The organism is Lederbergia wuyishanensis, assembly GCF_022900255.1.
Lineage (GTDB): Bacteria > Bacillota > Bacilli > Bacillales > Bacillaceae_C > Lederbergia > Lederbergia wuyishanensis.
This window is the reverse complement of record NZ_JALIRM010000010.1, coordinates 1-57,671: the sequence shown is the minus strand read 5'-3', so window position 1 is coordinate 57,671 and position 57,671 is coordinate 1. Positions and strand designations below refer to the sequence as shown.

The 57,671-nt window shown below is 36.0% G+C and carries 60 protein-coding genes and 1 tRNA gene; 39 read left to right on the top strand and 22 right to left on the bottom strand.

The window, feature by feature from the left end; translation table 11 throughout:
* Positions 1 to 22: 22 nt before the first annotated feature.
* Positions 23 to 796 carry an arylamine N-acetyltransferase family protein gene (locus MT489_RS13975; protein WP_244682178.1) on the bottom strand — a complete coding sequence of 258 codons (774 nt, stop codon included), beginning with the start codon at positions 794 to 796 and terminating at the stop codon, positions 23 to 25.
* A gap of 343 nt (positions 797 to 1,139) precedes the next feature.
* Between MT489_RS13975 and MT489_RS13970 the strand changes: the two genes are divergently transcribed.
* From MT489_RS13970 to MT489_RS13925, 10 genes are all read left to right on the top strand, one after another.
* Positions 1,140 to 3,059 carry a heavy metal translocating P-type ATPase gene (locus MT489_RS13970; RefSeq protein WP_244682177.1) on the top strand — a complete coding sequence of 640 codons (1,920 nt, stop codon included), beginning with the start codon at positions 1,140 to 1,142 and terminating at the stop codon, positions 3,057 to 3,059.
* A gap of 408 nt (positions 3,060 to 3,467) precedes the next feature.
* Positions 3,468 to 3,767, top strand: coding sequence for a hypothetical protein (locus MT489_RS13965; RefSeq protein WP_244682176.1), 300 nt, complete (start codon positions 3,468 to 3,470; stop codon positions 3,765 to 3,767).
* A gap of 214 nt (positions 3,768 to 3,981) precedes the next feature.
* On the top strand, positions 3,982 to 4,464 hold the full coding sequence (locus MT489_RS13960) for an SRPBCC family protein (RefSeq protein ID WP_244682175.1): 483 nt from the start codon (positions 3,982 to 3,984) through the stop codon (positions 4,462 to 4,464).
* Positions 4,465 to 4,598: 134 nt separating this feature from the next.
* Positions 4,599 to 4,952, top strand: a complete 354-nt coding sequence (locus MT489_RS13955; protein WP_244682174.1) for a PadR family transcriptional regulator — start codon at positions 4,599 to 4,601, stop codon at positions 4,950 to 4,952.
* Positions 4,933 to 5,442: a DUF2812 domain-containing protein gene (locus MT489_RS13950; protein ID WP_244682173.1), complete on the top strand. Its 510-nt coding sequence runs from the start codon at positions 4,933 to 4,935 to the stop codon at positions 5,440 to 5,442. The genes MT489_RS13955 and MT489_RS13950 overlap by 20 nt, the downstream gene beginning before the upstream one ends.
* A gap of 80 nt (positions 5,443 to 5,522) precedes the next feature.
* Complete coding sequence (locus MT489_RS13945) at positions 5,523 to 5,762, top strand: helix-turn-helix domain-containing protein (RefSeq protein ID WP_244682172.1); 240 nt, start codon at positions 5,523 to 5,525, stop codon at positions 5,760 to 5,762.
* A 244-nt stretch (positions 5,763 to 6,006) separates the two neighbouring features.
* Positions 6,007 to 8,289 (top strand): ATP-dependent DNA helicase, encoded by a 2,283-nt coding sequence (locus tag MT489_RS13940; RefSeq protein ID WP_244682171.1) that lies wholly within the window; start codon positions 6,007 to 6,009, stop codon positions 8,287 to 8,289.
* Between the two features lie 62 nt (positions 8,290 to 8,351).
* A complete protein-coding gene (locus MT489_RS13935) occupies positions 8,352 to 10,517 on the top strand; it encodes a YhgE/Pip domain-containing protein (RefSeq protein ID WP_244682170.1) in 2,166 nt (721 codons plus the stop codon).
* A gap of 81 nt (positions 10,518 to 10,598) precedes the next feature.
* Positions 10,599 to 10,778, top strand: coding sequence for a hypothetical protein (locus MT489_RS13930; protein WP_244682169.1), 180 nt, complete (start codon positions 10,599 to 10,601; stop codon positions 10,776 to 10,778).
* A gap of 231 nt (positions 10,779 to 11,009) precedes the next feature.
* Positions 11,010 to 11,741 carry an EcsC family protein gene (locus tag MT489_RS13925; protein WP_244682168.1) on the top strand — a complete coding sequence of 244 codons (732 nt, stop codon included), beginning with the start codon at positions 11,010 to 11,012 and terminating at the stop codon, positions 11,739 to 11,741.
* A gap of 23 nt (positions 11,742 to 11,764) precedes the next feature.
* Here the strand turns inward: MT489_RS13925 and mprF are convergent, their stop codons facing one another.
* Both mprF and MT489_RS13915 read right to left on the bottom strand, forming a co-directional pair.
* Positions 11,765 to 14,302 (bottom strand): bifunctional lysylphosphatidylglycerol flippase/synthetase MprF, encoded by a 2,538-nt coding sequence (mprF, locus tag MT489_RS13920; RefSeq protein WP_244682167.1) that lies wholly within the window; start codon positions 14,300 to 14,302, stop codon positions 11,765 to 11,767.
* 163 nt (positions 14,303 to 14,465) lie between these two features.
* Entirely contained in the window at positions 14,466 to 15,083 is a 618-nt protein-coding gene (locus MT489_RS13915; RefSeq protein ID WP_244682166.1) for a TetR/AcrR family transcriptional regulator, read from the bottom strand.
* Positions 15,084 to 15,203: 120 nt separating this feature from the next.
* Here MT489_RS13915 and MT489_RS13910 point away from each other — a divergent pair, with 120 nt between their 5' ends.
* Positions 15,204 to 17,444 carry an MMPL family transporter gene (locus tag MT489_RS13910; RefSeq protein ID WP_244682165.1) on the top strand — a complete coding sequence of 747 codons (2,241 nt, stop codon included), beginning with the start codon at positions 15,204 to 15,206 and terminating at the stop codon, positions 17,442 to 17,444.
* 39 nt (positions 17,445 to 17,483) lie between these two features.
* Here MT489_RS13910 and uvsE read toward each other — a convergent pair whose 3' ends face one another.
* Together uvsE and MT489_RS13900 are read right to left on the bottom strand one after the other, a co-directional pair.
* Complete coding sequence (gene uvsE, locus MT489_RS13905) at positions 17,484 to 18,449, bottom strand: UV DNA damage repair endonuclease UvsE (protein ID WP_244682164.1); 966 nt, start codon at positions 18,447 to 18,449, stop codon at positions 17,484 to 17,486.
* A gap of 165 nt (positions 18,450 to 18,614) precedes the next feature.
* Positions 18,615 to 19,550 carry an AEC family transporter gene (locus tag MT489_RS13900; protein ID WP_244682163.1) on the bottom strand — a complete coding sequence of 312 codons (936 nt, stop codon included), beginning with the start codon at positions 19,548 to 19,550 and terminating at the stop codon, positions 18,615 to 18,617.
* A 175-nt stretch (positions 19,551 to 19,725) separates the two neighbouring features.
* Here MT489_RS13900 and MT489_RS13895 point away from each other — a divergent pair, with 175 nt between their 5' ends.
* The 4 genes from MT489_RS13895 (at position 19,726) to MT489_RS13880 (ending at position 23,357) form a co-directional block, all read left to right on the top strand.
* Positions 19,726 to 20,091, top strand: a complete 366-nt coding sequence (locus MT489_RS13895) for a carboxymuconolactone decarboxylase family protein (RefSeq protein ID WP_244682162.1) — start codon at positions 19,726 to 19,728, stop codon at positions 20,089 to 20,091.
* Positions 20,092 to 20,256: 165 nt separating this feature from the next.
* Positions 20,257 to 21,306, top strand: a complete 1,050-nt coding sequence (gene selD, locus MT489_RS13890) for a selenide, water dikinase SelD (RefSeq protein WP_244682161.1) — start codon at positions 20,257 to 20,259, stop codon at positions 21,304 to 21,306.
* 20 nt (positions 21,307 to 21,326) lie between these two features.
* Positions 21,327 to 22,388, top strand: coding sequence for a tRNA 2-selenouridine(34) synthase MnmH (gene mnmH, locus MT489_RS13885; protein WP_244682160.1), 1,062 nt, complete (start codon positions 21,327 to 21,329; stop codon positions 22,386 to 22,388).
* A gap of 876 nt (positions 22,389 to 23,264) precedes the next feature.
* Positions 23,265 to 23,357 (top strand) — tRNA-Ser (locus MT489_RS13880).
* Positions 23,358 to 23,364: 7 nt separating this feature from the next.
* Here the strand turns inward: MT489_RS13880 and MT489_RS13875 are convergent.
* Both MT489_RS13875 and MT489_RS13870 read right to left on the bottom strand, forming a co-directional pair.
* Entirely contained in the window at positions 23,365 to 23,823 is a 459-nt protein-coding gene (locus tag MT489_RS13875) for a DinB family protein (protein ID WP_244682159.1), read from the bottom strand.
* A gap of 105 nt (positions 23,824 to 23,928) precedes the next feature.
* A complete protein-coding gene (locus MT489_RS13870) occupies positions 23,929 to 24,276 on the bottom strand; it encodes a hypothetical protein (protein ID WP_244682158.1) in 348 nt (115 codons plus the stop codon).
* A gap of 216 nt (positions 24,277 to 24,492) precedes the next feature.
* Between MT489_RS13870 and MT489_RS13865 the strand changes: the two genes are divergently transcribed.
* From MT489_RS13865 to MT489_RS13845, 5 genes are all read left to right on the top strand, one after another.
* Positions 24,493 to 25,176 (top strand): DUF2161 domain-containing phosphodiesterase, encoded by a 684-nt coding sequence (locus MT489_RS13865; RefSeq protein WP_244682342.1) that lies wholly within the window; start codon positions 24,493 to 24,495, stop codon positions 25,174 to 25,176.
* A 21-nt stretch (positions 25,177 to 25,197) separates the two neighbouring features.
* Complete coding sequence (locus tag MT489_RS13860; RefSeq protein WP_244682157.1) at positions 25,198 to 26,148, top strand: hypothetical protein; 951 nt, start codon at positions 25,198 to 25,200, stop codon at positions 26,146 to 26,148.
* A 218-nt stretch (positions 26,149 to 26,366) separates the two neighbouring features.
* Positions 26,367 to 27,488, top strand: a complete 1,122-nt coding sequence (locus tag MT489_RS13855; RefSeq protein ID WP_244682156.1) for an MGDG synthase family glycosyltransferase — start codon at positions 26,367 to 26,369, stop codon at positions 27,486 to 27,488.
* The gene (locus MT489_RS13850; RefSeq protein ID WP_244682155.1) at positions 27,488 to 28,087 is read left to right on the top strand and encodes a DedA family protein; all 600 of its coding nucleotides are present in this window, start codon (positions 27,488 to 27,490) and stop codon (positions 28,085 to 28,087) included. Before MT489_RS13855 ends, MT489_RS13850 begins: the two co-directional genes overlap by 1 nt.
* Positions 28,084 to 28,875, top strand: a complete 792-nt coding sequence (locus MT489_RS13845) for a patatin-like phospholipase family protein (protein ID WP_244682154.1) — start codon at positions 28,084 to 28,086, stop codon at positions 28,873 to 28,875. Before MT489_RS13850 ends, MT489_RS13845 begins: the two co-directional genes overlap by 4 nt.
* A gap of 458 nt (positions 28,876 to 29,333) precedes the next feature.
* Here MT489_RS13845 and MT489_RS13840 read toward each other — a convergent pair whose 3' ends face one another.
* The 3 genes from MT489_RS13840 to MT489_RS13830 all read right to left on the bottom strand — a co-directional run bounded on the left by MT489_RS13840 (position 29,334) and on the right by MT489_RS13830 (position 30,325).
* Complete coding sequence (locus tag MT489_RS13840; RefSeq protein ID WP_244682153.1) at positions 29,334 to 29,561, bottom strand: hypothetical protein; 228 nt, start codon at positions 29,559 to 29,561, stop codon at positions 29,334 to 29,336.
* A 3-nt stretch (positions 29,562 to 29,564) separates the two neighbouring features.
* Positions 29,565 to 29,885 carry a YbjQ family protein gene (locus tag MT489_RS13835; RefSeq protein ID WP_244682152.1) on the bottom strand — a complete coding sequence of 107 codons (321 nt, stop codon included), beginning with the start codon at positions 29,883 to 29,885 and terminating at the stop codon, positions 29,565 to 29,567.
* A gap of 110 nt (positions 29,886 to 29,995) precedes the next feature.
* Entirely contained in the window at positions 29,996 to 30,325 is a 330-nt protein-coding gene (locus tag MT489_RS13830) for a VOC family protein (RefSeq protein ID WP_280518630.1), read from the bottom strand.
* Between the two features lie 193 nt (positions 30,326 to 30,518).
* Here MT489_RS13830 and MT489_RS13825 point away from each other — a divergent pair, with 193 nt between their 5' ends.
* The 4 genes from MT489_RS13825 (at position 30,519) to MT489_RS13810 (ending at position 33,825) form a co-directional block, all read left to right on the top strand.
* Positions 30,519 to 31,022, top strand: a complete 504-nt coding sequence (locus tag MT489_RS13825; RefSeq protein ID WP_244682151.1) for a DinB family protein — start codon at positions 30,519 to 30,521, stop codon at positions 31,020 to 31,022.
* A 78-nt stretch (positions 31,023 to 31,100) separates the two neighbouring features.
* The gene (locus MT489_RS13820) at positions 31,101 to 32,366 is read left to right on the top strand and encodes a polysaccharide deacetylase family protein (protein WP_244682150.1); all 1,266 of its coding nucleotides are present in this window, start codon (positions 31,101 to 31,103) and stop codon (positions 32,364 to 32,366) included.
* 19 nt (positions 32,367 to 32,385) lie between these two features.
* Positions 32,386 to 32,895, top strand: coding sequence for a GNAT family N-acetyltransferase (locus tag MT489_RS13815; RefSeq protein ID WP_244682149.1), 510 nt, complete (start codon positions 32,386 to 32,388; stop codon positions 32,893 to 32,895).
* Positions 32,896 to 32,997: 102 nt separating this feature from the next.
* Positions 32,998 to 33,825 carry an aminoglycoside adenylyltransferase domain-containing protein gene (locus tag MT489_RS13810; protein WP_244682148.1) on the top strand — a complete coding sequence of 276 codons (828 nt, stop codon included), beginning with the start codon at positions 32,998 to 33,000 and terminating at the stop codon, positions 33,823 to 33,825.
* Here the strand turns inward: MT489_RS13810 and MT489_RS13805 are convergent.
* The 3 genes from MT489_RS13805 to MT489_RS13795 all read right to left on the bottom strand — a co-directional run bounded on the left by MT489_RS13805 (position 33,814) and on the right by MT489_RS13795 (position 36,141).
* Positions 33,814 to 34,599 (bottom strand): aminoglycoside 6-adenylyltransferase, encoded by a 786-nt coding sequence (locus MT489_RS13805; protein ID WP_244682147.1) that lies wholly within the window; start codon positions 34,597 to 34,599, stop codon positions 33,814 to 33,816. The two genes, MT489_RS13810 and MT489_RS13805, sit on opposite strands and share 12 nt — an antisense overlap.
* A gap of 20 nt (positions 34,600 to 34,619) precedes the next feature.
* Positions 34,620 to 35,636, bottom strand: a complete 1,017-nt coding sequence (locus MT489_RS13800; RefSeq protein WP_244682146.1) for a WD40/YVTN/BNR-like repeat-containing protein — start codon at positions 35,634 to 35,636, stop codon at positions 34,620 to 34,622.
* 340 nt (positions 35,637 to 35,976) lie between these two features.
* Positions 35,977 to 36,141 carry a hypothetical protein gene (locus tag MT489_RS13795; protein ID WP_244682145.1) on the bottom strand — a complete coding sequence of 55 codons (165 nt, stop codon included), beginning with the start codon at positions 36,139 to 36,141 and terminating at the stop codon, positions 35,977 to 35,979.
* A gap of 471 nt (positions 36,142 to 36,612) precedes the next feature.
* Here MT489_RS13795 and MT489_RS13790 point away from each other — a divergent pair, with 471 nt between their 5' ends.
* The 8 genes from MT489_RS13790 to MT489_RS13755 all read left to right on the top strand — a co-directional run bounded on the left by MT489_RS13790 (position 36,613) and on the right by MT489_RS13755 (position 43,319).
* Entirely contained in the window at positions 36,613 to 37,833 is a 1,221-nt protein-coding gene (locus tag MT489_RS13790; protein WP_244682144.1) for an MFS transporter, read from the top strand.
* A gap of 102 nt (positions 37,834 to 37,935) precedes the next feature.
* Positions 37,936 to 38,979 (top strand): mechanosensitive ion channel family protein, encoded by a 1,044-nt coding sequence (locus tag MT489_RS13785; protein WP_244682143.1) that lies wholly within the window; start codon positions 37,936 to 37,938, stop codon positions 38,977 to 38,979.
* A gap of 176 nt (positions 38,980 to 39,155) precedes the next feature.
* Entirely contained in the window at positions 39,156 to 39,479 is a 324-nt protein-coding gene (locus MT489_RS13780; RefSeq protein ID WP_244682142.1) for a PadR family transcriptional regulator, read from the top strand.
* Positions 39,472 to 40,032, top strand: a complete 561-nt coding sequence (locus tag MT489_RS13775; protein WP_244682141.1) for an HAAS signaling domain-containing protein — start codon at positions 39,472 to 39,474, stop codon at positions 40,030 to 40,032. Before MT489_RS13780 ends, MT489_RS13775 begins: the two co-directional genes overlap by 8 nt.
* Entirely contained in the window at positions 40,025 to 40,882 is an 858-nt protein-coding gene (locus MT489_RS13770) for a DUF4097 family beta strand repeat-containing protein (protein WP_244682140.1), read from the top strand. The genes MT489_RS13775 and MT489_RS13770 overlap by 8 nt, the downstream gene beginning before the upstream one ends.
* Before the next feature lie 338 nt (positions 40,883 to 41,220).
* Positions 41,221 to 42,117, top strand: coding sequence for a helix-turn-helix domain-containing protein (locus tag MT489_RS13765; RefSeq protein WP_244682139.1), 897 nt, complete (start codon positions 41,221 to 41,223; stop codon positions 42,115 to 42,117).
* Between the two features lie 38 nt (positions 42,118 to 42,155).
* On the top strand, positions 42,156 to 42,452 hold the full coding sequence (locus MT489_RS13760; RefSeq protein WP_244682138.1) for a hypothetical protein: 297 nt from the start codon (positions 42,156 to 42,158) through the stop codon (positions 42,450 to 42,452).
* A gap of 126 nt (positions 42,453 to 42,578) precedes the next feature.
* Complete coding sequence (locus tag MT489_RS13755) at positions 42,579 to 43,319, top strand: MerR family transcriptional regulator (RefSeq protein ID WP_280518629.1); 741 nt, start codon at positions 42,579 to 42,581, stop codon at positions 43,317 to 43,319.
* Positions 43,320 to 43,469: 150 nt separating this feature from the next.
* Here MT489_RS13755 and MT489_RS13750 read toward each other — a convergent pair whose 3' ends face one another.
* The 3 genes from MT489_RS13750 to MT489_RS13740 are packed head-to-tail and all read right to left on the bottom strand — an operon-like array spanning position 43,470 to position 46,254.
* Positions 43,470 to 43,718, bottom strand: coding sequence for a YkuS family protein (locus MT489_RS13750; protein ID WP_244682137.1), 249 nt, complete (start codon positions 43,716 to 43,718; stop codon positions 43,470 to 43,472).
* A 50-nt stretch (positions 43,719 to 43,768) separates the two neighbouring features.
* On the bottom strand, positions 43,769 to 45,361 hold the full coding sequence (locus MT489_RS13745; protein ID WP_244682136.1) for an ABC transporter permease: 1,593 nt from the start codon (positions 45,359 to 45,361) through the stop codon (positions 43,769 to 43,771).
* Positions 45,361 to 46,254: an ABC transporter ATP-binding protein gene (locus tag MT489_RS13740; protein ID WP_244682135.1), complete on the bottom strand. Its 894-nt coding sequence runs from the start codon at positions 46,252 to 46,254 to the stop codon at positions 45,361 to 45,363. The genes MT489_RS13745 and MT489_RS13740 overlap by 1 nt, the downstream gene beginning before the upstream one ends.
* A 147-nt stretch (positions 46,255 to 46,401) precedes the next feature.
* On the opposite strand from MT489_RS13740, the gene MT489_RS13735 reads away from it, so the two are divergent.
* On the top strand, positions 46,402 to 46,989 hold the full coding sequence (locus MT489_RS13735) for a TetR/AcrR family transcriptional regulator (RefSeq protein ID WP_244682134.1): 588 nt from the start codon (positions 46,402 to 46,404) through the stop codon (positions 46,987 to 46,989).
* Positions 46,990 to 47,017: 28 nt separating this feature from the next.
* Here the strand turns inward: MT489_RS13735 and splB are convergent, their stop codons facing one another.
* The 3 genes from splB to MT489_RS13720 all read right to left on the bottom strand — a co-directional run bounded on the left by splB (position 47,018) and on the right by MT489_RS13720 (position 48,786).
* On the bottom strand, positions 47,018 to 48,046 hold the full coding sequence (splB, locus tag MT489_RS13730) for a spore photoproduct lyase (RefSeq protein WP_244682133.1): 1,029 nt from the start codon (positions 48,044 to 48,046) through the stop codon (positions 47,018 to 47,020).
* Entirely contained in the window at positions 48,039 to 48,290 is a 252-nt protein-coding gene (locus tag MT489_RS13725) for a transcriptional regulator SplA domain-containing protein (RefSeq protein WP_244682132.1), read from the bottom strand. The genes splB and MT489_RS13725 overlap by 8 nt, the downstream gene beginning before the upstream one ends.
* 64 nt (positions 48,291 to 48,354) lie before the next feature.
* Entirely contained in the window at positions 48,355 to 48,786 is a 432-nt protein-coding gene (locus MT489_RS13720; RefSeq protein WP_244682131.1) for a ferritin-like domain-containing protein, read from the bottom strand.
* Between the two features lie 194 nt (positions 48,787 to 48,980).
* Here MT489_RS13720 and MT489_RS13715 point away from each other — a divergent pair, with 194 nt between their 5' ends.
* Positions 48,981 to 49,742, top strand: coding sequence for a class I SAM-dependent methyltransferase (locus MT489_RS13715; protein WP_244682130.1), 762 nt, complete (start codon positions 48,981 to 48,983; stop codon positions 49,740 to 49,742).
* A gap of 20 nt (positions 49,743 to 49,762) precedes the next feature.
* Here the strand turns inward: MT489_RS13715 and MT489_RS13710 are convergent, their stop codons facing one another.
* Together MT489_RS13710 and MT489_RS13705 are read right to left on the bottom strand one after the other, a co-directional pair.
* Positions 49,763 to 50,710: a C45 family autoproteolytic acyltransferase/hydrolase gene (locus tag MT489_RS13710; RefSeq protein ID WP_244682129.1), complete on the bottom strand. Its 948-nt coding sequence runs from the start codon at positions 50,708 to 50,710 to the stop codon at positions 49,763 to 49,765.
* 93 nt (positions 50,711 to 50,803) lie between these two features.
* A complete protein-coding gene (locus MT489_RS13705; protein ID WP_244682128.1) occupies positions 50,804 to 51,445 on the bottom strand; it encodes a DedA family protein in 642 nt (213 codons plus the stop codon).
* A 103-nt stretch (positions 51,446 to 51,548) separates the two neighbouring features.
* Here MT489_RS13705 and MT489_RS13700 point away from each other — a divergent pair, with 103 nt between their 5' ends.
* The 3 genes from MT489_RS13700 to MT489_RS13690 all read left to right on the top strand — a co-directional run bounded on the left by MT489_RS13700 (position 51,549) and on the right by MT489_RS13690 (position 55,491).
* Entirely contained in the window at positions 51,549 to 52,661 is a 1,113-nt protein-coding gene (locus tag MT489_RS13700) for a CdaR family transcriptional regulator (RefSeq protein ID WP_244682127.1), read from the top strand.
* An 89-nt stretch (positions 52,662 to 52,750) separates the two neighbouring features.
* Positions 52,751 to 54,163, top strand: coding sequence for a glycolate oxidase subunit GlcD (gene glcD / locus MT489_RS13695; protein ID WP_244682126.1), 1,413 nt, complete (start codon positions 52,751 to 52,753; stop codon positions 54,161 to 54,163).
* A 5-nt stretch (positions 54,164 to 54,168) separates the two neighbouring features.
* Positions 54,169 to 55,491, top strand: coding sequence for a (Fe-S)-binding protein (locus MT489_RS13690; RefSeq protein WP_244682339.1), 1,323 nt, complete (start codon positions 54,169 to 54,171; stop codon positions 55,489 to 55,491).
* Between the two features lie 34 nt (positions 55,492 to 55,525).
* On the opposite strand, the gene MT489_RS13685 is transcribed toward MT489_RS13690, so the two are convergent.
* A complete protein-coding gene (locus tag MT489_RS13685) occupies positions 55,526 to 56,065 on the bottom strand; it encodes a hypothetical protein (RefSeq protein ID WP_244682125.1) in 540 nt (179 codons plus the stop codon).
* Positions 56,066 to 56,176: 111 nt separating this feature from the next.
* Between MT489_RS13685 and MT489_RS13680 the strand changes: the two genes are divergently transcribed.
* Positions 56,177 to 56,767, top strand: a complete 591-nt coding sequence (locus MT489_RS13680) for a TetR/AcrR family transcriptional regulator (protein ID WP_244682124.1) — start codon at positions 56,177 to 56,179, stop codon at positions 56,765 to 56,767.
* 72 nt (positions 56,768 to 56,839) lie between these two features.
* Positions 56,840 to 57,499 (top strand): Type 1 glutamine amidotransferase-like domain-containing protein, encoded by a 660-nt coding sequence (locus MT489_RS13675; RefSeq protein ID WP_244682123.1) that lies wholly within the window; start codon positions 56,840 to 56,842, stop codon positions 57,497 to 57,499.
* The last annotated feature ends 172 nt before the right edge of the window (positions 57,500 to 57,671 follow it).

Genomic DNA, 57,671 nt, shown 5'->3' with positions numbered 1-57,671 from the left:
GGTTTTAGAGTCTTGTAATATTCTATTCTAATATAATTCCAAAATACTTTTTTAATCCGTCCTTATATTCCTCTTCCGTTTCTGGTGTAAAAGCTCGCACCGTATCGTTTGTGAAGATACGAAACTCTTTTCCATCTACTGAATTTCGCCCCTCAGCTGTACGTATGGCAACCATGGCATCATTAATAAAAATAGAATCTGGAGCATTTTCACACCAAAATGAAGCCATAATGAAATCTTTAGGTAGTTGTGGTTCTTCGGTAAAAGAATAAAGTTGTCTCCATTCTCCTCGTTTTTCCTCTAATAACATCCACCCGAAGTATGGGTCCATTTCTAATTTGTAAGATTCATCACCTTGATCGTGTACAAGACCTTCAATCATTTTGATAGGTTGGCGAGGAACAATTCCCCCTACTCCGACATCACATAAGTAAAAATTTCCTTCCGCTTCTACTTTTAGAACATGATGTCGTCTCTTTGGAGGAGCATTAGGTTCATCACGCCAGAAACGAGCAAATAAGCTTGTTACTTTATAACCTAATTCCTGTAATAGCCAGCTGAATAAAGCATTGAGCTCGAAACAGTAGCCACCACGATGCCGAGTAACAATTTTATCGTATAAATCCGGAATTTCTAATGATAGCGGAATGCGGTTCAGAATATCAAAATTTTCATAAGGTACTGTATGTAGATGGCATTCTTGAATCTTGGCGAGTGTTTTTGCGCTGCCATCCAGTGGACCTGTATATCCGATTCGATTTAAATAAGCGCTTACATTGAGTTTTGTATCTGTCATATCATCTATACCCCTTTACTGTAAAATTCTCTCTTCCACCACTATACCATTCCTTGACAAAAGGTTAAATCCCCAAAAAAACAGATTATTGTCCTGTGTTAAAATAAGTATAATATGATAACTAATTTAAAATACTTGATAATGATTATCATTAATAATTAGCTTTGTTTTCATTGTTACTATGGTTCATTTTGTCAATTAACATTAATAATCATTCTCAATTAGATATAAAAATTCTCAATTAAATTTGACTTATCCGTGTCCTTTTACTATAATAGTCATATAATAATTATTATAAATTAGACTTCGTAAAATACTGAGCTTGTTCGCAGGAGGTGCGGAAATGAGTGCTCTTGTACAATTTTTAGAGAACAGAAAAGCTACGACGCAAGGAAATATTTTAGAAAAGATTAAAGTAAATGGAGAGTTAATTGCAGCTATCACTTGTGGTGTCCTCATTTTTCTAGGCTGGCTAACAGATAAGAGCGGCGCTGCAACCTCGTCTGTTATTTTATATTTGCTTGCTTTTGTCATCGGCGGATTTGCTAAGGCAAAAGAAGGTATAGAGGATACGATTGAAAACAAGGAATTAAATGTTGAGATGCTGATGATTATGGCAGCCATCGGGTCTGCCATCATTGGTTACTGGACGGAAGGTGCGATCTTAATTTTTATTTTTGCAGTAAGTGGCGCACTTGAAACATACACGATGAATAAAAGTCATAAAGAAATCTCTTCATTAATGGAATTACAACCAGAAGAAGCGTTACGAATAACAGGAGATAGTGAAGAGCGTGTCCATGTTTCAGAGCTTGTTGTTGGAGATCTCATCTTGATTAAACCAGGAGAAAGGGTTCCTTCAGATGGGGAAATTATAAAGGGAATTTCTACTTTGGATGAAGCAGCCATTACGGGTGAGTCGATTCCTGTATCCAAAGGACTGAAAGATGAAGTTTTTGCAGGAACGGTGAATCTAAACGGTTCAATCACTGTTCGAATAACAAAGCCAAGTCATGAAACTCTATTCCAAAAAATCATTGAATTGGTCCAGTCAGCACAAAGTGAAAAGTCTCCTTCTCAGCTTTTTATCGAAAGATTTGAAGGGAAGTATGTAAAAATAGTGCTAGCTGTTGTAGCTTTAATGATGTTCCTTCCACACTTTGTATTAGGATGGAGTTGGACTGAGACATTTTACAGAGCAATGATTTTACTAGTAGTTGCATCCCCTTGTGCTCTTGTTGCGTCCATTATGCCTGCGACCTTGTCAGCCATTTCTAATGGAGCAAGACATGGTATCCTTTTTAAAGGCGGAGTGCACCTTGAACAATTAAGCGATTTACAAGCAATTGCTTTTGATAAAACTGGTACGTTGACAACCGGAAAACCTGAAGTTACCGATGTTTTGGTTCAAGATGAACTTTCATCTGATGAGGTTTTACTAGTCGCTGCCTCTATTGAAAGGCACTCGAACCATCCACTTGCGAACGCAATCGTTAAATATGCTCAAGAGAAGTTAGCAGAGAAATTCATCGACCCTGAAAGCATTGAGGATGTACCGGGATGGGGAGTAAAAGCAAGCATCAATCAAGTCGAATGGAAAATCGGAAAAAGTAGTTTTGTAGGCGAAGAAGCTGTTAGACAGTTTAAAAATAATAAATCAAATGAATTAGCTAGAGAAGGAAAAACCGTAGTATTTATTCAAAGAGGTGAAAACCTAGTTGGGATGATTGCATTAAAAGACTTGGTACGTGCAGAGTCGATGAACGCAATCGACCAATTGAAAAAACAAGGCTTATACACGATTATGCTAACTGGCGACAATACCCAAACAGCACAAGCGATTGCTTCTGAAAGTCACGTCCAAGAATATATTGCTGAGTGTCTCCCTGAAAATAAAGTTGACTACATCAAGCAACTAAAAGAAAAATATGGAAATGTAGCAATGGTTGGCGATGGTATCAATGATGCTCCAGCGTTAGCAACAGCGAACGTCGGGATATCAGTAGGAGATGGGACAGACGTCGCACTCGAAACAGCAGACATGATCCTGATGAAAAACGACCTTTCTCGTATATCAGATGCTGTCAACCTATCAAAAAGAATGAACAGAATCATTAAACAAAACATTGTCTTTTCAATTGGAGTCATTATCTTGCTGATTTTATCCAACTTCTTGCAAGTATTGGATTTGCCATACGGTGTCATCGGCCACGAAGGCAGCACGATCTTAGTCATATTAAATAGTTTGAGATTGTTAAAATAAATTATTGAGTAGAACGGTAAGGATTTTTCCTTATCGTTTTTATTTTTTCGTTAATCAAGGCTTTGCTTCTTTTATAACAATCACCATGAACTTTTAATTAATGTAGGTAATAGACTAAGAGCTGATTAATTCAAATCTATAATGGACCAAGTCTATGTTTGGAAAGGATTTTTGTCCAATATAAGGAAGACAGTGGATAAAATCTGTGTTCAGACAAGGCTCTTGTCTAATATAAAGTGAATAGGACAAATCTATTTCAAGCATATATAAAATCACTCAGCAGTGAAAAGCTCAGTTTGTCAGATTTACTGCAATCTATCTTTAACCTCAATGCTTTAGAAGGGCCTTACAATTTTAGAAGATAAGTGTAAAATTAAGGAAATAAGAATAATAGAAAGGGAGCTACATATGGTTTCTGCACTTTTTTTCATAGGAATAATTGTTTTAGTTATTAGTGTTGTCACTGGAATTTTAACAGGAACATTTTTCGGATTCATCGTTGCACTGTTGAGTGGGATTGTGTCGGGAATGATACTTTTTGCCTTGTCACATATATTAAACAACCAGCAATCTATATTATTCAAACTACATCAACTTGAAGAAATACATAAAAAACAAATGAAACAAGAAAAGAAAAAATGTACTAACTGTAATTATGAATATGAAGTCAGTTTAAGTTCGTGTCCCTATTGTGGAAGAAGAGAATAATAACCAAAATGATATATGAATTATTTTATCGTACAAATACTTGGAGTCTTGTAGTATTTAAACCTTATTACACTGTTGCAGAGATGAAAAAGATACTAGGGATCAGACAGTACTTGGTGCAGTTTTAACCTTTTTGTTTGTTTTCTCCTGTACTTCCCTTTTTTTTGGGGTACATTGATAATAAAATTAATTGCGACAAAATGGAGGAACAACTATGCTAGCTAAACTACAAAAAACAGAACACAGTTATCTAGCTCAATTTGATCGTTACTTAAATCACCCAGTTGATGATGTATGGGCCATGTTGACGGACAATGATAAATTAGCACAATGGTTTTCCGAACTTCGTGTAAAGGACCTTCGTAAAGGTGGGGCTTATACTTTTAATATGGGGGATGGGAGTTTAATTGAAGTGTCTATCCTAGAATTAAAGATGCATTCGATATTAGAATTTACTTGGGCAGACGATGTCGTTCGATTTGAACTTCTTCCAGAAGCAGAAGGGTGTCAGTTGATTCTAAAAGAAAAGATTAATAAAATGACTGATCATACGCCGAGGGATCTCGCAGGTTGGCATGTGTGCCTGGATGTAATTAATGCATTACTAGATGGGAAAACAATACAAAATCGTAAAGTTGAATGGGAGAAATGGTATCCTAAATATGTTGAAGCGGTGGATGCAATTAAGGGAGGCTGAACTTATTCAGTCTTTTTTTATTGTCAAATTTTAAAAAACATATTGCCAGCATAAAAACAATTTGCTACTATATCGTTAAGTGATATATCGGCATGCGATATAACGTTATGCGATATAGAAGGTGGTTATAATCAATGAAACGAATTGAAGATTTTTTGCCTTTGTCGCAAGCAACGTACTATATTTTATTATCCCTAAGGGAAGTTCGCCATGGTTATGCAATTATGCAGGATGTAGAAGAAATTAGTCATGGCGAAGTTACAATGGGGCCGGGAACGTTGTACGGGGCACTTGGAAAGCTCGAGAAACAAAAAATAATTGCGAAAGCGGACGTAGATGAAGGGGAGAGACGTAAGTATTATCGTCTTACTCGACTCGGTAAAGATATTCTCCAGATGGAATATAAGCGTCTTGAATCTCTTGTGAAAAATGCGAGCAGCATCATAAAGGGAATGGAAGGTGAACACGATGACTGTCAAAAAGTTTAAATTATTTTTAGCTTCAGATGTTGAAAGAGAAGAACAATGGTTAACAGAAATGTCGCGTAAAGGACTTCATTTAATAAAATATCGTTTGGGAGTGTATTATTTTGAAGAAGATCCTAATCATTCATATGTTTATCAAATTGATTTTCGTGACGCGGATGATGAATATTTTCAATTATATAAGGACACAGGCTGGGAACATGTTGAATCATTTATACAAAAATTTCATTATTTCCGAACGCCTACTAATAAAGAGAGTTTGAAAAAAATATATTCTGATTCAGAGTCAGTAAAAGAAACATTTCAGAGAATGGTCAAATTTTATCTAGTTATGTTTTTTGCCATGATTGTCTCACAAATTGGGCTAATCTTAACGTGGAAAGGTTATGTATTTCAAATAGTAGTAGTTTGTTTCACAGCATTCGTATTAATTATTTATTTGTATCAATTTTTCGCCCTCAAACGAAAAATTGATTATTATAAAAAAATCTAGAAGCAACATAAAAGATTGATAGGAGTAAGTATAAAGTATTTTCTAGGATAATGATCTAATAAAGCAGGGAGGGATAATGTATGGATCTCACTCCAACACAACGCTCCGTGTTACTCGAATTAACAACTGAATGGCAGACGCCAAAACAGATTGCTGATAAGCTTCCTGAAGCAGGCGGGAATCCATCCTACGTTAACGAGGCATTAAAAGAATTAATTCGCGAAGGGTTGGTGCAAGCTAATCCCGCTGTTTTTGGATTATATCGTTTAACAAAGGACGGCATGGACATTAAGACATTGGAATTGGATATAAATCAATGAAGTGTTGGCAGTAGTTTTTATTTGTAAGGGAAGTTGAGAATATGAACTAATACTCATTGGTCATTGCGAACGCATGTGCTACAATGTTTGTATATCCGATTAGGCTGTTTTCGTAAGATTTGTTGCTTTGTAAATTACATCTAAAAAGGATGTTTAACGGTTTATATGACTTTGGCAGCTCCTTTCTCAGTTGAATTAAAAATAACGATGTTCGAGAAAAAACTCCATTAAAACGGGTGAGAAAATGGATCATCAAATAAAAATAGCAGTGCGTCCGCTTGTAGAATATGTGTATCGAAGTGGGAGCATCGAATCAGGTTTTAGAAGTGTCACCACTTTGACTGAGGGCACGAAAGCGCATCGTAAAGTTCAGAAGGACTATAGTGATAACGATGAAAGTGAAGTCTTTCTTCAAACAGAGATGGTTTATGATCATCTCCTTTTTGTTATTGAAGGAAGATGTGATGGATTACTCCGTTTGGAAGATGGAGTCACGATTGATGAAATCAAGTCCACATCTGGAAACCTGCAGGAAATTACCGAAGACACATATCCTGTACACTGGGCTCAGGCAAAATGTTATGCCTATATGTATGCCAAACAGCATGAATTTAGTGAAATAAATGTCCAGCTCACCTATATTCAAAAAGAAACGGAAGAAACGAAGAAATTTAGGAGCAAATTCCACTTTCAAGATTTAGAAGACTTTATGTTTATGCTTCTTAAAAGCTATGCACCTTATGGAAAATGGCTGAAAGAGCATGAACAAGAGTTGAAAAATAGTGCTAGGGATCTCACATTTCCATATGAAGCATATCGAAAGGGTCAGCGTCAGTTAGCCGCATCAGTTTATAAAACGATTGTAGATGAAAAAACATTATTTGCAACAGCACCAACAGGGATTGGGAAGACTATTTCCACCTTATTTCCTGCTGTAAAAGCAATTGGGGAGGGTAACCTCAAGAAAATTTTCTATTTAACAGCTCGAACTACAACCCGTCAAACAGCCGAGGAAGCTTTGCGTTTAATGAGGAATAACGGATTAAACGCGAAATCCGTCACAATCACGGCAAAAGATAAAATTTGTTTCACAGAAGAGAAGATTTGTACAAAAGAGCACTGTCCTTTTGCTGACGGATTTTATGACCGAATAAATGATGCTGTTCTTGATATTCTTTCAAATGAATCCGAGTTGACGAGAGAGACAATAGAGATATACGCAAGGAAGCATATGGTGTGCCCATTTGAATATTCGCTGGAACTTGCTTACGCGGCGGACGCAGTCATTTGTGACTATAATTACATTTTTGATCCCCGGGTATCATTAAAGCGAATCTTTGATGAGATAAAAAAACAAACGGTTCTTCTTGTCGATGAGGTTCATAACTTAGTTGATCGAGCACGTGATATGTATTCCGCTAGTTTAGAAAAAAGGATGTTTCTAGAATTAAAGCGACTATTTAAGCACAGTCATGTTTTTGAATCTACCAAATTAATAAATGACTTTTTTCTCCGTATAAGAAAGCAAGCTAATGGAGAGCAATATCAAGTTTTACAAGAGGTTGATGAGGAGTTTAATCGGCTTATTGAAAAATTCATTGAAGATGCGGAACAAGAATTATTTAGAGGCGTAGAAGGGGAGAACGGACAAGCTTTACTCGATGCCTATTTCGCGGCGTTAAGCTGGTCGCGCATCACTAAGTTATATGATGAACAATATGTCACCTATATTGAGGTAATCCGGAATGAAGTGATGATTAAAATGTTTTGTTTGGATCCTTCTACCGTTGTTCATCAAGCCGGAAAGTCATTCAAGGCGAGGATATATTTTTCAGCAACCTTGTCTCCATTGAATTATTTCATGCTTATGCTCGGGGCTAAAGATGATGATTACACTGTATCCATCCCTTCGCCTTTTTCAAAAGAACAAACAGATGTTAGGGTCCATTCATTGTCAACACGATACCGTGATCGAGAAGAATCTATTATGCCGATTGTTCAATCAATTGAAGAAGTCATTACAGAAAGACCGGGAAATTACATCATTTTCTTTCCTTCATATCAATATATGAATCGTGTATTTGATGAATGGACAGTGCGCGATACTGGAATTTCAACGATTATCCAAGGTCCGGGAATGACTGAAACTGAACGGGAAGATTTTTTATTAAAATTCCAACCGGATCAGAAGGATTCACTTATAGCTTTTGCTGTGTTAGGCGGCATCTTTTCAGAAGGAGTCGATTTAAAAGGGGATCGATTAAATGGCGTCTTTTTGGTTGGAGTCGGACTCCCGCAAATCGGTTTTGAACGAGAATTGATAAAGAAATACTTTAACGACATTGGAAAAAATGGTTACGATATTTCCTATGTGTTTCCTGGTATGAATAAAATTCTTCAAGCTGGCGGAAGGCTCATCAGGACTGAAACAGATAAAGGTATTATAGTCCTCTTCGATGACAGGTACCTTCAAACTAAGTATAAAAGAATGATGCCGGAAGAGTGGAGAGATTTTGAAGTTTTCTAATGGTTATATAACCTTTTAATGGGTAAATTATTATTAAAATTACCCTTATAAAGGATTTAACCATGAAAAACATAAAAAAGATTTACACAAATGACTTGAAAAATATTGTCACTAACTGGGCTGCCGCTATTTTAATCGGCGGCCTTATTGTACTTCCTTCTCTTTATGCATGGTTGAATATTGCAGCGATGTGGGACCCGTATTCAGAAACGGGTAATCTTCCAGTTGCGATAGTGAATGAAGACGTGGGTGCTAAAATCCGTGACCAAGAAATTAATGTTGGGAAAGAGTTAGTCAACACGTTAAAAACAAACAAAAGCATGGATTGGCATTTTACGAATCGAAAAAAGGCAATGGACGAGGTCAATTATGGAAATTACTTCGCAGTCATTATTATTCCTAAAGACTTCTCGGAAAAATTGGCTTCTGTTATATCGGTTAAACCGGAAAAAGCTCAAATGGAGTACTATGTAAATGAAAAAATTAATTCCGTTTCACCCAAAATTACGCAAAAAGGGGCTTCCTTAATAGTTGAGCAAGTGAGCAGTAAGTTCATCTCTACTGTGAATGGAGTTATTTTTGATTTGTTCAATGAAATTGGCCTCGAATTGGCACGTGATCTTCCAGACATTGAGCGATTTGAGCATTATATTTTTATTCTTGAAGAAAATTTACCTGAAATAAATCGTGTTTTAAATGAATCGTTGGCAGACGCAACTTCAGCAGAGAACATCCTTAATAAAGCAGAAGGGAAAATTCCTGAGGTCAGGCAACTTACGAGTAATGGGCTGGATACGATAAATAAAACAACTGATTTTATAACAACAGCAGAAAATCGCCTTAATGCAATCACGCCAAAAATTAAGGCGGATGTGGAAAGAGTACAAAAAATCTCTAAAGATATCAACAGCTTTTTAAACAACACCCAAAACATAAATATTGATTTAAGTAAGGGAGACCAATTACAAAAAAGTCTAGAGAATCAATTTAACGATGCGCTCCAAACGGTTGATACGATTGAATCGTCATTAATTCAGCTTAAAAAGACCAATTCAGAACAGGCAGGGAGTGCTGGAAACGAGCAATTAGATCAGGCAATTGCTAAAACTGGTGAGTTAAAATCGGCATTGCAAAATGCGCAAGGAAATGTAACGGATATTGATCAATTTCTTAATCAAAAAAAGCAGGAAGTTAAAGATACTCTTGAAGAAATTAAAAATAAGGCATCTGCAGTTCCAACAAAATTAGATGCATTTGTTGATGAATATCAAAATTCCATTGAACCGACGATTTTAAGTGAGGTAGCAAAGGCTAAAAAAACATTGTCAGATGCAAAGGCTTTATTAACCGAGGCTCAGTCAACATTACCAGAAGTGGAAAGAATTTTAAAAAACACTCAAGGTAACTTAAAAGAAGGTAAAAAAGCTTTGGATTATGCTCATGGTCAGTTTCCGTATGTGAATGCAAAAGTGAAGGAACTTGCGGACAAAATTCGAAACCTAAAAAACGAAGCTGATATTAACGAGATGATTAATTTACTTCGACATGACCCTAATGCTGAACGCAACTTTTTCGAAGAACCAGTAAAACTGAATGAACATAAGCTTTTCCCGATTGAAAATTATGGGACTGGTATGACTCCTTTTTATACGGTACTTTCAATTTGGGTTGGTGCTCTTCTGCTTATTTCGTTGTTGGCCGTAGACGTACATCAGGATTCTTTAACTGGAAAACAAATTTACTTTGGTCGATTTTTGACTTTTTTAACGATTGGATTTCTACAAACACTTATCGTTACGTTAGGTGACTTATTTATACTCGGAGTATCAGTCAGTGCCCCTGTATGGTTTGTCGTGTTTGGGCTTTTCATTTGTCTTATTTTCATGCTGATTGTATATTCGCTTGTTTCTGTCTTTGGAAATGTAGGTAAAGCATTAGCAATTATTATGCTTGTCTTGCAAATTGCAGGTTCTGGAGGGACGTATCCGATCGTACTCCTGCCAAGATTTTTTCAAATCATTAGCCCATTTCTTCCCTTCACCTATTCTGTTGATTTAATGAGAGAAGCGGTAGGAGGAATCGTCTGGCAAAGAGTTTTGCATGATTTTCTTTTTCTCTCCATATTTGGAATAATTGCTTTGTTGTTTGGTGCGTTTTTAAAGGAACCACTTAGCCAAAAAACGAAAGCGTTGTTAAAAAAATCAAAAGAATCCGGTCTTTTTCATTGAATATGTTGTCATCCCATCTGATTCATTATAGAATAAAAATATATTCTTTATTGAGAACAAAAAGAGTTAGGGGGATGTGACATGGATTTAAAATCGGTTCGCCGTTACCAGGAAACACTAATAAGAAATGAAGAACAAACAAATATAGATGTTCATTATAATGAAAAAATGTTAGGGGATTTTCTGCAAACTTTACACAGAATTGAAACGAAAATTGACGTATTATTAATGCAAAAGGATCGGCGCTATCAAGGGGAATAAGCAGAAATTGAAACTTTTTGCCATGTAATGCGTATACTTTTGTACTAGTTAAATTAGTTATAGTTTGATTTTAGTCTGTAACATTGTACAAAGACTTTTGCTGTCTAGCTTCAGGCACCTGCCCGCAATTAAAGTCAAAGAGGAAATTTTTGCCTCAAAGCACTTGGTGGCCTGGTCTAAGATTGGATGCCTTCCGCTTTTCCAAATAGCGAATGTAAAAGGATGATAAACATGACTGATTATAGTACAAAAGTAAAAGATGAACTACGGGCTTGGAAAGAAAAGATGCTAAAGCAATCTAGTCTCATTAATCGATTATCAAAAAAAGCACAAACTAAAGTGAATAGCCTTATTCCAGAAAAAGTGCATACAGTTATGACAGAAAGCATAAAAAACATGGTTAAAGCAACATTGATTGGTTCCGACATTACAACAAAGAAGTACCAGACCTTAGGTATGAGTCTACAAGATAAGGACGAATTATTGAGAGAAAAGCTGTCAACATATCGGAAAACCGCAGTTATTGAAGGTGCAGGAACAGGAGCTGGAGGTATTTTACTTGGATTGGCTGATTTTCCGTTGCTCCTATCAATTGAAATGAAATTTTTATTCGAAGCGGCTGCTGTTTACGGCTTCGATACAAACGATTATGAAGAGCGCCTGTTCATTCTTCACGTTTTTCAGCTTGCTTTTTCTAGCGATGAAAAAAGAAGGGAAACATTCCGTATCATTGAAAATTGGGAGGAAGAAAAGCAATTTTTAGTGGATATGGATTGGAAAAAATTCCAGCAAGAATACAGAGATTATATTGATTTCGTGAAAATGCTACAATTGATTCCGGGTTTCGGCGCTATTGTAGGAGCATACGCCAACTATAACCTACTGGATCATTTAGGAGAAACGGCGATGAACGCGTATCGATTAAGGACTTTAAAAGATATAAATGAAAGGCCGATTACCTAGTGGAGTAATCGGCCTTGTTTAGGTTAATCACGTTTTTTACTAATTAAAAGCGTGACTTGTGCCATTGTGAAGGTTAAAGATGATTTTTTTCGATAAGCCAAATACTTAGGTTCCCATCTATCCGCATATTTCTCTTTAAAATTTCTTAAACCCTTGAAATGATAGAGAAAATGACCGTGCAAGAACAGTTGAGCAGCCATTCTTTCACTTAAAAATGAAAACTTCGATTGACCTACATTAGAAAGTGGTGCCATACCTAAATTAAATTGGTGATATCCAGCTTCCTTTGCCCACTCAAATAGAGAAATAAAAATAAAATCCATCGTTCCAGGAGGGGCGCCTGGTAAAAAACGCATCAAGTCAACGGAAGCAGTTTTCCCGTCATCGTACATAGGCATAATACTAGCAAATCCTATGATTCCATCTTCGCCTCTTAAGACGATAACCTTAGACATATTCATATAATGTTCATCAAAAAAGCCAAGCGAAAAGCCTTTTTCACTTCTACCATGAAGCCATTTGTCCGAAACCTCTTTTAATTCTTGTAAAAGCTCTGTTTGGAAGGGGGGATTGATTATCTCTACGAAATAATTTTCCCTTTCGAACTTATTTTTTATCGCTCTTTTTCCCTTCATCTTCTTTCCACTCAGTGTATATTGATCCAAATCAACAAAAGCTTCTTCGCCTAGCTTGAAAAAATCAAAACCATATTCATGAAGATGAGGAATTACTTTATTGCTTACTTCATAGAAAACGAGCCTATATCCAAATCGATCCGCTGTTTCTAGAAATTCCTCAATGGCAGAAGGGATATCTTCTTTATTCCCGACAGGATCTCCGAGAATAATTATTTTGTCAGCGTACGTTTGATAACTGAAAAGAACCGTTTCGTTTTTATTCCAAAAAACATATTTATCATGTAAAAAAATAAGATGAGATAGGACCATTCCGCTATATTTGTTAAGATGCGCTTTAATTTTTTCCTCTTGATGAATTGAGGGTTCACTTGCGATTAACTTTGGTTTTCGAATTACATAGCCTAATACTAAAATAATACATGCGATTACTAATCCAATGATGCCACTATAAAATAAGTCATAATAATCGGTAATGACAAAGGGGCGAAGTTTGGATGGAATCGTAAATTTTGATGTCGGTAAATTTAAATATCCGATTATGATATACATGGCGGAGATGATTAAAACAACCGTTATATCAAAAAGGGCTTTTCCCCAAGTCATTACATAACTTTCACGATAAAATCGCTTTTTTGACATGAATAATAGAAGAGCTACGAATAACATAAAAATCGTTTCTTCATAATCAATTCCTTTTAATACTGAAAAGATAGCTGCAAGGGATAAAACTAAAATCGATAAATGGTAAGCTCTTTTTACCTTATATTCAATCCCTCTGCATAAGCCTAATAAAATAAAACCTGCTGCTACAGTCAATTGGTGTGAAACCTGCATAATTGGTTGTGATAAAAATTCTTCTGCTATTCTAAGCCTGTATAAAACCCCTGGAACAGCAGCTGAAAGCAGTAGAATAATTCCTGATATAAAAATTAGAACAGTTAAAGAAATATGACTAACCCGCTGAAAGAAAATGTTTGGTAAGTTGTTCCATGACCGATTCCATTTATCCCAATATTCTTTTACGAAAAGGACTGCTGCTAATAGAAAAGGAAATATAAAGTATCCAAGTCTATACAGTATGAGCAAGACAAGAACTTTTTCATCAAGAATACCAAAGCTCTGCATCCCCCAAAGGAAAACAAGATCGAATGATCCCATTCCACCAGGAATCATACTGACAATCCCTGCACATGAAGCAATAATGAAGATTGGAATTAAGCTCGATAACGGAATAGGAATATTTAATAGATAGGTTAAATACCATATGACAATAAAAACTGCCGCCCATTCAAGAGCAGAAACAAGAACTAGCTTACCTGCTACTTGGAACTTTAAATGCAAGCCGTTTTTCCGCTTATTTTGCATAATATATATAAAGATAAAGATGGGTAGATATAAAATAACAGCTAAAACCGCAAGTATAAGCCACTTAGTATCATGAAGCAAAGGAAAGTTATGATATCCAATTGGAATGATCCATGCTAAAAGTGAAATGCCGGTAAGGTAAAAAAGGGTAACGGAAGCAATTGTTTTCAATAAACCTTGTTTTTCCACATCGTATTTTGTATAAAAATAACTTCTTAGCATTAAGCCAACAAGGCCGCCGAATCCAATAATATTGGAAAATGTATTCACGATAAATGATTGCTTAATTAATCTCTTAGAAGGAATTTTAATACCTAATAATTTTACAATCGTGGTATCGTATAAAAACATTGGTGAGACAGCACAAAGAGCAACAATGAAAAACAAAGCCACTTGCCAAATTTGCAGCTGGCTTATTTCTTGTGGAAGTAAATGAAAATCTACACCCTTAACTGACTTTTGGATTTCGACGACTGCCAAAATCAATAAAAGAAGCGGGAATAATATTTTTAATACCTGAAATAGTTGCTTTTTCCTAATCTTAAAAATGGTTAACACCTCATTGTTGCTTGAATATTCTTGTCTCGTCTATTGTACCATTACATAAAAGATGCCCCGAGTTGCAACACAATATATTGAATGAAAAGCAGTAATCTCATTACTTTCATTCATAGCGTTAGTTCACTATTTCAGGTATGGGCACTCCAAAGATAATAATTATTTATCCTTTACCCAATCCGTTCCAATAAAATTCTATAATTTGGTCAGCCATTTTTTCAATTGGGAAAAGAGGATGGTTTTGGGCGTCTTTATAGTTTCCGATTGTTAACATAGCTACAAAAGCATGAGCGGCAAATTTCGGATTTACATTGGGTATTTCACCCTTTAATATAGCCTCGTTTAATGCTTCTTCTATCACAGTATACATTTGTTCTTCTGCATCTTTGATTTCTTGAATCTGTTCAGTCGATAAGGAAGTATTAGCCTCTTTAAAAAAGCTTTTTAAATCAATATCTATTGTCGCTTGTAAAAAAACACAGGAAAATGTATGTAAACGTTCTTTCAATGGGCGATCACTGGATAGTAAATGATTCATTTGTTTTCTGATTCTAATCATCATTTTGACCATAGAATCCGTAAATAGGTCAGCTTTTGTTGAATAATGGTAATAAATTGTTGCTTTCGTAACACCACATGCTTGGGCTACGTCATCCATAGAAACGATTTTGTAGCCATGTTCCAGAAACAAACGAGTAGCAACATCTAGTATAATTTCTTTCGTTGGTTTTGCCTTTTCGTCCTGCCTTGGCCTTCCTATTGGACGTTGTTTCTGTTCCACTATTTTCTCTCCTTACTACACAAATTATTAATTATTATAACATAAATTAAATTCATACTTGAAAAATTAACTAACCAGTATATATAATTAAAACAAAAACGTGGAGGGAAGTGTTTTTAGATGAAACTTCACCCTTTTAATACATGGGGGAAATATGTAGGGGGGCGATTATCAAGGTGGCTTACTCTTGCCACTTGGGTTTTATTAACCGTTGTTTTATCTTTTGCATGGCCAGCTGTAAATGAAGTAGAGGATGATGCAACTCAAGATCTTCCTGCTACAACTATGTCCCAACAAGCAAACGTCTTGATCAATAAGGAATTTCCTAATGATGCTGGAAACCCTGTCTTGATAGTCTGGCATAGAGATGACAAACTAACAGATCGGGATTATGAAGCTATCCGAACACTATACTCAAAGTTAAATGATAGTCCGTTAAAAATGCAGTCAACTTTACCTCCACTAGGTAATATCCCAGTTCCCGCACTTGCTCAAAGTGCATCTAAAGATGGTACATCCATAGTGACTCCTATTTTTTTCGATAAGAACGCTGGAATGGAAATTTTACAGGATAATATGGATTCATTGGAAGAAAGGATTACCCAAACGTTAAATGAGAACCCTTTTGAAAAGAAACTTTCAGATGCTGGGCTTCATGTTCGATTATCTGGCCCTGTTGGTATACAGACGGATGCAGTAAATTTGTTTAGCCAAGCTGATGTTAAATTGTTGATCGCAACAGTATTATTAGTGTTAATTCTATTAATTCTTCTATATCGATCTCCGTTTATGGCGATTATTCCTTTAATTGTGGTGGGCTTTGCCTATGGGTTAATCAGTCCTACTCTCGGATTTCTAGCAGATCATGGCTGGATTACAGTAGATGCCCAAGGGGTTTCCATCATGACGGTTCTGTTGTTTGGAGCAGGAACGGACTATTGTTTGTTCTTAATTTCTAGATATCGAGATACATTGCTTCATGAGGAAAACAAATTTAAAGCACTTCAAATGGCAATTAAGGAATCAAGCGGAGCTATTACAATGAGTGCCTTGACTGTAGTAATTGGGTTAGGGACACTTGGACTTGCTCATTATGGTTCTTTTCATAGATTTGCTGTACCTTTTAGTTTAGCTGTTTTTTTGATGGGAATAGCGGCTTTAACTCTTCTCCCGGCTTTACTCGCGATATTTGGAAGAGGAGCCTTCTATCCTTTTATCCCTAGAACACCAAAAATGACAGAAACACTATCTAAAATGAAAGGAAAAATAATAAAACAAAGGAAAGAGAAAGGGAAAATTAGTAAAGGTTTAGGACGAATCGTTACTCGTCGTCCTTGGATGATTATACTGCTTTCATTAATCCTATTAGGAGGTCTCGCCTCTTTTGTTCCACGCGTTCATTATACGTACGATTTATTGGAATCTTTTCCAAAAGATATGCCTTCAAGAGAAGGTTTTGACCTAATATCGAGTCATTTCTCAGCTGGTGAACTTGCACCTGTCAAGGTTGTAATTGATACGGAAGGGAAGCAGGAGCCATGGGAGGAGAGGCTAAGCAATATTCCGTTTATTACAGATGTGTTGGAACCAATGCAAGGTAAAAGTAATCCACAGTTATATTTATATGAAGTATCGTTAAAAGAAAATCCTTATTCATTAGAGGCGATCAATCGTATCCCTGAGTTACATGATCACTTGAAAGAGATTCTAGATAAAGCGGGAATAAAAGATGCCGAAAATCACTTTTGGGTTGGAGGAGAAACCGCTGTTCTGTATGATACAAAAGTGACAACGGAAAGGGACCAATCAGTCATTATCCCAGTAATGATTAGTATAATCTCTTTATTGCTATTATTTTACTTACGTTCACTAACAGCCATGGTGTATTTGGTGGCAACTGTTGTTCTATCATTCTTTTCAGCACTTGGAGCGGGATGGCTTATCCTTCACTATGGTTTTGGAGATCCTGCGATTCAAGGAGCTATTCCATTATATGCATTTGTTTTTCTTGTCGCTCTCGGGGAAGACTATAATATTTTTATGGTTTCAGAAATATGGAAAAACAAACGAAAGCAAAACCATCGAGAGGCTGTCGCAAATGGTGTTATCCAAACAGGAAGTGTTATTACATCAGCTGGATTAATTTTGGCAGGTACATTTGCAGTATTGGCTACACTACCGATTCAAGTACTTGTGCAATTTGGAATTGTCACTGCCATTGGTGTACTGCTCGATACATTTATTGTTCGTCCACTCCTCGTACCGGCTATTACAACGGTCCTTGGCCGCTATGCCTTTTGGCCGGGCAAGCTATGGAGAAAGAAAGAAGTTACAACTGATAATTCATCCATTTCATCATGACGTACGAATTCCGGGCATCCTTGTGATTCTCGGAATTCTTTATTTTAAATAAAAGGAAGACCCATCTACGATATCAACGTCATTTCTTTTTCTACAATCTTCCATTAACTTAAACAGGGCTTCATCTTTTCTCTTTGCCTCAATCATGCAGTCAATTTGCGGGACTGTCCCTTTTATTTCGTTTAAAAAATTGAAAAACATGTCAACATCCACAAAATCTGAATGATGACGAAAAGCCTTATCACTTTTTGGACTGGATATGTGCATTTTTATTGGGAGAGGGGAGGTTGTCCATGTTTGAATCACTCGTTCCCAATTAGATTGCCAATCACTGTTTTGATGGTAGGCGAGATGATGGTGATAGTCAAATACAAGAGGAATTCCTAGTTTCTCACATAAGTATAAAGTGTCTTCCAAAGTAAACGACGTATCATCATTTTCGAGCATAATCATATTTTGTATTGCTTGAGGAACAACCATCCAATTTTCAATAAAGCGTTCAAGAGATTTTTCGGTATCCTTATAATTTCCTCCGACATGCATAACGCATCGATGTATTGGATTTAGTTTCATCCCCTTTAATAATAAATAATGGTGCTTTAACGTATGGATAGAGTTTTTCAAAATATCTGGTTTCAATGAATTAATAAGAACAAAGTGATCAGGATGAAAATCAACTCTTAAGTCATGCTCTTTTATGAAATTCCCAATTTCACGTAACTTGCCTCTAATGGGAGTTATATAGTCCCAATCTTGGAGCGCTTCATGAGTTGCCAAAGGAATAAGATGCGAAGTCAGTCGATAAAAATGGATTTCGTATGCATGGGTATGTCTTAAAAGACGCAATGTATTATGTAAGTTGTTTAATGCAATTTGTTCCAACTTACGTATAGCTGCTTCACGATCCTTTAGTTTTTGGAAATTTGCATATGTCATTGTTTTAGATGGAGAAGCATTTTTAAGCTCCATGCTCATAGCCACATAGCCAAGGCGTACAAGTGTCATATTTCCACCTCCATTTTTAGTATGGAAAAATGAAGGATTGTTAAACAAGGAAAAAATTTAATCTAAAATAAAAGCTCTTTTTCAGCGGAATGACTAAATTTTAAGTTCCAAATTTATGCCTGTTATTTAAATAAATATGAAATAGTAACAAAGATTAAGAAAGTTCTAATACAAAATAGATAATAAAAAATACAGCAAAGGAATAGTCAGTAAGCACAACAAAGTAGTTAAGAGCACTCCTGTAGATGCAAAAATGGTGTCACCTCCATATTTTTGAGCGTAAAACGAAATCGTAGGGGCAGAGGGCATGCCTGAAATAATTATGGCAATCATTAATAATGAAAAGGGTGCTTTTAAAGTGATAAAAAGAAGTAAACAGAGTGGTATAAAGATAAGCTTTGTCATAGCCGACTTCCATAAGTAAACATTTTTTAATAATAGAGGCACCTCTTTATAATTTACCTTGGCGAGTAACGAACCAATCATCATCATAGAAAGTGGGATTGTCATTTTCCCGATACTTTCTAATGGTTTTGAAATAAATTGAGGCCAACTATAAGGAAGGAATAAAACAATAAGTCCTGTAAAAGTAGCAATGATTCCGGGATTCCAGAAAATCTTGCGCCAATTAATTTTATCTTTAGTTTTTGTGAAAATATGGATACCGTATGACCAAATTAAAATTAAATAACATATATTAAACATCGTTAAATACACAATTCCTTGTTCTTTCAAAAGGATAAAGCTAACAGCATAGCCAATAAAACCTTGGTTCCCGAATATTGTAAGTCCTTCGTAAACTTTTTTCTGATGTTCTGGAAGAGTGGAACTTTTTCTCATTTTGGCAGCGAGCAATATAGAAATGACTAGTATATAAATAGACATAAAAATGAGCCAAAGTAATTCATGGATTACATGTATTGAAAAAGGAATATCTAACGAAAATAAAATGAGGGAGGGCAAGGTGATGTAAAGTACAAGCTGTGTTAAGACTTCATCAGCATGCTCATTTAATATTCCGCGCTTTCGTACAATAAACCCTAATAAAGCAATAAGATAAAGAACGAGCATTTCTTGTATAAAAGATCCTCCTGAATTCATCATGATCCCTCCTGTTGCCTACCTTATGAACGGTACAAACAAAGGGTTCATGAAAATCGCGATGATAAGGAGTAAGTCCATTAGGCCAATCCCTGCATTTCCATTAATGGTTTTTTCCTAGGATAAAGAGTCGCTATTTGCCTCATACTAACAAAAAAATGGGAGTGATTTGATCATGGAATTCCAACAAGAAACATCGATTGAACAACATTTAATTCATTATAAAGAGGGGTTAGGCAATTACCAAAAAAGTATGCCAGAGCTTGTGAGTGCCTTTAATCACTTTACAGAAGCAGCATTTAGTGAAGGAGAAATCCCTCAAAAATATAAGCAGTTAATGGCGCTATGCATCAGTATTTATTCTCAAAATGAACATTGTATGATATATCATACAAAAGGTTGCTTAGACCAAGGCTGCTCGGAGCAAGAGATTATGGAGAGTATTGGTGTTGCGGCGGCCATTGGTGGTGGAGCTGTAATGAGCCAAGCAGCTACGGTTGTAAGAGATAGTATCGAACAATTAAAACAACAGAGACATTAGATGAATCATTTAGTGGGTAGTTTAAATAAACTGCCCACTTTCTTATTTGAAAAAAACATTCACAAAAATAATAGTATAGTAAAAAAATGTTCTAATAGCTGGGAATTATATCATTCAAGTTTTATTATTATATTATAGTGTCCTATAAAGAAAGGTTGGTGCCATATGGTACATTCTAATTCAGTTAAACTTACTTCACTATCTTCAAAGGGCGGTTGCGGCTGTAAAATAGGTCCTGCTGATTTGGCGGAAGTGATACGAATGCTTCCTCCTGCAACCCAAAATCCTAATCTGCTTGTTGGTCTAGATACGAGTGATGATGCAGGGGTATACAAACTGAATGATGATTTGGCAATCGTACAAACTCTCGATTTCTTTACCCCGATTGTCGATGATCCTTATTCTTTTGGACAAGTAGCGGCAGCCAATGCAATTAGTGACATTTATGCGATGGGAGGGAAGCCATTAACAGCTCTAAATATTGTGGCTTTTCCAATTTTCTCATTAGATAAAAGTATATTGGCGGAAATATTACGAGGTGCTGCTGATAAGTTGCAAGAAGCGGGAGCGACACTAGTTGGCGGTCATTCTATTGATGATAAGGAGCCTAAATTCGGTCTTGCTGTAACTGGTTTAGTGCATCCTGATAAAGTTAGAACGAATGCTGGCGCAAGACCGGGAGATAAATTAATATTAACAAAGCCAATAGGGGTAGGAATTTTAAGTTCATCTCTTAAAAAAGGATTATTGAATGAATCAGAAATTAACCGAGTAACAAAAGTGATGACGACTTTAAATAAGGATGCTGCTGAAATAATGGCATCATTTGATGTTCATGCTTGTACGGATGTGACTGGTTTCGGTTTGCTTGGTCATTCATTGGAAGTGGCCAAAGGAAGCGGAGTAGGAATCCGGATTGTTAAGGAACAAGTTCCTATTTTAGATAGAGTAAGGGAATTGGCCGAACAAGGCGTCATTCCAGGTGGAACAAAAAATAACCACGCTCACATCCAGGATTCAGTATCTTTTCCAGAAAATATGGATACAATTGACCAATGGATTTTATGTGATGCCGTTACATCAGGAGGCCTATTAATTTCAGTTGCCGGTGATGATGCTGAGAACCTTTTGTCTGAACTTCTTGATGCGGGGGTCGAGGCTGCTATCATCGGTGAAGTATTTGAGGAACACACTGGTAAAATTGTTGTAATTTGAAGGTTGCGAGGAGAGATTTTATGTTCCACGATATAGCAATTGAAGACATGATGGTGTTAAAGGAAAAAGGCGACATGGTGCTTATTGATGTTCGGTCACCATCTGAATATAACAACTCTACCATTCCTGGCAGTTTGAATATTCCATTGTTTGATGATGAGGAAAGAGCAGAAATTGGAACTTTATACAAACAAGTAAGTCCGGAAGCTGCTCAAGAACGTGGTCTCGAAATTGTCTCTGCCAAGTTACCGAATTTTATTAAGGAATTTAAGCAAATAGACGGGGAGAAAACCGTTTTTTGTTGGCGCGGCGGTATGCGAAGTAAAACATCCGCTACTGTTTTAGATTTAATGAACGTTAAAGTGAATCGTTTATTAGGAGGAGTACGCGCTTATCGGAAGTGGGTTGTCGATAAAATAGAAAGAATGGACCTTCCTCAGAAGGCATTCATTCTTAATGGAAACACCGGAACGGGAAAAACTCTTATTTTACGAAAACTTCTGAAGGAAGGCTACCCTGTAATAGATTTAGAACAAATGGCGAATCATCGCGGATCTATATTTGGACAAATCGGATTGCAGCCGCATAACCAAAAAACATTTGACTCACTTTTAATTGAGCGTCTAGAGCAATTAAAAGATTCCTCGTATCTTTTGTTAGAGGGAGAGAGCAAACGAATTGGGCGAGCTGTACTACCAGATGCCTTGTGTGATTTCAAAGAACAAGGAGTCCAAATTTTTATTGAAATGCCAATAGAGGAAAGAATCCAACATATATTAGATGACTATCAACCATGGGAATATAAGTCCCAGTGTATAGAAGCATTTCGAAAAATAAAATCACGTATCCATACCCCCATATCAGCTCAAATAGAGGAATGCTTACAATCTGAAGAATTTTCCTTAGCGGTTAAACTATTGTTAGAGTATTACTATGATCCGCGTTATAAATTTACAGCGGACCAATATCCAGAAAGTCAAAAGGTTACATTGCACGTCCAAAATGTGGACGAGGCAGTGGAGAAAATTAAAAAGCTGATAGGGAATGAGCTAAAAGTGAGTAATAGATTGGCTTCTATTTGATAGAGAGTTCTTATTGGTATCCAATCAAGGTAATGGAACCTTAAGTCAATGAAAAAACGTAGTGAAGGTAATCAATCGAGTTATTGATGCCCTAAGTCGATGGGAAAAGTTTAGTGGAGGTAACCAATCGTGGTATTGGTGACCTAAGTGGTTGGGCAAAGTGTAGTAAAGGTCATAAATAGTTGTAATGGAACATTTAGTTAAGGAAAAAGATATCGCAAACGTCTCAACCAAAATAAATGCTTGCTTGAGTCAAATTATTTATTATTTAAACTCTTTTGCATTTATAGAGTCTAAATAATATTGTAGAAATAGAAATAAGTAAAGAAGATACGGATCTGCCGTATCTTCTTCCTTATTTTTACTAATAATGCTTCTTGCCGTGATGCTTGTGGTGATGATGGTGCCCGTGGTGCCCGTGATGCATCATATGTTGTGGTGAGATTGATAGATTCTGAAGCTGGACTTGGGTTTGATCATTGTGGTAATGCCCGTGATAGTGCCCGTGATGATGATGCACATAAGGTTGCATTGGGTAGCTTGTGCAACCTGTGCAGCCCATTGGGTAGTTCATATGCATTCCTGGATATCCGTAAAATTGTCTTTCCATTTAATCACCTCGTTTGTCTATTCCTAATCAGTTTATGTCCTCAGGAAAAAGATGAAACCAGTAACAATGGAAATGGGTGAAAAATGGTGATTTTGGGGAAACTGCCTTTACATTAGCTGGGTGAATTCAACAAAATATATGCATTTTTGCCAAATTTCTCATGGGGAAAATTATTTGAAACGATTATAAAAAAGTATTAATATTTTTATGTGGGATTATGTTGGTTGAACACATTCGCAGATTCAATCACCAGCATTCTCATATATGGAGAAGTACCCAAGTCCGGCTGAAGGGGGCGCACTCGAAATGCGTTAGGGCGGGCAACTGCCGCGTGGGTTCGAATCCCACCTTCTCCGCCATCCATTACTAAATTAATTTCTTGATATCTAAAATGGTTTGTAAATGCATTCCTTCGTGAAAAATAGTCCGTATCAATACTTGCTCGATTGTGTGCATTCCCATTTCTGTTGGTGAAAATTCCTCTACTAATCTATTTCCGTATTCTCTTTTTATTTCATTAGGTTGCTTTTCTAGTAGGATTTTTAGCTCACTATAAGAAGGTGTTCCGCTTGAAAAATTCTTAGGTGAAGTTCCAAACCCGAACCATTTGTTGAAATCATCCGGGACAGCTGTTTCTTCTTTTGTTACAGCTTGAATCCATAAATATTGATCTAAATAAATATGACCTAAATTCCAGCGGATATTATTGTTAAATCCTTGAGGTATAATCTCTGCTTTTTCTTTCGACACATCTTCCAAAACACTTAAAATATAATTCCGATACGTTTCCATCTGTTTAAATAAAATTTCATGCCGCTGCTCCATCATTAACTCTCCTTTCAAATTCATACAAATACATTCAAGTAAAACCTCTATTTTTCCTGCATGAAATTAAAAAACTCCGACCTATAAAGATCGGAGTCTTGTTTATTATTTTTCTGGACGGAATATTTTGTTATATGTTAGACGATCTTCTTCAAGATCTCTGATTTGCAAAATATTTCTCGTTTTTAAATAAAAACTTTTAAAGCTTTTTCCATCGGCATTTTCAAACAAAATGACACGCTCATCATCATTATCGCTTTCGAGGCTTTCTTTATATGTAGCGTTAGGTATGTATTCTTTGACAATGGAATATTCAGGGAACTTTGCTACTTCGCTTGTTTCAGATGCGTTGTTTTCTACAGCTGCATCCTTTTTATCTGCTGGCTGTTCGTTATTACCACAAGCAGCAGTTAACAATAAAGTACCCATAATGATAAATAGTAGTTTTTTCATGATGTCAACTCCGTTCTTTAATAAAGTTTCTTCCAAATATAAATAAGAGATTTATAATTGGTTTATGCACTTTTGTTATAATAACTCGTTTGTAATTATATTGCAATAATTTTGCATGATAGTTCATAATTATTTAAATAAATAAAAGTAGGCGAAATAGTGGGAAAAATTTTAGAAGTCGATTTATTTTATCCAATTCAAAATTATTTTAAAATAATGGGATACGAAGTTCACGGAGAGGTACACCATTGCGATGTTGTTGCTTTAAAGGATGATCAGCTAATTATTGTTGAATTAAAGCGATCGTTAAATATCGAACTTCTTATCCAAGCAACAAAAAGGCAACGTCTTACAGATACGGTTTATATTGCAATCCCAAAACCTAATTACAGCTTAAGAACAAAAAAGTGGAAAGATATCTGTTATTTGATTAGACGACTTGAATTAGGACTAATCATCGTGTCATTTCAAAAATCTGGTGCGTATGCAGAGGTTAAAATACAGCCGGATCCTTTCGACCGAAATAAGAGTATGCAGTTAAGTAAGAAAAAAAGAGAAAACCTCATTAAAGAAATTAAAGGAAGACATGGAGAATATAACGTTGGTGGCAGTACTCAGACCAAAATCATGACAGCTTACAAAGAAAATTGCATACATATTGCATGTTGTCTTGAAAAATTTGGTCCACTATCTCCCAAATGCTTGCGCGAATTGGGTACGGGAGACAAGACTCTCTCCATCCTTCATAAAAATTATTTTGACTGGTTTGAAAGAGTGAAAAGGGGAACTTACATCATTAGTGAGAAAGGAAAAAACGAAATAAAGTTATATCCGGAAATCGTGAAGTATTACTACACTACTTTTAAGGATACTGAAACTTCTTTCCCTCCTACCTCGTAAAAAATGTAAGGGGGTGTCTCTATGAGGCAAAACATATATGAACGGCAAATGGAATTAACAAAGAAAAGATCTGAACGAGATCGTATTAAACGTCGATTAGATGGAGCGGAGAGAAGATTATACGAAGCGAAGGAGCTACGAGATCGACTATATCGACAATTAACGAAGGAACAGCAAGACATCGCAAAGCTCGGGAAATTTTCATTTATAAATAAAATTAAGACATGGACCGGAAAATGGGATGAACAGATGGAGAAGGAAATGGCCGAGGTCGCAGAGGCAGAGCTAAAGTATAATGAAGCGGAAAAAACGGTGATGGATCTTAATGCTGAAACGGAGAGCCTGCGTAAGGAAATGCAAAATCCGGATTTCGCATACATTGACGAGGACTGGGCGGATTTTTTAAAAGAAAAAGAAACATGGATTAGACAAAATGATTCGATTGCAAACAATACACTACAGAAAATTGCAGATGAGAGAGTAACTCTTTCTTCGATGCTCCGTGAAATAGGAGAAGCACAGGATGCGGGACATAAAGCAATTCGTGCGCTTAACGCGGCTCTCGACAAGCTTGGTTCCGCAGAAGGAATGTCGATGTGGGATACTTTTCTTGGCGGAGGATTAATCGTATCAGCTATAAAATATTCTCAAATCAATAGCTCAGAGGATTTGATTCATCACGCTGAGAGGGCACTTCGGCAGTTTGAAACTGAGCTCATGGATGTGCAAAATATTGCTGCAGAATCATTAACGATAAATAAAAAGGATTTGATTACTTTTACGGATCTATTTTTTGATAATATCTTTTCTGACTGGATGGTTCATTCTCGAATTTCGGATGCAAAGGGTAAGCTGAAGCAAGTCTTTCACGAAGTACGACACATCCAAGATGGATTGTCTAGAAAACGTGATGAGATTAATCATGAACTGCAAAGATTAGACACCCAACAGCAAGACATCATCATATCATAATAATTTTCTAAACAAACACGTATGAAACAAATCCCCTTGTTCATACGTGTTTTTTATGTGTGTAGGGATTTACATCTAGCTTACGTCTATATAAGTGTCAGACAATCTCCGCCCAATAAAAATCAGTCTCAGGTCTTAGCGAAACATTAGTCTGTGGTGGGGTTCATCTATTAGTAAAATTTCGTATGCTAAAAGGAACAATGAAAGGATGAGCGACATTGAAAAAGATTTTACTTTTTCCACTGTTAAGAATGCCATCAGGACATCATCAAGTTGCCGATACAATCTCAAGCTATATACAAAAAAGAAACCCAACAACTATATGCAAAAAAATAGATTTATTGAGTGCATGGAATCCAGTTGTAGAAAGTGTTGTAACACGTACTTATCTTGAGTGGATTCATTATTTTCCAAAATCATACGCTTGGACGTATCGGCAAATGGCACATAGTTCTGAATCACAGCGATCTTATAAATACTATGAAATTTTATTTATAAAAAAAATGAAACAAATATTATTAGAGGAAAATCCTGATCTTATCATTTGTACACACGGCTTTCCATCTTATATCCTCAGTAAATTAAAAATAAAAAATCCAGATATAGCTCCTGTGATCAATATTTATACAGATTTTTTCATCAATGATGTGTGGGGAAGGGATGGAATCGATTATCACTTTGTTCCTAATCAAAATATGAAAAAAGAGCTCATTCAAAAAAATGGAATCCCGGAAGAACAGATTTATATAACTGGAATTCCGACAGCTGAACAAATTGAAGAGAGTTTCAGGGCGAAAAAAACAAATACACGATACCGAGTTCTTGTTTCAGGGGGAAGTGTCGGTCTTGGCAATATTAAAGAACTAATGAAGCAACAAAAGAATGACTCCAAGGTTGAATATGTCGTTTTGTGTGGGAAAAATCAACATCTATTTCGAAAAATTGAAAAGTTGAATCGTCCAAATATCCATCCGCTCACCTATATCACTTCCAGACAAGAAATGAACCATTTATATAACGAAGTGGATGCCATAGTGACAAAGCCGGGTGGTGTAACGATTAGTGAGGCATTGAAAAAAAGGTTACCGATCTTTATTCATTCCGCACTTCCTGGACAAGAAGAAATTAACTTACAACAATTAAAAGAATTAAAACTAGTATATGAATTAAAACAAAGCCAATCTTTGTCGGAACAAATCATAGATTTCTTCGATCAGTCATCATTTGATCAGTTTCAACATTCGTTAAGATCTTACTTAAAGGAACTTAAGGACAGAAACCCTGACGATATTTCAAATATGATTCATTCCGTAATGGAAGGCAAAAGGATAACGGTCTAATGATTCAACAATTTTTGGAATGGCTTAATACAATTGGATTTCCAGGATTATTTATCGTCATGTTTTTAGAAGGTTCTTCCTTGCCTTTTCCCGGGTTAATCATTGTTCTCTCCTACGGCTATGTGTTATCGCCAGGATATATTCAGACAATATTTTTGGCAATGGGAATGGCTATCTCTTACAGTCTATCAAGCTTAATTCCGTACTTTTTGGGACAAAAGTTAGAGAATTATTTTCCGGTGCGATTTAAAAAAGGGTTAGAAAAGGGGACCGCGTTTTTTACACGTTATGGAATATGGAGCATAGCCTTATCACGTCCTTTTGGAATCGGAAATTATATTTCCTACGTAGCTGGTATGAGCAAAGTGAATGTATTGAAATACTTAATTTTAACATTTATCGGAATCTATCCTTGGTCTTATGTCATGGTATTGCTAGGTGATTATTTTAATGGAAATTATGAGGAGTTTAAGAGTTATTTCAGCTCTTTTGGTATATACGGCTATGGTATTGCTGCCATTGCGATAATAACGATATTTACACTATATAAATTAAAATTGAAAAAAAGAATATTACCAGAGGGAGGTCACAGTAATTGAGACGAACAGGACTTTCATTGGGGGGTGGCTCTCTTAGAGGTGTTGCCCATATAGGGGTATTAAAAGAATTGATGAACCAACATATAGAAATTACACATATAGCGGGTACGAGTGCAGGTGCAGTAGTTGGAGGGCTTTTTGCAAGCGGGATGCATCCAGATCAGATGAAAAGTGTTCTTCACGATTTATCGATTCGTCGGCATATAGACATTGGATTTAATCGCAAAGGCTGGATTAAAGGCGATCGTATTTATGAAACTCTATTAAAGTTAACGGAAGGCAAGCATTTTTCTGACTTAGACATCCCTTTTGCTGTTATTTGTGTTGACTTAGTATCTGGGGAAATGATGGTCATTGATTCAGGTGAAGTGGCGATCGCAATCCGTGCTAGCATTGCCATCCCTGGAGTATTCTCACCTGTTGAAATGGGAAATAAAATTCTTGTCGATGGATACATTTTGAATAACAATCCTGCAGATATAGTTCGGAAAATGGGCGCGGAAAAAGTAACGTCCGTTAAGGTACAAAGTTCTCACGTTCATCAGCCTACCAATCTATTTTCAATGTTAAATAGATATATAGATATTGCAAGTGATCAAAACACCGATCGCTGCCTCGAGGAACATGCCGATGTATTGATTGATATCGATTTACAGGACATTGGTCGATTTGAAACAAAATCTTTATCGAAAGTCATTGAGTTAGGTCAGCTCGAAGCGCAAAAGGTTCTTTTCAAAAGGCAAAGCAAGGTCATTTATATGGATCAGTGGATACAACAGGTACATTAGGATATTGAAATGGATTGAATGGAAAAATATATATTGAAGAATATTCCTACACTAAAAAAAGAAAGCCAGTTATGATAGCAGGCTTTCTTAGCTCTTATTGATAATTTTAAATTGATAAAATCCAGTCAGAAATGTCACTAATAACTTGTTTATCTACACGTTGTGCAACCTTATACTCTTTTTTCGCTTTTAGTATCTTTCCGTAAATAGAAGGCATGAACAAATGATTCAGGTTTGGATATAGTTTAAATGTTACATTTGGCTTTTCTCCTAATAAACTTTGTAACCATTAAAATCTTTTTCTATCGAAACTTGGAAATCCTTTTCACCTTGCAAAATCAATACTGGCTTTTCCAATGTATTGAGGTAATTGCTAGGTGGATGTTCGCCCATTTCTTTAAGATAGTAGGCTCTAACACAATTTTTTCATTAGTCATTGTGTTTGCCTTCTTTGCGGGTTAATCTTCTTCCTTATAAAAGCGCTCTCCAGTATCTGGATTAAAATAAACGACCAACCTTTTTTGGGTTGTCGGATCAATGGACACTTCTTTAGTACGGACGAAGCCGTCAGGCACCTTTTGACCATGTTTTGTTTTAAAACGGCGATCCCAAATGAACCAAGAACCAATAATTAAGATGATTACAATTATAATTTGCAAACCATAAAATCCAAGAAACCACTTCATTTTTTATTCCTCTTCTACAAGTACTGCGGTTCCATATGCAACGATTTCACTCATGTTTTGACCAATTTCTCCAGAATCGAAGCGCATCATGATAATGGCATTAGCACCCATTACTTTTGCATTCGCAACCATGCGATCCATTGCCTGTTTCCGTGCATCTTCCAACATTTCTGTGTATTGATTAATTTCTCCACCAATTAACCCTTTTAACGATGCAACAATATCTTTTCCAATTCCGCGTGCCCTTACGGTTAATCCAAAAACAGGACCTTTTACTTCTTTGATTTTGTAATTAGCAATATTTTCTGTAGTAACGATAATCATGATGCGGTCAACTCCTTAATAGGTAATTTATCCTTATTTTACCTGAATGTTAATGGATAGTCATTATAGTATTTTGCAGGAAAATTAATTATTTCTCCTATGCCACCCAATCAAATTAATCGCATTTCCATCTGGATCATAACATCAAAGTCAATATGATCATTCATCTCTGAGGACCATTTATTAACCTTCCCTACTTTATATCCCTGACTTCTAAGATAATCATAAATGTTTAACACTTCGTTGCAAAATAAATTAAATGCTGTTTGCTTTAAAATATGTAAATCATCCTTCGTTTCGATTAATGTTAATCCAGGAGAATTTTCACCAATAATATAATTGGCACCTTTACCGTTTTCCCATTGTTCAACATCACGAAGCTTAAGGCCAAGTACTTCAGAATAGAATGGCATTGATTCTTCTAAGTTACTCACTCTCAAAAAAACAGCCCCCAAAAACTTTACCGTCATAAATAGCACCTCATATTGATTAAATTCTAGTATCCTTCTCTAAAACTGATAAAAATTCCTTCTTATGGTCTTAAATAATGATTTCTAGAATGGAGAATAATTATAGAAGGAAATTGTTCATCTTTAGCGAATTTATTGTCTATAAAAACCTTGGAGGCGAAATATGTATACAACAATTGAAGACTTTTTGGTAGATTGGGGACACGAAAGCGGATCGACACAAAAAATCTTGGATGTGTTAACGGATGAATCACTTTCTCAAGAGGTATCTCCACAAGATCGAACTCTTGGACGGATTGCTTGGCACATCGTCACAACTCTAGATGAGATGATAGGGCGAACTGGCCTAAAGTTTAAAGCAGCATTACATGATTCAAAAGTCCCGCAATCTGCACGTGAAATCACTGAAGCTTACAAAAATTCGAGTGATGCTATGGTTACAGCGATACGGGAACAATGGACGGATGATTCACTAAAAGAAGAGAAGGATATGTATGGGGAAATGTGGTCAATTTCAACCACACTTAAAGTGCTTATTACACACCAAGCCCACCACCGTGGCCAAATGACGGTGCTTATGCGACAAGCTGGGTTAGTCGTTCCAGGTGTATATGGTCCTGCGAGAGAAGAATGGGCGGCATTTGGTGGACAAGCGCCTGAAGTATAAATTTTACTGGAGCCTATTTTGAGTAGGCTCTTCATTGTTATAATCAGGTAAAATCTATCTTAGTGAGGAGCAGATTAAATGCGTGCACCAGTGCTGATGCTAATTTTAATATTTTTGATAACTTTATCAGGTTGCTCTACAAAAAAATCTTTGCCAATCGAAGAATTGCCATCAAATGATAATGAATTACACCCAAAGGAAGTTTCTCCTTCCTCCTTTGAGATAGAACAAATCATGAAATTAGCAAGTAAAGGCATGGTGATAGATTCTCCATTCAATGTTTTTGAAAGTTCGATACAGCAGGTGAAATCTAGTTGGGGAGAACCTGAGCAAATAGACGAGGTGGCTGGTGGTTCTTATGCTACTTATAAAGAAAGAAATACCGTTTTTGGGTTCAATCCAGAGGGAGAGATCTATGACTTGCGTTCCTATAATGAGAATTTACGAGAATTAACGATGGAAAAGGTTGAACATGAACTTGGGCAGCCAAAAGACATGAGGAAAAATAATCAAGAAAGTATTTATGTTTACGAGTTGCAAAATAACACCGAGTTGAAATTTATTATTTCCAGTAATACAAAGCGTGTTGATCATATTTCTATTTACAATCCCGCTAGAATAAAAACTCAGCAATACGTTCTCGATATAAAAGGAAATTCAAATCAATTAACCGATAAAGCTTGGAGAAGCATGCAAAATTGGAGAGTGCAAATAAAGAAGTTTACAACTGAACATAACAATGTTTATTTAAATGGTCCAAATAAGAAGATGGTTGCTTTGACCTTTGATGATGGACCTGATGAAACGATAACTCCGGCCATTATAGATGTGTTGAATGATTACAACGTAAAAGGGAATTTTTTCTTTTTAGGAAGTAATGTGAAGCTACATCCTGAGGTAGTAAAGAAAGCTTATGAAAGTGGACATTTAGTTTTAAGTCATAGTTTTAATCATGTAGAACTCACGAGGTTAGGAAAAGGTGAAGTTGAGAAGGAAATTAAGGGTGCTGGCGAGGAGATTCAATCTGTTATTGGAAAAATGCCAGCCATTTTGCGAACTCCATATGGAGATACAAATGATCAAGTTGTCAATGTTTCAAAAGAACAGGGATATTCCATTGTTCTTTGGTCTATCGATACGCTTGACTGGTCTCAAAAAGACGCAACTAACATTGTCAAAAACGTAGTGGGCAATGTTCGCAATGGTGATATCATCTTAATGCACTCCGACTCGGACAAAATGGAAACAGAAAAAGCGCTGCCTTTAATAATTGAAGCTTTAGAGAAGATGAACTACGAAATTGTGGATTTAGAAACTTTATTAAATATAAAAGCGTATCAATAGAAAATGGGGTGTGGGATAAATGGATCTCTTGAAAATAAGAAATTTACTAAGCGAGGACTGTGAGATTATTTCAAAAGCATTTGCAGAACAAGGTTGGAACAAACCCGTTTTCCAATATGAGAGGTATTTGTCCGAGCAAAAAGAAGGGGTTAGGAAAATTCTGGTTGCTGAGTATGATAATCAATTTTCAGGATATTTAACAATCAAGTGGGAATCTGACTATGCATCTTTTGGCTCAAAAGGTATTCCGGAAATAGTAGATTTAAATGTATTAATAAAGTATCGAAAAAAAGGTGTAGCCACCTCACTTATGGATGAAGCGGAAAGAATCGTAAGTGAAAAATACGATTCTATAGGAATAGGATTCGGACTTACTAGTGATTATGGAGCCGCTCAAAGAATCTACGTGAAAAGGGGATATATTCCGGACGGCCTAGGAGTGTCTCAAAATGGCAAGTTCCTGACATATGGCGATAAGATTACGGTTGATGATGATTTAGTATTATATTTAACGAAAACATTCAACTAGATAATAAATCGAAACTGAATGATAAATTAATCAAATGTTTGATTAATCAAAAAGACAGATTCTCATTTCCCACTATATATGTTTTGAAAAGGAGAATTGCACATGAACCGTCCTCAAGCTTGGTCAAATTGTGATGAGGATATAAAATCATTTATCACTACTCTGACAGAAAAAATAAAAAATGAGATAGGTAATAATTTGGTGGGTATTTATCTTCATGGTTCATTGGCAATGGGGAGCTACTACAGGCCAAAAAGCGATATTGATATTATTGTAGTCGTTGATCATAGACTAGAAAATGAAACGGCTCGATGTGTCGGAATTGCTATTGCTTTGCAATCTAAAAAAAGGCCAACAATTGGTGATATCGAATTAAGTATCATTACAAAAGAGGTTGCAAAACAAGTTCCAGTTCCAACTCCGTATGAACTTCATTTCGGCACCGAGTGGACTGAAAAGATATTAAATAATGAGGTCGATTATAGTAAAGAACTTACCGACTCTGATCTACCTTCACATTTGACGTATGTTTTACAGCGCGGAATTTGTTTGTACGGGCAACCAATTCAAGACGTTTTTGGTGAATATCCTTGGCAATCATTTATCGACTCAGTCATGTATGATCTTGAATGGATTCTTGATGAAGAAAATATTTTAGAATCACCGTATTACAGCATTTTAAATATTTCTCGTGTATTTCAACTGGTTACCGAAAATATCCAAAAAGTGCATAGTAAAGATGAAGGCGGTGAGTGGGGATTATTGCATTTACCTAAAAAATTTCACCCGCTTATTCAACAAGCACTTGATGTGTACCGCTCTCCAAAAATAGTGAGCGAAGAAGAAAGAAAAACAGGCGGCAGGGAATGGAATTCATCCAAGCTGCTCGCCTTTAGAGACTATGCTCGAGAAAAATTATTAACCCTCTAGCATTTCGTTTAATAATAGCCGAATTATTTTTTTATCCTCATTACCTAAATGGCCAACCACATCAAAATAAAGATCCATCACTTCATAAAGAACCTTTTTGATGCTTTCTTCATTCATTTTTACATCATAGGTTCTTTTAAGTTTTGATATATATGGGCTATCTAGGTGGTCGATTGATTTATCAAAATCATAGTTGATGCCATTTTGTATGCAAAAGAAACGAATGATGTGGTCACGGATGAAATCAATGTCTTTTAATGCTTTAATGTATTGCTGGCGTTTTAAAGCTACTGTTGCACTTCTGAAAAATTGCCAAATAAAGCTTAAAGAATCTTTCTTGGTGTCATCAATTTTTGGACAACTATTTGCTTTTAAAGATTCCTCAAGAGTGACTTGGATCTCATTGTTTTCACGGTCAAAAATAATCTCCCAATGTGGCTTCGTGGCCCTAAGCTTCGACTTCGACCATACTCCCAAATCTAGCTCCAAGAAATGATCAAGTAAGAAACAAGATACGAAAATATCTTCTTCGTGACGATATACCTTTTCCTTTAAAACGGTAAAGTGATGTTGGATATATTCACAAAGCTGATGGTGGATTTGGACTACATCCCGACTCATTTTTACCACGATAATGAGGTCAAGGTCAGAAAATTCATCTCTAAAACCATTTGCTCCAGAACCTACTAGCAACAAACCCTGAACCCCATTTATCGTTTTAGAAAAACTTGTAATCTTATTTAAAAGTTCAATTCGATCTTCAATTTGATACATAATAATCCCCTATTATAGATTCAAACTGCAACAAACCAGCGAACTCGTTCCTTTATTAATGATTTAGGCCAGTCCTTCAATAACGGCTTCCAGCTCTTTCCCGCATCAATTGATTGAAAGATTCCAAGGTTATTAACTGCATAAAATATTCCCGGTTCCGATTCGTGTGAAATAAGAGAAAAGATAGAAGAGCCTTCTCGTTCAGGTAATCCGTCAGTAACAACTTCCCACGCTTTTCCGTTTTTACGGCGTACAATGACCGTGCTTGCACGTTGTGGATCATAAGCCGAGTATGCCCCGTGTGCAGCGGAGGCTACCATAGTATCAGGGTTGGCTGGATCAACAGCTATATCAACAAGATAAGTATCTGAACCGAGTCCATCATTAAATGTTGCCCAAGTCTCACCACCATCCAGGGATTCCGCAAAACCACCACCGGCTGCTTCGTAAATACGCCCTTTTGCAAGTCGGTTCATTGTCAATGTATGACAGTCATATTGAGAACCTGGTTTTCGGTCCTCCCAATATATCCCTTTATCTTCACTTTTCATGACGCCGCCAAGTTCAATCCCGACATAAATCTTTTGCTCATCATGAAGATCTGGTTGAATCCAGCGGACATGATGAGTATGTGGGCGAGGAGGGAAGCGCCAAGTGGGTTTTGACGGTAAATCAAGGAGTTTTGGAAAATGAATCCATGTTTTTCCGCCATCTTCTGAACGAAAAAGTTCACTCGGCTCTGTGCCTGCCCACACGACGCTATATCCATTAATAACTTCAGTTGGGCTAACTGCAACACTTAAAACACGATCGTGAAAGATCCCTTTTCCGGCCGGTTCCCATGTCAAACCACCGTCATCGCTAATCCAAAGACCATCATTGAAAGTCCCTGCATAAAGCCTTTCCCGTCGAGTGGGATCTACTGCTAAGCAGTAAAATTCGTGAGCTGTCCTCATTTCAATGAGACCCCAAACTGAGTCAGTTTTTTGCACCTTAAAGACTGAACTTCTAGCAACAAAATATAATGCAGATACCATATCATCATCTCCATAATATTTTTTCTTCTAATCGACTTTCCAGGTCCTTGCTTTTTCAAACTCTTCTATTTGTAAAATTGTTTTGCGTCCCCCGACTTGGTGGCTCATCTTCAAAAACTCAACCTCAGAAAAGAGGTCAAATAACTGATCCAGTGGCTTTTCGTGGTAAATTCCATGAAAAAATAGTCCTGGTTAATAAATTTTTTGCTAAAGTTGTAATGAATTATAGTCGGAGTGGAAATTCTAGTATTATATGAAATCAAATGAAGTTATTTTAATCCCTGCTTTCATAACGTCTTTTCACAGTGTATTACTTTAATTTCGTTAGAATGGGGGACCTTTAAACGGTTTTCATGTTATTTTCAAACGTGATTAAATATGCTACATTAAAAAAGCCGCCTTTAAGTTCTTTAATGGACATTATTTTTGACTCGTGTCCGAATGTTGCCACTGTTACATGATTTATTTCTTCATATGAAAGCTTTGTTTTTGTAATACTACACACTGATTCAGCCCTTATCAAAAAAGTGGTTATTATGTTTCTTCGCCAAACTTTAAAATCCTCCTGCATAAAAAAAATATTGTTATACGAAAAATAAGTGAAACATTTTTTAATGAAAAACGTCTATAAATAAAGGTTATTCTCGGTAGTGTTAGTTGTATTTGTAAAAGCTCAAAACCCGGAATTTACACCGCATAAAGGTGTTTAGAGGTTCTTATTATGTTTGAGAAAAAAGCCTAGATAAAGGCTATTTACGTAAAGTTTGTTGTGTTGTAAAAGCCCAAAATCCGGCTTTCACCCCCTGTAAGGGAGTTTATTTGTTCTTAAGTTTGGCCACTCTTTTCTCAGTAGCATAATTAATGATGAGGTGTCCTAATACAATTCTTATTATTAAAATGGGGTCATATTGCAACAATATTTGAGAAAAGAGCCTAGATAAAAATAAGTTTCATATGAAATTGGAAAGAGGTATATATGTCAGAGTTATTAAAAAATCGTTTTGTCCGTGTTATTTTCCTATCAGCATTGTTTTTGCAAGTTGGAATTTGGGTGCGAAATTTTGCCGTCCTTTTATTTGTAATGGAAAAAACGAATGGAGATGCTTTCGCTGTTTCGATGATTTCGGTTGCTGAGTTTGCCCCAATCTTTATTTTTTCTTTCATTGGAGGAACATTCGCTGACAGATGGAAACCGAAGCTCACAATGATTTGGTGTGATATTTTAAGTGCCATTTCTGTCTTTGCTGTATTAATTACTTTAGTCATTGGCTCATGGAAGATTATCTTTTTTGCTACATTAATTTCGGCAATTTTATCACAATTTTCCCAGCCATCTGGTATGAAATTGTTTAAAATGCATTTGAAACCAGAATTAATTCAATCAGCGATGTCTATTTACCAAACAATTTTTGCCATTTTCATGGTACTAGGCCCAGTCGTTGGTACATTTGTATTTCAACAATTCGGTATAGATGTGTCGATTGCGATTACAGGCGTGTCATTCCTACTCTCAGCGGTTATGCTTTTATTCATACCAGCTGACCATGCAATAGAAAAAGAAAAAACGTCAACAAGTGTTCTCGAGGAAATGAAAGCTGGGGTTAGATATGTTCTTGAGAAGAAGGAATTAAAACTGCTGGGACTTTGCTTTATGGCAGCAGGTCTCGCTATTGGATTAATTCAGCCACTTACCATCTTTCTAGTAACAGAAAGATTAGAATTGGCAAAAGAAAATTTACAATGGTTATTAATGGCAAATGGAATAGGGATGATCCTTGGAGGAGCTCTTTCTGTTATGTTTACGAGAAAAGTTGCACCTCAAAGGCTTCTGGTTATTGGGATGATGGCGAATGCCATAGGAATGAGCGTAGTCGGATTTTCTACTTCACTTCCAATTACATTGGGAGCAGAGTTTTTTACCGGATTATTTTTCCCTTGCATTCAAATCGGGATCAATACGATGATTCTTCAAAGTACAAAAGCGGAATTCATAGGCAGGGTAAATGGTACATTAAGTCCGTTATTCTCTGGGGCAATGGTTCTGACAATGAGCTTATCGGGTATTCTAAAACATATGACATCCATTGTACTCATATTTGAATTGTCAGCAATTCTTTTTGTGATTGGAATATTAGTCATTATGCCAATCTTTAATATGAAAATCCAGCCTCAAACGGAAGAGGCGTCGAACGTTTGATTAGGTGCTTGTTCTGCGTAGAAGTCATTCCAGTCTACATGGAGTGACTTTTTTGTGTTAAAATTTTTGATAAAGTAAAGGGGATTCTAGGAGGCATTAGTTATGTTTTGGGAATATCTAAATACATATGAAGACTTAAAAAACATCTTGATTTCCATCGCCATTTTGCTACTTTTCCTTCTCTTGAGAAAAATTTTTGCAAAGTATGTGTTTACTCTATTTTTAAAATTGACGAGTAAAGTTCCGAGTAAGCTATTCTCTAACGTTTGGATTGCTTTCGAAAAACCGATGCAATGGTTTTTTATTATATTAGGAATTTATATTGCTGCTCATTATTTTCCTTATATTGATAATAAGAATCTACTCTTTTTAAGTTTAATTAGATCTTGTTTCATTCTTCTTGTTACGTGGGGATTGTTCAATCTTTCTGACGCCTCCTCACTTCTTTTTTCAAGGATTAATAAGAGATACAATATTGAGATTGATAATATACTTGTTCCATTTTTATCTAAAGCTATTAGGGTGATCATTGTTGCAATTGCAATAACTGTTATCGCCCAAGAGTTTCACTACGATATAAATGGATTCGTTGCAGGGCTAGGATTGGGTGGTCTTGCTTTTGCGCTTGCAGCTAAAGATGCCCTTGCTAATTTATTTGGAGGTATCATTATTATTACTGAAAAACCTTTTACGATAGGTGATTGGATATCGACACCTAGTGTTGAGGGGACAGTGGAGGATATTAGTTTCCGCAGTACTAAAGTTCGTACCTTTACTCAGGCTCTTGTTACTGTACCAAACGCAACACTTGCAGATCAGCCGATCACCAACTGGAGTAAAATGGGTAAAAGACAAATTTCATTTTCTTTAAAACTTCCCGCTGATACTCCAAGAGAAAAATTGGAAACAATTATTCAGAGGATAAATGATTTATTGAAGAGTGATCCTGATATTCACCCCGATATGATTCATGTCAATTTTGACAAGTATATGGCGGATGGATTTGAAATTTTTCTTTATTTCTTTACGAAAACAACAGAATGGGGAGAATATTTAAAAGTAAAAGAAGAAATTAATTATAAAATACTTGAAATTATTAAAAGTGAAGAAGAATATAACGAATATGTTCAGATTCAAGAATCTTGAAAACCGCTCATCTCAATATAGAGCGGTTTTTTTGTTGAAAAAAAATGCTAAATTGTTTTGTTTAGTACATTGCATTATACAGTACTGTATGATATATTGTTTTTGCAAGGTATTTTTCATTGATAAGTATTATATAATGTATAGTAGTAAAAGTGGAAATGAGGTGCAACAGAAAATTGAACGTTCAATTTAAAAAAGGTGTTTTAGAACTTTGTGTCCTAGCATTACTTGATAAACAAGATAGATACGGATATGAGTTGGTGCAAAAAATTTCGGATCAAATCGCTATTTCGGAGGGCACGGTATATCCACTTTTAAGGCGGTTGACAAAAGAGGAGTATTTTACAACGTATTTACAAGAATCGTCGGAAGGTCCATCACGTAAGTATTACAAATTGACTGCAAAAGGAAGAAAATATTTATATGAGTTGATTCAGGAATGGCAGGAATTTATTTCTGGAGTCAACCAATTAATTAAAGAAGGGGTAGACCATGAATAAATATCAATTTATGAGAATATTGGATTCGTCTTTGGAACGACTTCCATCGAAAGAACGACTAGATATTTTACAAGATTTTGAAGAGCATTTTACGATTGGGTTAGAAGAAGGAAAAACAGAAGAACAAATTGTGAAATCACTCGGTTCTCCACAGCAAATTGCAAAGGAAATCTTAGCTACACATCATCTTGAAAAAGTACAAACAAAAGCATCAACAGGAAATGTATTCCGTGCTGTTTGGGCAGTCATTGGATTAGGCTTCTTTAATTTAGTGATTGTGCTCGGCCCTTTTATTGCAATAGCATCAATTATTGTAGCTGGTTGGGCTGTAGGGGTATCCTTTGTAGCTTCCCCTTTGTTAGTGATGGTGAATGCAGTCATATTCCCGGGAACATTTGAATACTTTGATTTGTTTGTTTCAATGGTTCTTTGTGGGATCGGGTTATTTATTTCGATAGGTATGTTTTTTGCAACACGTGTAATCACTAACGGCTTCATTCGTTATTTAAAATTTAACGCGAGAATTGTTAAAGGTGGATTAAAACATGAATAATATAAAAATAATTGCAACTGCAGCCCTTTTTCTTTTATTGGTTGGGATTGTTGGGAGTATCGCTACGTTTAAATCAGTGACACAATCTGAACAAATTTCGGATGAAAGGTTAATAGAGAAGGATTTTTCAAATATTACAATAACATCTAACAATTCTAAAGTAGAAATTTATCCTTCTAATGATTCTAAAACATCTGTTGAACTTTCGGGAAAGGTAGCCAAAAATTTAAAATATACATTTTCGGCTGATGTAGAAGGAGATACTCTAAACATAGAATTGAAAGAAAAACTAAGAAAACTATTTAATTTTGACTTTTTCGCAACATCATTAACATTGAAGGTATACGTTCCTGAAAAAGAGTATGACATAATCCAATCAAAGAGCAATAACGGATATATTAAAGCGGAAAAGCTAAAAGCTAATGAATTTACAGTTAACACTGATAATGGTCGAATTCACCTTAAAGATATCAAAAGTTCCACTGTTACGACAAAAGCAAGCAATGGCATGATTGATATGAAAAATATTACTGCCACTTCTGTAGAAACAAAAGCAGCCAATGGAAAAGTTAATCTTGATAATGTGGAAGGTAAAATTGTAGCAAAAGTAAACAACGGAAGAGTTACCCTTACAACCAATAATTTAGATCGACCGATTGATATTGAATCTGATAATGGTGAAATAATAATTAAGACGGACAAAGAGCCAACAAATGCAAAAATTGATGTGACTGTACACAATGGAAAGGCTGACATCTTTGGTCAATCCAACAGGAATGTTGTTTATGGCTCTGGAGAGAACATAATAAAACTTGTCACTCATAATGGAAGAATTACAGTAAATAAATAAATCTGAAAACGGATGAATACAATGGATGATAAGTATTCATCTGTTTTTTTTTTTGTTAGGTCATTATTAGAAGGGTTGCCCCTTTTGATGATGTAAAATGTAAGGTGAAGATGCATTAATGTTTTTTATTACTAATAAATTGTATTTGGTTTTAATCTTAATATTTGATACATAAATGTAAAACAGTTGATTTATCCTCAATAAGCTTGAATTATAGTAAAAAAATATCATAGTAGATAATAAAGAAACACTATATATAGTATGAAAGTATTGGAAACACTGCTATAATAGTGTAAAGAACTCAATGTTAAAGTTATTTTGACAAAGGAGTAAAGTGTATGAGCGAGAATTTTTTAAATATTGGGGAAATCCTACAATCATTGAGAGTGAATAAAGGAATTGCCTTAGAAGAACTGGCGGAAGATATTTGCTCAGTTGAGGAACTTGATTTAATGGAAAAAAACAAGCAAGTTCCTACTATTGATCAACTTTTTATGCTGGCCAATAAATTAAATGTTAAATTAAGTGATTTCTTTGATTTTACTTCGGCCGACTCTGCTAGTTACGTTTCAGCAGTCAGCGGATTAATCAATAAGTATAAAAGAGAGCGCAATTATAAGGCGATCGATGAAATCGTACAAAGAGAAAAAGTGAATCCTCTTTTTAATTTCCCATCTAGTCAACAATTCCTACTATGGAATGAAGCAATTTGTTTATATTATTTATCTGAACCCCAAATAAGGGATAAAGAAACGTCTGTTAAGATGTTAAATGAAGCTTTAGATATAACAAATCCTTTAAGAAAAGGTCTTTCTGAAAGAGAAATTGAAATAAAAATGTCAATTGCAATTATCGAAAAAGATCATATGAATTTTGAAGGAGCTATAACTATATTAAAAGAAATATTAGAAGATATAGATAAGTTCCCTGCATTAGCTGAGCCTCAAATTCGTTTAAGAGCATTGTTTGGATTATCACAGTCCCTCTCGAGATTAAATAAATTTGAAGAATCACTGATTTATAGTGAAAAAGGTATAAAACAGTGTATTAATGATGAGGTATTGTATTTACTGGGTGAGTTTTTGTATCAATCTGCTTCAAATAATTTAGCATTAGATAATAAAAAATTAGGGATAGACTACCTAAATAAAGCACTCAATATTTTTAAACTTCAAGAAAATCACGCTTTTAGTAATTTCGTAGAGAATGAATTAGAAAAACTATCAAAAGAATGATATAATTTTAATAATTATGTATATAAGGAGAATGTAAAATGAAGAAATTTTTATTAATTACAGCTTTCGCAGTTGGATTTGGATTAACAAGTTCAATTGGAACCATAATAGCAGGATCACCACTACCTGATCTACCAAGTCAACATAGTGTAAAACCTGTAATAGCAGGATCACCACTACCTGATCTACCAAGTCAACATAGTGTAAAACCTGTAATAGCAGGATCACCACTACCTGATCTACCGAGTCAACATAGTATAACACCTGTTTTAGCAGGAGAACCTCTACCAGACCTACCATCCCAACACAGTGTTGATCCAAAAACATACGCATAACATACAGAACAACGTTGCATTCAAATAGATGCAGCGTTGTTTTTTTATGAAAAAAATCTTATAAAACGGATTGACTCTCACGTAACGTTATACTTTATAGTTATACATGAAGGGAGGCACAATAGGTTGAAAGTGAAAGAAGTGGCTGATTTGGTTGGGATTAGTGTGCGCACACTGCATCATTATGATGAGATCGGTTTGTTGATTCCAGAAGAAACAACCGAAGCGGGTTATCGAGTTTACTCAGATGAAAATCTTGCGACGTTACAGCAAATTTTATTTTTTAAAGAACTTGGCTTCCCTTTAAAGAAAATTAAAGAAATCATTAACAGTCCATCTTTTGATCGGGAAGAGGCGCTATCGTTGCACCGCAAGATGTTACTTGAGAAGCGGCTACGACTTGACCGGATGATTGAAACTGTTGATAAAACGATGAAGCATATGAAAGGAGAAATACACATGTCTAATAAGGAAAAGTTCGATGGATTTGATTTCAGTCATAACCCATACGAGCAAGAAGCACGCGACCGCTGGGGGGACGAAGCTGTCGATAAGGCTAATCAAAAAGTTAGTAATATGTCGAATAGTCAAAAGAAGGATTTTGAAGAAAGATTCAACGGAATATATCGTAAACTTGCCGTAATCCGCCACACGGAACCGAGTTCAAAAGAGGCTCAAGAAGGAATTAAAGAATGGTATGAGTTTTTAAATACGATGGGGGATTATTCCCTTGAAGCTTTTAAGGGGCTGGGACAAATGTATGTCGATGATCAGCGGTTTACGAAAAATATTGATCAGTTTGGAGAAGGGTTAGCCCAATTCATGTGTGATTCAATGGCGGTTTTTGCAGACCAAAACAATAGATGATTATATGGAGATTATATCTAATTATATTTGCGTCTCACATCACATCTATTCGAGACGGAAACTGTAAAAAAGAAGAGTTTTCATTCTCGAGATGGACAAAAGAGCTTGGAACACCAAGCTCTTTTCATTTTATGTTGCGTAATCTTTCAATTAATGAAGATTTAATTTACTTTCAACTTCTCGACAGACCTCATCAGCGGACATACCATTTGCATCAATGATTGAACCTTCCATGGAAATGTTTTGGATTCCCATAAAATTTGAATCGAGACCTGAAACTACGCAACAATCCACATTTTTAATATCCGATTCATTATGGACTGGAATTACTTCGTAACCTTTTTCTTCTAGTGCTTGCTGTACATTTGTCAAAGCTGGCTCAATACCGATTTTTGCCACAAAGCACACCTCCCTTTCCAATCTATTTTCCCTGTTTATCATCGAAATATTCACCCATATAAGTCTCGCTTATTGTAAAAAACAAAACCGATCAAAGATAACACAATTGCAATCACTGATAATGTCGAAATGCTCGTAACGTCCATATCTTCAACGGGAAGTTGAGGGACATGGCCATATGGTGATAGGTTGCTCATCCATTCTGGGAATTGAAGCAATCTTCCTAAGTAAACAACAATGAAAGAGTAAAGTAAGTACATCCAAGCCAGCCCAGAATATTTTGGAGCAAAGCCAATAAACAACACTGCTAGCCCAATCATGATCCACATAGCCGGAAGATAAACAAGAGCAGCGAAATAAATTGTATTGAAGGTAACTACCCCTGCTCCTGCAGACCACAATCCTATCGCAGCCAAAGACAAAGCTAGAAATCCAATTCCAAAAGATACAATTACATAACTAGTCAAAAGTTTCGAACGTGACACAGCTCTGCTTAATAAGTGCTCAGTTCGGTTTTTCCCTTCTTCTCCTTTTAACTTTAAGATTGCCATTAACGCTGGAATGGTACTAATCATAGCTAAAATAGACATTAACATGGAAATAAATTGTTCTGTTAGGGAAAATCCTTCAGTTGATGCTAACACCTCTTTCATCATTTCAACATTTTCCAAAAATGATTCTAAATCACCTAATACAGATCCGTAAGACGCGCCTAAAACAAACACTCCGATTGCCCATGCAATGATTCCTGTTCGTTGTAATCTAAATGCAAGACCAAGTGGACTCTGTAAAAAATATGAAGCATGTTTTTTTCCTGGTTTAGATGGTAAAAATCCAGCACCTACATCACGAATGGCATTTAAATAGTAAGCAAGAATAAATAAAACAACGGCTGCTCCCACTGTCAATAAAATCGGCCACCAATAATTGTTCACAAACACTTCCGAGCTTAAAATCCAGCCCAATGGAGAAAACCAGGACAACGGTTCGTTACTTACATCACCGATGGCTCTAATCAAATAAGAAACTCCTAGAACAGCAAAACTAAGCCCTATTGTACTGCGTGAGTTTTCCGCCAATTGAGCAAATACGGTTGTAGCGGAAGTGAAAAAAATTCCCGTTGCACCTAAGGCAGCTCCATATAAAAGAGAACCATTTAAGTCCATGCTTTCAATTCGTAAAGTATATAACCCGAAGCCGATTAAAATGGACAATAACACATTTGTTCCTACTAAAACTAAGACGGTGGCACTTAAATTTGATAAGCGTCCAACAGGCAAAGAACGAATCAATTCTATTCGACCATCTTCCTCGTCGACCCTTGTATGACGTGCGGTTAGTAAAATACTCATAAGCCCTACAATAATTGCGGTAAATAACAACATTTGATGTGCCATCATCGCACCGTTCGTATAATGATCCAATCCGTAGCCTTTTCCGACCATTGCCGTCATCGCAGGATTTCGCATTGTTTCAGCGATTGCCTGCCTATCCATATCTGTCATATATAAGTCTTCAAATGCCATAGCTGTTAAAAAAGTAACAGCAGTTAATGAAACTATCCAAATAGGGATTCGCACTCGATCCCTCCGAATGATAAAGCGGATAAGACTGCCCGTTTGAAAGGTTAGATTATCAGCCATTATGCTTCACCTCGAGCCCCTTCGTAATGGCGCATGAATAAATCCTCCAAAGTCGGCGGTGAGCTTTCAAATTTAACGATTCCATACTGACTTACATATTTCATGACATTTTCCAATTCTTCCGAATCTACTTGGAATGAAAGGGATTGATCTTTTTGCTCAATATCATGAACACCTTTTATTTCATGAAGAGTTATCATTGGCTGTTTCGTTTCAATTACTAAATTCAATCTTGTTAAATGGCGTAATTCATTTAAAGAACCTGATTCAATTATTTTACCTTCTCGAATGATTCCTACTCTGTCACATAGTTTTTCGACTTCAGATAAAATGTGACTAGAAAGCAGCACGCTTTTTCCTGCTTTTTTAGCATCCATGACACATTCTTGAAACACTTTTTCCATTAATGGATCAAGTCCTGATGTCGGCTCATCTAAAATATATAGGTCTGCGTCTGAAGAAAAAGCTGACACTAACGCAACCTTTTGTCTATTTCCTTTTGAATAAGTCCTACACTTTTTAGTGGGATCAAAATCAAATTTTTCTACAAGTTCTTCGCGTCGATTTTTATGATTCGAGCCTCGAAGTTTTACAAATAAATCAATGACTTCTCCGCCTGTTAAGTTTGGCCATAAATTCACGTCTCCAGGAACGTAAGCAATCCTTTTATGAATCTCGACAGCATCTTTCCATGCATCAAGTCCAAAAATCTTCGCTTGCCCTTCGGTTGCTTTTAAAATTCCTAATAGCACACGGATTGTTGTAGATTTTCCAGCGCCATTAGGACCAATGAATCCGAAGATTTCCCCTTCGTTAACTTCTATATTTACCCCGTCTAATGCAGTAAAATTTCCAAATCTCTTTACTAAGTTAGATGTTTTTAAAATGGTCATTCCCCTCACCACTTTCTTTAGTTTTGAAATATTTTACTTAATATAGTTCATAATATATAAAATTAAGTCCTTCTTCAATATGATTATGAAATATATTTATTGTTTTAGTACAAAACATTCATTAAACTGAAATAGAGGTGAAGAAAAATGGATGGCTTTATGCGCCGTAAAGAAATGAAGAAAACGGATATCCTGAATGCTGCCTTAGCTTTGTTTATGGAATATGGTGTACAGAAAGTTTCGATTGCGGAAATAGCGAAAAAAGCAAATGTTTCCCAAGTGACAATCTATAACTATTATGAAAGCAAAGAAAATTTAGTTCATGAGGTTATCGTTTTTTACATAGATAAAGAGTGGAAAGATTATGAGGAATTACTTAAAAGTGATCTTACTTTTCCTGAAAAAATCAAACGAATTATTTTCAATAAAAAGGAAACGGCAAGTAAGATTAATGAGGATTTTTATCAATATTTTATGAGGGAATATGCGGCAGGGATGAGCTATTTAGAAAATCTTTATATAGAAAAGACAGTGCCAAGTTTTATTAAGTTGTTTAATGAAGGGAAAGAGAAAGGTTATATTGATCCAGACTTATCGAATGAAGCGATTTTATTTTATATACAAATGATGAAGGAATATATGCAGCGTGAAGATGTTTATCAAAAGATCCTGCCGATGACGGAAGATTTAATGAAGCTTTTATTTTATGGGATTATGGGGGGGAGAGAGGAATGAGAAAGGATACGAAAAAATAGCCGTATCCTTATGTGAAATATTCCATTTTAGCCTCTGGAAAATATTTTTTCATATAACCCCCAAGTGTATCTTTAATGTCAGCTTGTTCTTCATCCTTATATACATATTTTCCAATGCCGTATTTTCCCCATTTATATTTCCTTTTTGCTTCGTCGAGCTCGAGTTTAGTCATAGGGTAGTTTTTTTGGATTACTCGCTTAGCTGGCATCGTAAAGCGATGCTGTATTAATTCAAAGGTTAAATTCTTTTTAGCGAAGCTCGGTAGCTCGGCTTCTAGCTTTTGAAACATTTCCCCATAGCCTTCTTTCCAACCTTCGTGTAAGTAGATAGGGGCAACAATAAATCCAAGAGGATATCCGGCGTTCGCTACTTTTATTGCAGCTTCGATTCTTTCGTTTAATCGAGAGGTTCCTGGTTCAAAATACTTAATGATATAATCGTCATTAATGCTAAAGCGAAAACGAGTTTTACCATTATGTTTGGCATCTAAAAGGTGGTCTACATGGGCGAACTTCGTTACAAAACGTAATTTTCCATATTTGGACTGTCCAAAATATTCAATTGCTTTTTTTAATGTATGAGTCAAATGATCGACACCGACTATATCAGACGTACAGGAAGCTTCGAACCTTGTTTCCTCTGGTGCCCGTTCTTGCATATAGTTTTCTGCAGATTCAAGAATTTCATCGACATTCACGTATGTTCGAATATACGGTTTGCTTCCCATTGTTGTTTGCAAGTAACAATAATGACAATGTCCCATGCATCCAGTGGCAAAAGGAATCGCATATTCAGCAGAGGGCTTTGAAGTATCAAATTTTAATGTTTTTCTAACACCAACAACTAGCGTAGATTTTGCTATTCTGTATTTTTGAAAATGATTTTCACCAGGCAAATTGCGTATCTGATTATGTGACGTCGTTTGTCTTGTTTCAATTCCCATTTCATTGAATTTATCCACTAATGCCTTTCCTAGCGGATATTCAAGAGCGCCCGGTTCGAAGTAAACTAGTTGAGGAACGAATGGTTTAACCATAATATTCCTCAATTTCCGCAGAACCAAATGCTTCGTAATAAGCTTGTTCTGCCTCTTCTTTCGATTGGAAAATGGCTAGTTCGTCTGAAATGGGGTAGTACGTTTCATACAGAAAAAGCGCCATTTGATTTGGATGATCAGGAGCTTGTACAACAGCCGCTTCTTGAATATTAGCAACGTCCTGAGTATGTGGATTCCGATAAATAACATATACAATTTGCCCTGGGCTGAAATTATTTTGCATTTTTCATCCTGCTTCCTAATAGTGATATATGAAATGTGTTTATACTATGGATAAAACATCAACTTTATTCACTAATGAAATTATATAGTTGATCTATATGCATTCGATCCTCATTCAAGTTATCATTTACAATCTGCAAGCTTTCCTGGTCTAGGTCACCTCTAACAATTTCTTCGGTTTTATTTATCCCCATTTCCTGGCCTTTTATAGCATCCTTTAAAATATCGTAAGTACTATGTGGTATTCCTTGCAATATCTTCATTCCTTCCATTATAGATAGCATAATTCCATTGAAGTCCACAGGTTTTCCACCTAAATTTTGAATCCGTTCTGCCGTTTTTGCAGCGTGCTGTTTATGTTCTTGTTGGATTTTTTGTAAAGCTTTTTTTACAGTGGGGTTTGTTATGCGTTGAATGTAGTGTTCATATGAGTGAATAGCCATATACTCACCTTTAAGGTACGCATTTAGCTCTTTTACTATATTATCTTTGTTCATAGTGGGTTTCTCTCCTTAATATGGAATTATGTGAGTAATTCAGTCGGTAGAATTCAAACAAATTAAATTGCTAAAGCTCGTATAAAAAATAGAAAATAAACGTTTTTCTTAGGATAAAATTTTTTAGGTTGTTTTTTATATTTTTCGCCCAGACTTGGTAGTTTATAATGATAAAAAGGGGGCAAAAATACACAATGTTTAGCAATTATGGGAAACTTTGTACTGAGTTTTACGATTTTACAAAGCCAGTTGGAAAGTCCATCAATGGCGATCTTGAATATTATTTTGAACGGTTAAAACATGTTAAAGGAAGAATATTAGAAGCCGGAGTTGGATCAGGGAGATTTTTGATTCCGCTTATAGAAAAAGGATTTGTAGTTGATGGGTTGGACTATTCAGCAGATATGTTGAAGTCTTGCGAAGAGCGTTGTGAAAATAGAGGTTTCCATCCTGACTTATTCGAAGGTAGACTTGAGGATTTTCAGTTGCCTAATGAGTACGAGGCAATTATTATGCCGACAGGTACTTTTTGTTTACTAGAAACTAGGGAAGCTGCGCTGAATGCATTAACTTGTTTTAAAAACCATCTGCAACCTGGAGGCCGAATTATCATTGACTTAGGATTACCCAATGATTTTATAGTAGGCAATATATCTAATAGTGCCATTTCTTTTCCTAACGGTGAGGGAATCACACTTGAAGGTAAATCAATTGAACTTGATTGGATTCAGCAAAGAACCGTGACGCATCTAAGGTATGAAAAATGGAGAGATGGAAAGCTTATAGATACGGAGCTTCAAAGGTTAGTATTGAGTTGGTACGGAATTGATGAATTTAAAGAATTACTAAGTAAAATTGGATTTAAGAATATTTCCGTTTCATCTCGGTATGTTTACGAAAAGTTCCCAACGAATGCGAATGAAGTCATTACGTTTGAAGCAGAAAAAGCGCAGTGAGAGCCTGATTTTTAGGCTCTCTATTTCATGTCTATTAAATATCTTTCTTTACTTCCAGCGGTAGTAAGGTAGATTTTCTGTTCTGTAGGAATATAAGAAACAGTATATAATGTTCCAAAGTATTGATCGTAATCCGTATAAAACAAAGGAGAGTCTGTTTGGCTGAACCAATCGTGAAGCTCCTCCACTGTTTGCATAGATGTGGCATTTTCTAATGCTGCTAAACGATCATTTGATGAGCCCACCCAGTTCCGATTATAGAATTCCATGATTTTTGTTTGGAATTTATTTACACATGCAAGTTCATTTGGATGAGTTAAAATTTGAACATCTTTAGGTGAAGCTTCAGCGACAGCAAAGTTTCCTTTTCGATCTAATAAAGAGTAGTTATAACATGCAGCATGGGGTAACTTTTTTAATAATTGAATGGCTTCATCTACATTTTTGCACATTTCCAAAACAATGCGCACAATCGTACTGCAAACAAAGCCTTTTTGATAAAACTCATTATTAACAAAATGCAAACCAACTACTAGACCGTCACGATTCATTCCATCCAATCGTCCAACCAGAAATTGTGAATTACCATAAACTGTATTGTTTTCAATAAAGAGCCCATCATAAACTTTTGGACTAAAATCATAATTTCTTACATAAAACTCACTTGTTATGAAACTCGTACATCCTAATTCAGCTAGTTGGGGCATATCGTAACCCGCGAGCAAACGGAGGATGTCGGCTTCCGGAAATCCTGAACCATCAATAATGCCTTGCAATTCTTCCAAAAGGGGAGGGCAATAAACAGATAGAATTTCTTTGATCTCATCAATATTTTGTTGCAAAGAATATGCTTTTTGCAGCTCATTGAATTGAATTTGCATGGTTTTCGATTGCTTTAGCAAAGTACCAATATCAAATCCGTTTTCATAATAGCTACCTGAAAGTGGTAAAGTATGAATAGGTATCAATTGATCACTCCTTTAATTTGAATTATAAGAATATTTTATCACGTTTGAAAATAAAAAAAGGACTTCAAATGCTCAATGAAGTCCGTGTTAGTTTTATTTCGCAAATCGTTCTTTTATTATCCCTATGATTGCCGGCAAAACAGATATAAAGATGATAAGTAAGATTACCGTAGAGAAGTTATTTTTGATAATTGGGATATTCCCGAAAAAATACCCAGCGATCGTACAGAGCAACACCCAAATCGCACCACCGACAATATTATAGGTGATAAAATAACGGTAATTCATCCTGCTGGCACCTGCAACAAATGGAGCAAATGTACGAATAAATGGCATGAAGCGAGCAAAAATGATTGTTTTACCACCGTGTTTATTAAAGAATTCCTCAGCTTTTTCCATTTTTTCTTTGTTAATCATCTTGCCAAGCCAGCTTTTTGGTGGAATAGATGTTCCAATTTTTTTTCCTATATGATAATTGACGGTATCCCCGATTACTGCTGCGCTAAAAAAGACAATCAACAGTATAACGATATTGAATGCACCGACTGCCGCAAAAGCTCCGCTGGCAAATAATAAGGAATCCCCAGGTAAAAATGGAAAAATGACGACACCCGTTTCAACAAACACAATTAAAAATAATATCGCATAGGACCATAGATCAAATATTTGAATAATGTCGATTAAATGTTCATCAATATGTAAAATAAAACTAATTAAACTCTTAATAATATTCACGATTCCAAATCCTTTTTAAGTATTTAATAGAAAGGTACACAACACATTATCACCTTTTTACGAATATACCGCAAGTGCTAGATTAGAGTGAGGAGACGAAATCATGCTTTCAGCTTATCTTGCAAAGAAAATCATTGATGAAGTTAAGAAGTTATTTGATAAAGACATTATCATTGTCGGTGTAGATGGCATTATTATGGCTAGTTCTGATGAGCAAAGGGTCGGAAAGTTTCATGAAGGTGCTTTAATTAGTGTTCAGGAAAAAAGAAAGGTTATCATTAAAAAAGAAGATGAAGCTATTTTGCAAGGTGTGAAGGCTGGATTGAATTTACCAATCTTATTTCTCGATCGAGTGATAGGCGTTATTGGTATAACCGGGGACCCAGATCTCATTCTTCCTTATGGTGAATTGTTAAAGAAGATGACCGAGCTGCTTGTGCAAGAAAACTATTATTCTGAGCAAAAACAATGGCGTTTTAGGATGCTAGAATCATTTGTTTATGACTGGATTCAACAGAATCATTGGTCCGCAGAATTCATAGAGTTAGCGAAAATTCTTAATATTAATATTGAATTGGATAGACAACTCATATTGATTCAGTCAACAGGGAGGTCGGATTTTTTATTAAAAGGAATTAGTGAGCTAACGTATATGTGGGATGATTTTCCTGAAGATGTATTGATTCCATGGGGGAACGACCGTCTTCTTCTCATTCATCACTACAGAAAATATGATAATAGACAAATAAAAGAAAGGATCAAACAGTTAAAATCTTATATTTTGAAGAATTGGACAACAGATGTATCAATAGGAATCAGCCAGACGGTGGCAAGTAAACAAATATCAAAAGGTTATGAACAAGCGGAGCAAGCACTGAATATTGCTTTAAAAACAAATGATATTGTTTTTGAAGAAGATTTACGCTTAGAACTATGTTTAGAAGAAATCAGTCAAGGTACTTTTGAAAAATTCACAAAGCGAATATTACTAGATGTTATCAATGACGATGAGTTACTAGAAACGTTTTATACTTTTTTCGAGAATAACATGTCTATCAAGCGAACAGCTGATGCTCTACATATACATATTAATACACTGCATTACCGGATGAAAAAACTGGAAAGTATGACTGGATTAGATTTAAAAAAGACAAAAGATATTGTTAATCTCTATTTGGCTCTGCACTTTTTGTATGAACATCCAAAAAAACGATGAAATAAAAGATGAAATTTTTATTTTTACACATAGAATTGTATTTAAAGATTTTTTAAGATAAATAGAATGCTAGATAAGGGTGTGAAAAAATGATTACTGAACAAATAAGGTCAAGGTTATCCGAAATAGTTGGCGAAGAAAATGTCATCACTTCGCAAGCGGGTCGCCTTGTATATTCATACGATGCTACACCAAATTATCAATCGATGCCAGATTTAGTCATTGCACCACGCAATACGAATGAAATAGCTGAAATTGTAAACGTTTGCCGAGATGAGAAAATTCCAATCATTCCACGCGGATCAGGGACAAATTTGTGTGCAGGAACGGTGCCGACTGAGGGAGGGATTGTTCTTTTATTCAAACATATGAACAAAATCCTCGAAATCGATGAAGAAAATCTTACGGTAACCGTTCAACCTGGAGTCATTACGCAGGATATGATACGGGAAGTAGAAAAGAAAGGATTGTTTTATCCGCCAGATCCAAGTTCTATGAAAATATCAACGATTGGCGGCAATATTAATGAGAATTCAGGTGGATTACGTGGATTAAAGTACGGGGTAACGGCCGATTATGTGATGGCACTGGAGGCAGTGTTGCCGAATGGGGACATTATACGAACCGGTGGAAAATTGGCCAAAGATGTCGCAGGCTATAATTTGACCCAGCTTCTTGTTGGCTCGGAAGGAACTCTTGCTATTATTACAGAAGCGACATTGAAACTGATTCCAATTCCAGAAACGAAGCAGACAATGCTTGCACTCTATCAAAATATGGATGCGGCTGCGCTATCCGTTTCGAAGATTATTCAATCGAAAATTATTCCGGCTACACTCGAGTTTCTCGACCAACCGACTTTAAAAGCCGTGGAAGACTTTGCAAAAATTGGTCTTCCAACAGATGTAGAGGCTGTACTATTAATTGAGCAAGATGGACCACATGAAATTGTCGCACGGGATATTAAGAAAATGGCTGATATTTGCACAAAAGAAGGAGCGGTTTCTGTAAAAATTGCCGAAACAGAAATCGAGGCACTCGCGTTAACAGAAGCTCGCAGGTCGGCACTTTCTGCATTGGCAAGATTGAAACCGACAACCATTCTTGAAGATGCGACGGTTCCGCGCTCTGAAATTGCGAATATGGTGAAAGCCATTAATGAAATTGCAGAAAAGCACAATGTCACGATTTGTACGTTTGGTCATGCAGGTGATGGCAATTTGCATCCTACATGTCCAACTGATGTTAGGGATAAGGAAGAAATGAAACGGGTAGATGCTGCTTTTGCGGATATTTTTGCGAAAGCAATTGAACTTGGTGGAACGATCACAGGTGAGCATGGAGTAGGGATGATGAAGGCCCCATTTTTAGAATGGAAGCTTGGTACAGAAGGTATTCTGATTATGAGGGCTATCAAGCAGTCTTTTGATCCACATAACATTATGAATCCAGGGAAAATTTTTGCAAAAGAAACACGGAAACGGCTGGTGGTAAGCCGATGATTGAAATGACGAAAAGGGAAAAAGCGATTCAGGAAGCATTTAAAGAAAGAATGGATGAAACAGAACTGCTGAACTGTATGCGCTGTGGTTTTTGCCTACCAGCTTGCCCAACTTATATTGAAACAGGATTTGATGAAACGCAATCACCTCGAGGGCGAATTGCATTGATGAAAGCTGTTCATGATGGACTGATTTCTCCAGATGATGATGTGGAAAAATCGCTTAATCTTTGTCTTGGCTGTCGTGCTTGTGAGCCTGTTTGTCCGGCAGGTGTCCAATATGGGCATTTGCTTGAAGAAGCAAGGGATATATTTAACGAGTATAATCGTCATTCACTCCCTGTTAAAACAGTGCGAAAAACAGTGTTTGAAGGTTTATTTCCTCATCAGAACCGAATGGCTAACACCGTTGGATTACTTGGTTTTTATCAGCGGAGCGGTTTGCAAAAAGTAACTAGAAAAATAGGCTTTATGAAGCTGTTCCCTGAAAATCTTAGGCAATTGGAAAAGTCATTACCTAACGTGCCTTCAAGGAAAGCAATGAAAAATAGACCTACGACTCTCTCAGCGAACACGAATCAAGTAAAAGCAAAAGTGGCCTTCTTTCGCGGATGTTTAATGGATACGATGTTTATGAAGACAAATGATGCGACCTTAAAGCTTCTCCAAAAGGCAGGATGCGAAATCGTCATTCCCGAGGCACAGAATTGCTGCGGGGCTTTACATGGCCATAGTGGCGAAATGGATAAAGCAAAGGAACTTGCAAAGAAGAATATCGATGCATTTGAGAATACCGGAGCAGATTACATCATTGTCAATGCGGGTGGTTGTGGCGCTTTTTTAATTGATTATGATCACTTGCTGAAGGATGATCCTAAGTATGCTGACCGTGCAAAAGCCTTCAAAGCAAAAATGAAGGACATATCACAAATATTATACGAGCTCGATTTTCATAAACAAGTTCCACTTTCTATCAAAAATCAAATTATAACTTATCAGGATTCCTGTCATCTTCGAAATGTAATGAAAACATTTATAGCACCACGAGCATTGATTGCAGCAATCCAGGGGGCCAATTTTAGAGAAATGGAAAAAGCCGACATCTGCTGTGGCTCAGCAGGGATTTATAATATTATAGAATCGGAAATGTCGATGCAAATCTTGGATCATAAAATGGAAAAAGTCGCAGAAACAGAAGCCCACACAATTGTAACAGCCAACCCGGGATGTCTGCTCCAAATGAAGTTAGGAATTGAAAGGGAAGGATTATCAGATAGAGTCCGTGCAGTTCATATTGTAGATTTGCTGTTGGAGGCATGTAACGAATGAAAAAAAGAATGGCAAGCGTATTCCAAATCGCTCGTCATTCTTTTGCTTTTTTTTGCCAAATAAAATAGCTAATGGATATGGCAAAATCTATTCCCAGTACAAGAGTCCAAACTTTCAAGAATCCTGCCAATACTTCTGTTCGTGCAGCATCGTTGATAAAAAAGATAAGCCCTACTAAAAAACCTGCCCCTATAATATAAGCCAGCACATGTCGTACCCAACCTTTTAAATAATGTTTCGCATAATCCATACCATATCGTCTAGTTGGCTTGGTGCCTTTTTTCGTAATGTAATATTGAAAACGAACATCTGCCCATTCAATCATACTTTTACCAAAGGCGATGGAGACCCCAATATAAATCGCAGCCAGTGCATGTGCTGCTGTAGCGGTAGCACCACGATACAGATCGACACTCGTAGCAATCAATAAAATAAAATCAATGACAGGGGTTAACGCTAAAAGGAGTAAACCAAGCTTTATATATTTTAAAATATACCTAGTAACCAGTCCTAATATGATTAAAACCCAAAATCCAATTTCAGTAGCTACAATCAACCAAGCTATTAAACTCAAAAAAACACCTCAATGTTAGTAATTTGGGTTAACTATAACATTTGATTTTATTTAATACAATTGTATTTTTAAAAAATTGTGTAATGATTATACTCTTGCTAAAATAAAAGTATGCCAAAAATAGTTGATCATGAAGAGAGAAAGAAGCGAATTGCCGAAGCTACGTGGAGGGTTATCTTAAATCAAGGAATGGAAGGAGCGACAGTTAGAAATATTGCGAATGAAGCTGGGCTTTCTTTAGGTGCTCTGCGTCATTATTTTTCTTCACAAAATGATTTATTCGTATATGCAATGGAGCTTGTAAAAGAAAGGGCAACAATTCGCATTAATGAAATTGTGTTAAGTGATTTGCCGCCTAAAGATAAAATATTAAATATTCTGCTAGAGTTATTACCAATTAATGAGGAAACAAAGGCAGAAATGGAAGTTTGGTTTTCCTTTGTATTCTATGTAAGGCATAAGGAAGATATATTCGACGTAAAAAATGATGGGATTTTTATCGGGATGAATAAATTAATTGATTACCTGGATCAGCATCAAATGTTACGAGCAAATGTAGATAAAGAAATGGAGTCAGAAAGACTGTACGCCTTAATTGACGGTTTAGCATTACATGCCCTTCTTGAGCCGATGCGGGTAGATAAGGAACAATTAATGAAGGTGTTGACTTATCATTTAGAGGGGATTTGTATAGGTACATGAGTAGCTTGATTGAGTGGATTCCATCAAAGTTCTTGAAATGGAATAAGAATATTACATTTAGTAGGTGAAAATATGGACAAACATTTATTTCTTTTTGGCGGCGGTCCTCCTTTCACTATGAACATGGCAAAATTATTCGCAAATAAAACTTCCCATCCGAAAGGTCCAATCTCTATTCTATTTGTTGAAAGAGATGGCTGGGAGGACTATATGCCAGTTTATACAGGAGAATTAGAAAAATTGGGTATTAGTGAATTTTACTATTTGCCATTACCGACTACACCAATTGAACAAGTAATCGACTGCCTCTCCAAAAGCTCAGGAATCATGATTGGAGGGGGAGATACGAATTTATATGCAGATTATATCGTTGAAACCGATATTTCTAATGCTATAAAAGATCGATATGAACAAGGTATCCCAGTCGCTGGTTTTTCTGCAGGTGCATTAATAAGCCCTGAGTTATGCGCCATTTCACCTAAAGATAATGAACAAAATGAATTTCAGCATCGTAGAGGATTGGGCTTAATATCGAATGTTTTGATTGCAGTCCATTTTTCTGAGTGGAAAGAAGAGCATCATTTAAGAAATGCTGCTAGTCATTTTACCAATCGTGAAAATTATGGTATTGACGAGCGTACATGTGCCTATTTTTCAAACGGAAAACTTGAAGCTATTGAAGGTGAAGGCGTGTATCGTTTGGAGAATGGAATGTTAAAACGGATAAATTAAAAGGATTTTTTTAGAGAAATAACCAGTCGTGAAGTGCACCCCAGAAGTTAGAGTCAAAATCTAACTTTTGGGGTGTTTTATTATGGTTAAATATGCGGATAACTTTAAGGCGATGGTAGTGAATGAATACCTCAGAGGGACGCTTGGCTATAAAAGATTGGCTGAAAAACAT

Coding starts and splice junctions, on each gene's coding strand:
- MT489_RS13975 (WP_244682178.1), bottom strand. CDS start 796: ATGACAGATACAAAACTCAATGTAAGCGCTTATTTAAATCGAATCGGA.
- MT489_RS13970 (WP_244682177.1), top strand. CDS start 1,140: ATGAGTGCTCTTGTACAATTTTTAGAGAACAGAAAAGCTACGACGCAA.
- MT489_RS13965 (WP_244682176.1), top strand. CDS start 3,468: ATGGTTTCTGCACTTTTTTTCATAGGAATAATTGTTTTAGTTATTAGT.
- MT489_RS13960 (WP_244682175.1), top strand. CDS start 3,982: ATGCTAGCTAAACTACAAAAAACAGAACACAGTTATCTAGCTCAATTT.
- MT489_RS13955 (WP_244682174.1), top strand. CDS start 4,599: ATGAAACGAATTGAAGATTTTTTGCCTTTGTCGCAAGCAACGTACTAT.
- MT489_RS13950 (WP_244682173.1), top strand. CDS start 4,933: ATGACTGTCAAAAAGTTTAAATTATTTTTAGCTTCAGATGTTGAAAGA.
- MT489_RS13945 (WP_244682172.1), top strand. CDS start 5,523: ATGGATCTCACTCCAACACAACGCTCCGTGTTACTCGAATTAACAACT.
- MT489_RS13940 (WP_244682171.1), top strand. CDS start 6,007: ATGGATCATCAAATAAAAATAGCAGTGCGTCCGCTTGTAGAATATGTG.
- MT489_RS13935 (WP_244682170.1), top strand. CDS start 8,352: ATGAAAAACATAAAAAAGATTTACACAAATGACTTGAAAAATATTGTC.
- MT489_RS13930 (WP_244682169.1), top strand. CDS start 10,599: ATGGATTTAAAATCGGTTCGCCGTTACCAGGAAACACTAATAAGAAAT.
- MT489_RS13925 (WP_244682168.1), top strand. CDS start 11,010: ATGACTGATTATAGTACAAAAGTAAAAGATGAACTACGGGCTTGGAAA.
- MT489_RS13910 (WP_244682165.1), top strand. CDS start 15,204: ATGAAACTTCACCCTTTTAATACATGGGGGAAATATGTAGGGGGGCGA.
- uvsE (WP_244682164.1), bottom strand. CDS start 18,449: ATGACACTTGTACGCCTTGGCTATGTGGCTATGAGCATGGAGCTTAAA.
- MT489_RS13900 (WP_244682163.1), bottom strand. CDS start 19,550: ATGAATTCAGGAGGATCTTTTATACAAGAAATGCTCGTTCTTTATCTT.
- MT489_RS13895 (WP_244682162.1), top strand. CDS start 19,726: ATGGAATTCCAACAAGAAACATCGATTGAACAACATTTAATTCATTAT.
- selD (WP_244682161.1), top strand. CDS start 20,257: ATGGTACATTCTAATTCAGTTAAACTTACTTCACTATCTTCAAAGGGC.
- mnmH (WP_244682160.1), top strand. CDS start 21,327: ATGTTCCACGATATAGCAATTGAAGACATGATGGTGTTAAAGGAAAAA.
- MT489_RS13875 (WP_244682159.1), bottom strand. CDS start 23,823: ATGGAGCAGCGGCATGAAATTTTATTTAAACAGATGGAAACGTATCGG.
- MT489_RS13870 (WP_244682158.1), bottom strand. CDS start 24,276: ATGAAAAAACTACTATTTATCATTATGGGTACTTTATTGTTAACTGCT.
- MT489_RS13865 (WP_244682342.1), top strand. CDS start 24,493: ATGGGATACGAAGTTCACGGAGAGGTACACCATTGCGATGTTGTTGCT.
- MT489_RS13860 (WP_244682157.1), top strand. CDS start 25,198: ATGAGGCAAAACATATATGAACGGCAAATGGAATTAACAAAGAAAAGA.
- MT489_RS13850 (WP_244682155.1), top strand. CDS start 27,488: ATGATTCAACAATTTTTGGAATGGCTTAATACAATTGGATTTCCAGGA.
- MT489_RS13840 (WP_244682153.1), bottom strand. CDS start 29,561: ATGAAGTGGTTTCTTGGATTTTATGGTTTGCAAATTATAATTGTAATC.
- MT489_RS13835 (WP_244682152.1), bottom strand. CDS start 29,885: ATGATTATCGTTACTACAGAAAATATTGCTAATTACAAAATCAAAGAA.
- MT489_RS13825 (WP_244682151.1), top strand. CDS start 30,519: ATGTATACAACAATTGAAGACTTTTTGGTAGATTGGGGACACGAAAGC.
- MT489_RS13820 (WP_244682150.1), top strand. CDS start 31,101: ATGCGTGCACCAGTGCTGATGCTAATTTTAATATTTTTGATAACTTTA.
- MT489_RS13815 (WP_244682149.1), top strand. CDS start 32,386: ATGGATCTCTTGAAAATAAGAAATTTACTAAGCGAGGACTGTGAGATT.
- MT489_RS13810 (WP_244682148.1), top strand. CDS start 32,998: ATGAACCGTCCTCAAGCTTGGTCAAATTGTGATGAGGATATAAAATCA.
- MT489_RS13805 (WP_244682147.1), bottom strand. CDS start 34,599: ATGTATCAAATTGAAGATCGAATTGAACTTTTAAATAAGATTACAAGT.
- MT489_RS13800 (WP_244682146.1), bottom strand. CDS start 35,636: ATGGTATCTGCATTATATTTTGTTGCTAGAAGTTCAGTCTTTAAGGTG.
- MT489_RS13790 (WP_244682144.1), top strand. CDS start 36,613: ATGTCAGAGTTATTAAAAAATCGTTTTGTCCGTGTTATTTTCCTATCA.
- MT489_RS13785 (WP_244682143.1), top strand. CDS start 37,936: ATGTTTTGGGAATATCTAAATACATATGAAGACTTAAAAAACATCTTG.
- MT489_RS13775 (WP_244682141.1), top strand. CDS start 39,472: ATGAATAAATATCAATTTATGAGAATATTGGATTCGTCTTTGGAACGA.
- MT489_RS13770 (WP_244682140.1), top strand. CDS start 40,025: ATGAATAATATAAAAATAATTGCAACTGCAGCCCTTTTTCTTTTATTG.
- MT489_RS13765 (WP_244682139.1), top strand. CDS start 41,221: ATGAGCGAGAATTTTTTAAATATTGGGGAAATCCTACAATCATTGAGA.
- MT489_RS13760 (WP_244682138.1), top strand. CDS start 42,156: ATGAAGAAATTTTTATTAATTACAGCTTTCGCAGTTGGATTTGGATTA.
- MT489_RS13745 (WP_244682136.1), bottom strand. CDS start 45,361: ATGGCTGATAATCTAACCTTTCAAACGGGCAGTCTTATCCGCTTTATC.
- MT489_RS13740 (WP_244682135.1), bottom strand. CDS start 46,254: ATGACCATTTTAAAAACATCTAACTTAGTAAAGAGATTTGGAAATTTT.
- MT489_RS13735 (WP_244682134.1), top strand. CDS start 46,402: ATGGATGGCTTTATGCGCCGTAAAGAAATGAAGAAAACGGATATCCTG.
- splB (WP_244682133.1), bottom strand. CDS start 48,046: ATGGTTAAACCATTCGTTCCTCAACTAGTTTACTTCGAACCGGGCGCT.
- MT489_RS13725 (WP_244682132.1), bottom strand. CDS start 48,290: ATGCAAAATAATTTCAGCCCAGGGCAAATTGTATATGTTATTTATCGG.
- MT489_RS13720 (WP_244682131.1), bottom strand. CDS start 48,786: ATGAACAAAGATAATATAGTAAAAGAGCTAAATGCGTACCTTAAAGGT.
- MT489_RS13715 (WP_244682130.1), top strand. CDS start 48,981: ATGTTTAGCAATTATGGGAAACTTTGTACTGAGTTTTACGATTTTACA.
- MT489_RS13700 (WP_244682127.1), top strand. CDS start 51,549: ATGCTTTCAGCTTATCTTGCAAAGAAAATCATTGATGAAGTTAAGAAG.
- glcD (WP_244682126.1), top strand. CDS start 52,751: ATGATTACTGAACAAATAAGGTCAAGGTTATCCGAAATAGTTGGCGAA.
- MT489_RS13690 (WP_244682339.1), top strand. CDS start 54,169: ATGACGAAAAGGGAAAAAGCGATTCAGGAAGCATTTAAAGAAAGAATG.
- MT489_RS13680 (WP_244682124.1), top strand. CDS start 56,177: ATGCCAAAAATAGTTGATCATGAAGAGAGAAAGAAGCGAATTGCCGAA.
- MT489_RS13675 (WP_244682123.1), top strand. CDS start 56,840: ATGGACAAACATTTATTTCTTTTTGGCGGCGGTCCTCCTTTCACTATG.